This is a genomic window from Syntrophales bacterium (assembly GCA_023229765.1).
In the GTDB taxonomy this organism is placed as follows: Bacteria; Desulfobacterota; Syntrophia; order Syntrophales; family UBA5619; genus DYTH01.
In genome coordinates this window covers 57672-115342 of the sequence record JALNYO010000003.1, presented here as the reverse complement: position 1 = coordinate 115342, position 57671 = coordinate 57672, and the positions used below count along the sequence as shown (strand labels likewise).

Here is a 57671-nt window from a genome sequence, read left to right as displayed (position 1 = left end):
ATCGGCCACGCAGCTTCCAACATAGGCAATACCGATGTGGTAGTTACTTCCACGGCCGTCCGACCTGAAAATCCGGAGGTGATCGCGGCCCACCAAAGAAACATACCGGTTATCCCGCGCGCCGAAATGCTCGCCGAACTGCTCAAAATGAAATTTTCGATAGCCATTTCCGGCAGCCACGGCAAGACCACCACAACCTCCATGGTTGCAACCGTTCTGGCCCAGGGCGGGCTGGATCCGACTATGGTGATAGGGGGCAAGCTTGCCAGTATCGGCGGAAACGCCCGCTTGGGTGACGGAGAGACAATCGTGGCGGAGGCTGACGAAAGTGATGGTTCCTTTCTGAAATTGAGTCCCTGCCTTGCGGTTATTACCAATATAGACCGGGAACACCTCGATCACTACAAAGACATCGAAGAAATCAGAGCGGCTTTTCTGCAGTTCGCAAACATTGTGCCCTTCTATGGCGCCACGATCCTCTGCGCCGACGACCAGAACGTTCAGCAGATTCTTCCTCTGATCAAAAGACGGATGCTCACCTATGGTCTGTCGCCTGCAAACGATTATCGCGCGGCAGGAATATTTTTTTCCGGAGGCTCCACCGTTTATTCGCTCTACGAAAGGGACGTCCTGCTGGGAACAATAAAACTTCATGTTCCCGGCACTTTCAACGTATATAACTCCCTTGCGGCCGTTGCCGTCGCCCGGGAAATGGATATTTCCTTTCCGGTCATCAAGGAAGCGCTGGGGGAATTTGCCGGCGTTCACCGCCGCCTGGAGGTCAGGGGGCAGGAAAAGGGGATAACCGTCGTTGACGACTACGGCCACCATCCGACGGAGATCAGGGCAACACTTTCAGCAGCCCGGCAAATGTGGAGCAAAAGGATAATCGTGGTATTCCAGCCCCACCGCTACACCAGAACAAAGGCACTTTTTGAAGAGTTTTTAACCGCCTTCACGGAAGCCGATATATTGATTGTTACGGACATCTACGCGGCAAGCGAAGAGCCGATCCCTGGGGTAACGGTGGAGGCGTTGTGTGAGGGGATAAGAAAATCAGGGCTAAAAGAAGTCCTCCATATTTCGGACTTTGACCAGATTGTGGAGCATCTGTTAGAAATCGCCCGTCCCTCCGACGTCATCCTGACGCAAGGGGCGGGAAGTGTCTGGAAGATAGGCGATGCCTTCTTGAAACGCCTAGGGGAGAAAAAGGAAGATGGTCTGGACTGACGCTGTACGCAATGAATTGCGGCTACGTTTTACCGGCCCGATCCTCTTTGACGAGCCGGCGGCAGCACATGCCTCGATCCGCGCCGGTGGAAAAATAGACGCCCTTATCTTCCCCAAAAATATAAGGGAGCTCTCATCTGTTCTCGAATTTCTGCGACGCCGGAACCTGCCGTTCCTGCCTGTCGGCAACTGGACCAATCTCATCGTCCGGGACGGGGGTTTCCGGGGGGCCTTTATCTCTTTGTCGCGTCTGCGTAAACTGAGTTTGAGATATCAGGGGGAAGAGGCCCTTATCCTTGCCGAAGCAGGCTGCCCGCTGGCAGACCTGGTAAAAATGGCGGTGGCAGAATCGCTATCCGGGATGGAGTTTTCAACAGGCATACCCGGTAGTGTCGGCGGGGCGATCCGGATGAACGCCGGCGCCTATGGCGGAGAGATAAAGGATATTGTCGAAGAGCTTAGAATTATAGATTTAGCGGGGAAAATCAGTACCGTGACAAGTGAAGAGTTAAAATCGCCATTCAGCGTTTATAAATTTTCTTACAGAAATTTTTCTTTGCCTGCAGATTCGCTTATTCTGGCGGGGATGTTTCGCCTCCGCCATGGCAAAGCTGAAGAGATTTTGACGAAAATGGCGGAGATCCTCAAGGCAAGAAGAGAAAAACACCCGCTGGAATTGCCGAACGCCGGCTCTATTTTTAAAAACCCCGCTGATTGTCCTGCGGGCAGGATGATCGAAGCATCCGGCCTTAAAGGAAGCAGAATCGGCGACGCCCAGATTTCTGAAAAGCATGGCAATTTCATAGTTAACCGGGGGCAGGCAACAGCGAGCGAAATTATTGACCTGATCACAATGGTCAGGGAAGCCGTTTTTCAAAAAACCGGCCACCTCCTGGAAACAGAGGTAAAGATAGTGGGAGAATCATGAAAACGGAGTTTAATGTTCACAAACCGCAGGTTAATGGACATAAACAGGAGGTTAATGTCCATAAACCGAAGTTTAATGTGCATAAGGAGTCATTACGTTTGCACATGGAGGTTAAAAAAAACCGCCTAAAAAGACATGCTGGCGATATTGCAAGAGAAATAGGAACGAGCGCCCTGATGCTTGTTTTAGTAATATTGGTTACAGCCGCGCTATTGATTGGTTGCGATCTCGTTCTCCGCGCTTCTTTTTTTTCAGTTCAGGAAACATTGGTAAAAGGCTGCAGCGAGTTAACGGAAAAAGATGTCCTTTCTTTGGCCAAGGTAAGCTCAGGGGCAAACCTGCTGACAATCAACAAAGAGGCAATTATCCGCCGGATCAGCAGCAATTCATGGGTAAAAGATGTCTTTGTGGGGCGAGAATTCCCCAATCGCCTGGTAATCTGGGTGCGGGAAAGAAATGCCGTCGCCTTGATTGAGAAGGAAAGCATGCTTTATCTTATTGATAGCAAAGGAGAAATATTCAAGAAACTCGAATCCGATGAAAAAGCGGACCTTCCTGTTCTCACTGGATTTTTTTCAGGAAATATTTTAAACAAGGAACTGGTTAGCAAGTCGCTTGCCCTCCTGAACCATTTAAAGGAGGCAAAAGAAATACCCGACATCGGCATGATTTCCGAGGTTCATGGAAATGAAACCTTTGGTTTTTCTCTGTTTACAAACATGGGTCTTTGTCTGCAGCTTGGGTTTGAAAGCTATGAAGCAAAACTGAAGCGGCTGTCCGTGGTAATGGATGACATGAAGAGAAAGAATCTTCAACTCGGTCTCATGCTGATAGATTTGAGCAATCCCGAGAAAATAAATGTGCAATCGCGAACGGCGCTTCACCCTGCAGGGGCGGGGATGCCGATGGCAAAAGGGGAAAAGCTAAGGATTTAGAACGATTAAAGAATCACCAAGACTGGAGCATTAATATACATGGGTAAAAAGGAAAACGTTATCGTCGGGCTTGATATCGGAACAACAAAAACATGCGTGGTTGTTGCCGAATTGCGCGAAACGGGAATAGAAATCATGGGCGTCGGCACGCATCCTTCGGAAGGTCTTCGCAAGGGCGTCGTCGTCAATATCGAAAGCACTGTGGAATCTATAAAAGGGGCGGTTGAAGAGGCCGAGCGCTCCGCCGGCTGCGAAATCAGTTCGGTTTACGTGGGGATCGCCGGGGCGCATATTCATGGACATAACAGCCTTGGCATTGTCCCTGTCAAGGGCCGGGAGGTGCGCAATGAAGATGTGGAACGGGCCATCGAAGCGGCGAGGGCCATTGCAATCCCTCTTGACCGGCAGATCCTCCACACCATTCCCCAATACTATCTTGTTGATGAACAGGATGGAATTATCGATCCGGTGGGAATGGCCGGCGTCCGTCTCGAGGCAAAGGCGCACATAGTAACCGGCGCCGTAACCTCTATTCAAAATGTCATAAAATCGATAAACAGGGTTGGACTGGAGGTAAAAGAACTGGTATTGGAACAGCTTGCCGCGAGCGAGGCGGTGCTCAGCAATGATGAAAAGGCGCTCGGCGTAGCCCTGATCGACATCGGCGGCGGCACGACCGATATCGCCGTTTTCTCGGAGGGAAGCATCAAACACACCGCAGTGCTGCCCGTCGGCGGCCAGTACGTTACCAGTGATATATCCACAGGACTCAGAACCCCGATCGCTGAAGCCGAGAAGATAAAAATAGAATACGGATGCGCCTACATGCCGCTGATCGCCAAAGACGAGATGATCGAGGTGCCCAGCGTGGGAGGCCGGGAACCCAGGAATGTTTCCCGGCAAATCCTCGGCCGGATAATAGAGCCGCGAATGGATGAGATCCTGGTAATGGCGCAAAAAGAGATCAGCCGCTCCGGATGCGAAGACATCCTCGCCGCCGGCATTGTCCTTACAGGCGGAGGATCCATTCTCGAAGGCATCCCCGAACTGGCCGAACAGATCTTCAATATGCCGGTCCGCAGGGGGCTGCCGCTGGGAATTGGCGGGCTGACCGATATCGTCAACTCTCCGCAATACGCAACCGGAGTGGGTTTGGTCCTGTACGCCGGCCGCAATATAGCCAAGCAGAACATTATACGGATGGAAGGAAATTATATGAACCGTCTTTACCGGCGGTTGCGACAGTGGATTCTTGATTTCTTTTAGCGGGGGGAGGAAATTATGTTTCAATTAGCGGAGAAGGATTTTATAAAAACTGCCAAAATCAGGGTTATCGGGATAGGCGGCGCCGGGGGAAACGCGGTCAATACTATGATTGCGGATAACCTGCAGGGGGTTGACTTTATAACTGCCAATACCGACGCCCAGGCGCTTACGGCGTCATACTCCCCCATAAAGATACAGCTTGGCGCGGAACTCACCAGGGGGCTGGGCGCCGGCTCCGATCCGGAAATCGGCCGACAGGCAGCAGTTGAATCAACCGAACAGCTTAGAAAAAACCTGGAAGGATCCGATATGATCTTTATCGCCACGGGCTTGGGCGGCGGCACCGGCACCGGCGGAGCGCCAATAGTCGCTGAGATCGCCAAACAGCTTGGCGCCCTGACCGTGGCGGTGGTGACAAAACCGTTCCAGTTTGAAGGGAAAAAACGGAACGATCAGGCGGCAACCGGAATCTCCGACCTTCGCAAGACAGTGGATTCCCTGATCATCGTCCCCAATCAGCGACTGCTGAGCGTGGGAGGGACTGATCTCTCTTTCATAGACGCCTTCCGCAAGGCGGATGACATCCTCTACCACGCCGTAAAAGGGATCTCCGATCTGATCATGGTTCCCGGACTGATCAATCTCGACTTTGCCGACGTAAAGAAAATCATGTCTCAGATGGGCATTGCCCTAATGGGAACTGGAGCAGCGGAAGGCGCCAACCGGGCGGTTGAGGCGGCCCAGCGGGCTATCTCTTCCCCACTCCTCGAAGACAACACGATCCAGGGGGCGCGCGGCATCCTTTTGAACATAACCGGGGGCCCGGGAATGACCCTCGTTGAAATCAACGAGGCATCTTCGATGATTCAGCAGGAGGCGCATGAGGACGCAAACATCATCTTCGGCACAGTCATTGACGAAAATATGGGCGATACAATCCGGATAACGGTAATCGCCACCGGCTTTGAAACGAGCGAGTCCAGGGCCAAAGGGAATGTTACCCAGTTTCCCGGCTTGCGACGCGGCAGCAATATCTCGATTCCTACATTCATAAGGGATGAAAAGTCGGCAGACATGTTGTTCGACAAAGAAGAAAAAAACGAATCCGACGGCGTGGATGATCTGGAAATCCCCACCTTCCTCAGACGCCAGGCTGATTAGAGACGTGAGACTTCCGTTGTGAGGGATTAGTCGAATATTTGAAAGTCAAAGAAGGTTGTGAGGCGCAGGATGTCCTGGAAACAAAAAAAACGAATCCTTGACTTCCTGGCCGCGGAAGAGGGCTGCACGCAAAAACTTTGGGGAAAGACCCTGAATGTCTGCCTCGTCTATCCGAACCGCTATCGCATCGGCATGTCCAACCTTGGCTTTCAGGCTGTTTACCGACTGATTAACAACCACCCGGCCTGCCTGTGCGAACGGGCGTTTTATCCTGAACCTGACGACTTGTCGGAAACGGCAGAGGGCTTTTCCCTGCTCAGCGTCGAATCCCAGAGGCAGCTTACAGAGTTCGACATCGTTGCCTTTTCCCTCTCCTTCGAAAACGACTATCCCCATATTCTGCAGATTTTGGAGATGGGAGGAATCCCCCTTGCAACCGAAAACAGGAATGAAATATATCCTCTAATCCTGGGAGGAGGCATTGCCGTTGCGCTAAATCCCGAGCCTCTTGCCGACTTTTTTGATCTGTTTCTCGTTGGCGAGGGAGAAGTTATTATTCCCCCTTTTCTTGATCTTATCGTCTCTCTGCGCGGAAAGCTGGAACGGGAAGAGCTGCTTTCCGAAATCCAGAAGCGGATCGCCGGCGCTTATGTGCCCCGATTCTACCAAGTCGCAAGAGGAGAAACCGGACAAATCATTTCCCGGAAATCCGTCAACGTCGAGTTTCCCCAAAAGATAGTGCGCATGCGTTCCCTGAATATTGACGCATTTACAACGGAGCAGGAAATTATCACTAAAAACACGGAGCTGGGCAACATGTACCTCATCGAGGTCAGCCGGGGATGCGGCAGGGGATGCCGTTTCTGCGCCGCAGGCTTTGTCTGCCGCCCGGTGCGTTTCCGCAGTTTCGAGGCGCTCCGGCCCTCTTTTGAAAGGGCGCTGAAAAAGAAAAAAACGATCGGCCTTTTGGGAACGGCTGTCTCCGACCATCCGGACCTTGTCCATCTTTGCCGCTTTGTTCTCGATGCCGGCGGGAAGGTGGCCATAGGCTCGCTCCGCATGGACCGCCTCAGCCAGGAAACGGCTGCCATTCTGAAGGAAACAGGGGTAGAAACCGCCACCTTCGGACCGGAGGCCGGTTCCCAAAGCCTGCGCACAGCAATCAACAAGGGGATAAATGAAGACGACATCCTTTCCGCGGTTGATATCCTGATGGAATATGATATAGAGAAAATCAAGCTTTACTTCATGGTTGGCCTGCCCACGGAAACGGATCAGGATATCGAGGCGATCATTGATCTGGTAAAAAAAATGCAGCGCCGCGCCCATGCCTCGTCGCCAGGGAAGAAAGGGTTTCGCTTGATCACGCTGAGCGTGAATCAGTTTATCCCCAAGGCGGCTACCCCTTTTCAGTGGCATCCGCTCGTGAATATCGCCATTGTCCGGAAGCGTATCCGCCGCCTCGAACAGGGCCTGCGCGACGAAAAATCGGTGCGGGTCACCCACAAATTGCCGAAATGGAATTATATCCAGGCCTTGCTGGCGCTCGGCGGCCGCGAGGTCGGAAAACTTCTGCTTGCCGCCCATAAGCTGGACGGCAACTGGGCGCAAGCCTTTCACGAAACCAATATTGACGCCGATTTCTATGTGTACCGGAGAAAAAAAACCGATGAAATACTGCCGTGGGATTTCATCGAACAGGATATTCCCAAGTCCTCTCTAATCAGGGAGTACAATAAATCGGCGCTCAGCCATCCGCTATCTGCCGAAAACACAGAAAAGGAGAACAGAAAATGACTCCAATTAGCACCTCCAGTCAGCAATCCGGGCAGAAGATAGGGATCGCTGTGGTTGTCGCCGCCATGGTCTTATTCCTGCTGTTGACAAAGATTATCTCGCTTGTAACCGATTGGCTCTGGTTTCAGGAAGTCGGCTATCAGACGGTATTCAGCGTAACCATACTGGCAAAGCTCAAGGCCGGGGCAATCTTCGGGATCATTTTCTTCCTCATCGTTTATATAAATTTCAGAGTCGCGCTGCGCCTCTCGGAAAAACCCCTTTTTGCCGATCCCGCCGGCGGCTTTCCCCTCCCCTTCCGGGATATTGAAGCTGGCGCTCTGAAGGCGCTGCTTTTGTCCGGCGCCCTGCTGCTGGCCATTTTTGCCGCACTCAACGGCGCCGCCCAATCGGAAAACCTGCTGCTCTTTCTGAATGCCTCCCCCTTCGGCCTTTCCGACCCACTTTTCGAAAAAGACATAAGCTTCTATGTCTTTCAACTTCCCCTGCTGCTTTACATAAAGGGCTGGTTGAGTTTCATTCTCATCCTGACAATCGCTGCGACCGGCTTCCTCTACCTGCTGCGCAAATCGTTCCTCTTCATTCCGCCGCGCATCTGGCGCATATCCCCAGCGGCCCGCACCCATCTTTCGCTGCTTGTCGCCGTCTTTTTTTTCTGGGGAATATTCGGCGCCTGGCTTGACCTGAATGAACTTCTCTTCGCCAAACGGGGGGTAGTCTTCGGCCCCGGCTACACAGACGTAACCACACAGGTGTGGATTCTCAAGCTGATGATGATTCTCTACGCGCTCGCCGGTCTGGCGATGCTCATCTACGCCTTTCGCCCGGACTGGCGGATTCCGGCAGCCGCAGTTGTTCTTTTAGTCGCCGTCTCCTTTCTGGGACGGGGGATATACCCCTCGCTGGTGCAGAAATTCCAGGTCATTCCGAACGAGGTTGCGGCCGAAACCCCGTATCTTGAAAAAAACATCCGGTTTACCCGTTTCGCCTACGGCCTTGACAACATAGAAGAAAAGGAATTTTCCACGGAGGACAGCCTGACGGCGCAGGACATCATCAACAACAACCTCACCATCAAGAACATCCGGCTCTGGAATCATGGGCCACTCTTGCAAACCTACAGTCAGCTTCAGGAAATGAGAACCTATTACAAATTTACCGGCGTTGACAACGACCGGTACACTATCAACGGCGAATACCGGCAGGTTATGCTGTCCCCCCGGGAAATCTCCTACAAGGCTCTCCCCTCCCGCACCTGGGTAAACGAACATCTGACCTACACCCATGGCTACGGGGCGGTTATGGGCCCGGTGAACAGCATCTCCCCCGAGGGACTCCCGGATTTTTTCATCAAAGACATCCCGCCCGTCGCAACCGCCTCCATCCGCATCACCCGCCCGGAGATTTATTTCGGAGAAAACTCCAACGACTTCGTTTTTGTCAAGGCGAAGGCGCCTGAATTCGACTATCCGGTAGGCGATAAAAATGTTTACAACCGTTACGAAGGCAAGGGGGGAGTTCCCCTCTCCTTTTTCAAAAAGGTCCTGTTTGCAATCCGTTTCGGCTCTGCCACCATGCTTTTATCAGACGACATAACCTCCGCAAGCCGCGTCCTGTACCATCGCAACGTCCTGGAGAGGGCCGCGATGATTGCGCCTTTTGCCCGCTTTGACGATGACCCGTATCTCGTAATCTCGCCGGAGGGGCGTCTATTGTGGTTTATTGACGGCTACACGACCACCGACCGTTTTCCCTATTCGGAACCGATCCCGGCTATCGGAAACTATATCCGCAATTCTCTGAAGGCCGTCGTGGACGCTTATGATGGGACAATCAATCTCTATATCAGCGACCCGGCCGATCCGATCCTCAAAACATACAGCCGGATTTTCCCGGGCGTCTTCAAGCCGCTGAGCGAGCTGCCGGCGGAACTGCGGAGTCATATCCGCTATCCGGCGGGGATGATGTCGATCCAGGCCCGCATGTACCGCGCCTACCACATGCAGGACCCGCGGGTATTCTACAACAAGGAAGACCTTTGGTCCATCCCCGGCAAACAGACCTCTGGGAACAGCAAAGCCATGGATCCCTACTACACAATCATGAAACTCCCGGATGCCGCCAAAGAAGAGTTTGTCCTCCTGTCGCCCTTTACCCCCAGTCTGAAAGACAATATGTCCGCCTGGATGGCCGCCCGCTGCGATGAACCCAACTACGGGAAGGTAATCGTCTATAAATTCCCGAAGCAGAAGCTCGTTTACGGCCCCAGCCAGATCGAGGCCCGAATTGATCAGGACGCGGTAATCTCGCAGCAGCTTTCCCTCTGGCATCAGCGGGGGTCAAACGTCATCAGGGGCAGCCTGCTGGCTATTCCTATCGAAAAATCAATACTATATGTTGAATCTCTCTACCTCTCCGCCGAAAACGGCCAGCTTCCGGAACTCAAACGGGTAATCGTCGCCAACGGCAACAACATCGCCATGGAGGAGACGCTCGATGCCGCCCTGCGGAAGATCTTCGGGGGAGGAGCGGCAAAGGACAAAAAAGCATCCCCGGAAACAACTAAACCGGGGGCATCAAGCGACAGGACGTACCGGCAGCTCGCCGCTGAAGCGCTCGGCCATTTCCTGAAGGCGCAGGAATTGCTCCGTCAGGGAAATTGGGGGGCATTCGGCGAGGAGCTGAAAAAAACCGGCGAACTTCTCAGGAACCTGGAGAAAAAATAGCGACATCATATTAAAAAAAGGAGTGACCCATGAAGAACGTAGAGATGAAGGTTGAAGGCAACGTCCTTACCATTAAAGTTGATCTGTCGAAAGACTTTGGCCCGTCATCGTCAGGAAAAACCGTCATTATTGCCTCTACAGAGGGAAATATCTCTGTTGACGGGCATGAAGAGGCTAAGGTCGGGTTGAACGTTTACCGGAAAAAATAGCCTTGGGGCGTTGCTTTCGGGTTGAAACGTGCAATTTCGGGATGATGATTTTTCAGGTGAGCGGGAACAAGGACAACTTCCGGCAATCAAGCATAGAGTGATGTTGACAGGCCTACATCATTTCAATTGCAAGTAAATGGCGATCACCATCTTTTGGTCTGTTCTTTTGGCCTTGACAAGGGGGATGCGGATGAGCTCAAATATTTGCGAAGATCTGGGCGGCTCTGTTCTTCGTGCGCCAAAACAAATTGGCGCTTTTTTCTTTATTTTGAGCAAGCGGTTTTACGATGAAACGTTACTTCATTTTCGGCTCGGCAGGGCTGGGTCTTCTGATGTACTCCATCGACAGCACAGCAGTTGCGGTGGCCTTCCCCCACTTGATCCGGGACCTGCACACCAACGTCCTCTGGGCGGGCTGGACGGTTTCGATCTACCTCCTCGCGGTGATGAGCTCTATGCCTCTGATGGGAATCCTGAGCGATGCCTATGGGCGTAAAAAAGTCTATCTGGCATCCCTTGTTCTTTTTACGGTCAGCTCCCTTGCCTGCGGTTTCGCGCCCAACATCTACAGCCTGCTAATCTTCAGGTTCCTTCAGGGCATCGGGGGGGCGAGTTTCCTCCCGACAGCCGCGGGCATCGTGAGCGATCAATTTCCCGAGAACCGGGAACGCGCCATCGGCTTGTTCACAAGCATCTTTCCTATCGGCGGCATCATCGGCCCGAATCTGGGAGGCTGGATCATCAGCCAATATTCCTGGCGGCACATCTTTTACATCAACCTGCCCATCGGCATTGTGCTGATCAGTCTAATCACGATTCTGCTTCACGATGGGAAGGTTTCCGCCAAACCCCACATCGATTTAGCAGGAGCGGCATTTTTCTTTGGTGCAATCCTCTTTCTGATGTTGGGTTTGAACCACTTTGCAGAGGACTTCTCCCTTTTTTCTCTTTTTTGGGCAGCCCTCTGGGCAGGCGCCAGCGTTTTTTCCCTCTATCTGTTTTTCCGGCAGGAAAAGAAGGCCTCCAACCCGATCCTTGACATGGCCTTGTTGAAATCGAGACCTTTTTTAGCGGCCAACCTGTTCAACATGATCATCGGCGCCGGGGTGTTCGGAGTCTTTGCGTTCATCCCCCTCTACGCCATCTCGGTGCAGAAATTGACCGTTCTGGCGAGCGGCATGATCCTCACGCCCCGCTCGATCGGAATGATTTCCACCTCGGCTATGGCCAGCTTCTTGCTCAAACGCTGGGGTTATAGGCGACCCATCGTCTTGGGCGTGATCCTGCTCGCTTTGGCGACGCTCCTCCTGGCCGACCAGAGTTTCCTGCTGTTCAGTCTCCTCGGCATCCATCTGGGGGCGACCAAAAGCCTCCTCATCCTGATCCTGGTGACCGGAGTTGGTTTGGGAATTCTCCTGCCCGGCGCTAACAACGCCTGCATCGAACTGATGCCTGAAAAGGTGGCCACAATAACCGGGCTGCGGGGGATGTTCCGATCCGTCGGGGGGGTGTGCGGAATCTCGCTGATTACCATCATCCTCCATTTGAGTTCCACCCCCGCACGGGGTTTCCGGACAGTCTTCATCGGCTTTGGCCTCGGGTTATTACTCGCCATTCCGCTGGCTTATCTCATGCCATCTGGAAGAAAGGGGGTGGATCAATACTTGCCTCCTGAATTCATAGCGAAATGAGGCACCCCAAAAGAAATCGAATGATCAGCACGACAATTGTGCTCGCCGCCTCATCACGGACGAATTTCGATTGGCGATTATGATTATTGATTATTGGGCTGAAAGCTACAATAAAAGCGTCTTCATGAATTTTTAAGTGTGAGGCATGTCTATGCTCCATGCTCATTAGAAGAACAGTTTGTATTGACAACCAATCCCGTTTTACCTATAACGAGTTCGCTGCTTGCTACAGACATGGGGTTTTGCGGAAGGCCCATCGGGATAGCCCACGGCGGACTCGTTTCACGACGTCTAACTTCCATAGAGGAATCCTTTTTTATCGGATACCTGGACGTAACGGAAACGCGCTTTCCGTAAATCCTTCAAAGAAGGTATCGTTAATGGGCGCGCTGGCATGCCGGATTGCCGAAATCGTGGACATACGGGCTTGCCATTATCGGCAGTATCGCCCCCCTTTTAAATTGTTGAATGTGTCATGGGAGCCTTTTTCTATCCCGCATAAAAACAGAGGAACAAGATATCCCGATAGTGAATGAATTTAAGCAACTGGAGGTTACGAATGATGCTCAATAATAATGTCCCCGCTTCTGCTGCCGGCAATAAAAACCGGAAAAGCAGTTTTATTTTGTTCGCCATCCTTCTCGGGATGACGTTGCTCGCCGGCTGTGCGCCGAAAATATACAATGTTGATCTGCGCTATCAGCCAACCAAGCAGCTTGTCCCTGCCGTGACGGATGGTCGGAAATTCAGCGTTACCGTTGCAAACTTCATTGATCGCAGAAAGATTGATGACACACTGCTGCTCGGCCGGGTAATTCGCTCCGGCGCCTCCTCCATCCCGGTTCTGCCGAGATACGTCAAAGCGCCGGACGCGGTGGCCGAGGCCCTGCGCAAGCTGCTTACGCAATCCGGGTTCAATGTCTCTCCGGAAAAGACCGCCTGGGATCAGAGTGAAAAAACTATTCTGCCGGGCTGGGGAACCATCCTCATCGGCGGCGCCATCGACGAACTGGACGTCACCTGTCTGGACAACATACCGATAAAAAAATACTCCGCGAAGGCGCGGATCAGCCTTGTTTTTGCGGACGTTCAAAAGAAAAAAATCTTCTACCGCGTCAGTTCGGAAAGCAATTCCTCGCTGGAACACGTTGTTTTCTCGGAGGGAAAGCTGGAGGATCAAATCAACGGCGTTCTTGCCGAGGCGATGGAGAAGATATTCGAAGGCCCGGAGACGACCAGACAAATAAGGGAAGCGCTGAAACAGTAGCCTTTCCAGACAGTTCGGCTGCTTGTGCAACAAAAAAGTTGACAAATTGCCCTGCATCCCTTATTTCTCTCATGAAATATTGTAGAAGTTTGTAAATATTTGGAGCGATATCCGTGATTTATTTATTGAAATTATTCAACCCATTAATATGAGGCGCTGAAAGAGGACCCGGGCGGTCCTCCGAAAAACGCTGCTCTGCCGTCTCTCCCCCCTGACCGCTTGTCCCCCTGAGGGTCATACCCGCGGAGACCGCGGCATGACTAATTCAGGAGGCAACATTGGTCAACCTGTCTTCAAAAAAATCGAACCCTTCCCAAAAAATCAGGGATATTTCCCTTCAGGCGCCGGTCTATCTTCTGCCCTGCTGGATTGTCCACATGGGGAGCGACCCCTCTCACCTTGTTCCCTTCCATCCCGGGCGGACGGCATTCTCATGAAAAAGAAAAAACAAATAAAGGGCGGCTGTCCATGGCCAGAACATAAATAATTATAAGCAACTATTCAAACACTATCAGGAGGCATAACATGTCGGATTACACAAAAATGTGGTCGGAACTCGGTCTTGATCTTAAGGGTCATGACGCGCTACTTTCCGTTCTTGGAGAGGCATATGCAAATATTTTTCTTTCGCAAAAGAACCGCCCGGAGGGAATGAAGTACTTTGATTTCGTCATGAGCGAAGTGCATGGCCTGCGCATCAAGGAGCTTATGGACGCGAAGGCGCAGGGCCGGAAAGTAATAGGTTCGTTCTGCGTTTTCGTTCCCGAAGAGTTGATTCTTGCGGTGGATGGAGTTTCGGTCGGATTATGCACCGGGGCGGAATTCAATTTTGAGGGCGCCGAAACGCTGTTGCCCCGAAATACATGCTCACTCATCAAATCTGCTTTCGGCTTCAAGCTTGGGAAGGTATGTCCCTATCTGGAATCAAGCGACGTCATTGTAGGAGAAACTACCTGCGACGGCAAGAAAAAGTCGTATGAGCTTCTGGCTCCGCTGGTCAAAGACCTGTACATCATGGACATGCCCCAGATGAAAACCGCTATGGGCAAGGCTTTGCTGAAGGAAGAATACCGCAAGTTCATCGAAAAACTTGAAGAGGTAAGCGGTAAAAAGATAACCGTTGAATCGCTGAAAAAGGGGATTGAAGTCGTTAATGCAAAACGAAATGCCGTGAAAAGACTGGCCGCGATTCGCGCCGCCGACCCGGCGCCGATATCCGGTCTGGACGCTTTGCTCGTGAATCAGGTGTTTTTCTATGATGACCCTATCCGCTTTACCGACTCGGTGAATAAACTCTGCGACGAACTGGAAGACCGCGTAAAAAAAGGCGCCGGCGTTTTCGCGAAGGGCACAGCACGTCTGCTGGTTTCCGGATGCCCCATGGCCGTTCCCAACTGGAAACTGCCCATGCTGATTGAAGCAAGCAACGCGGTCATTGTGGGCGAGGAATCCTGCGTGGGCGAACGCGGCGTGCGCTGGCTGACGGAGCCCACGGGGAACACTGTGGAAGATATCCTTGATTCAATCACCGAACGATATTTCAATATCGACTGCGCTGTTTTTACGCCGAACCCGTCGCGGGTCGAGTACATGAAGGAAATGACGAAAAAACTCGGGTCGCATGGCGTTATTCATTATAGCCTGCAATTCTGCCAGCCTTACATCATGGAAAGCGGACCTGTGGAAAAAGAGCTGGAAACATCGGGCGTGCCGACCCTGCGCCTGGAAACGGATTACAGTCAGGAAGACACGGGACAGCTAAAGACAAGGCTTGAGGCCTTTGTCGAGCGGTTGAAGAAAAAATGAAATGCGCCGGAATTGACATAGGCTCGCGAACCATCAAGCTTGCCGTGCTGGAAAACGGCAAGCTTGTCTTTTCCCGTAAGTCGGTCACGTCGCACAACCCGCTGGAAACGGCGCAGGAACTTATGAACGGCGTTGCCTTCGATGTCATCGCCGCCACCGGATACGGCCGCCATCTGATCGGAGGACACCTTAACTGTCCGGTGATCACCGAGATCACTGCCTTCGCCTTGGGCGCCCGCTTTTTTTCGGGCGGCTGCAGGTCAATCCTTGACATCGGAGGACAGGACACGAAGGCCATTTCTCTGGATGACAAAGGCCAGATGAATAAATTCGAAATGAACGACAAGTGCGCTGCCGGGACAGGCCGTTTCCTTGAGGTCATGGCAACTGCGCTCGGTTTCACACTGGATGAATTCTCAAAGGCGGCTCTTTCAGCCGGTAAAACCGTGAAGATCAACAGCATGTGCACTGTCTTTGCCGAATCCGAGGTTGTGTCTCTGACTTCACAGGGCGCGATGCGCGACGAGGTGGCGCTGGGCATTCACAAGGCTATCGTCAGCCGTTCGGCGGGTCTCCTGAAACGGATTGCGCCGCCGGGAGAAATATTTTTTGCCGGCGGCGTTGCGCTGAACGATTGCATGAGAATTATTCTCGAAAACGAAATGGGCAGACCCGTTTTTGTGCCACCCGACCCTCAGATTGTGGGAGCTATCGGGGCCGCGTTGAGCGCATCAGCAAATATATAGATTCACACCCCATTGGAGGAGGGTCTCTTCGTTCCTTTTGATATTTTACAACCGTTATTCACTGACCCGCCGGTCAGTCGAAGCAAAAATCAGTGGAAAGAAAAAAGAAATTGTGATTGTTCCGTACTGTATAAACCCCCATGCCCTAAGCGGCTCAACTAAGCATGAAAATCCCCCCTTACCCCCCTTTGGTAAAGGGGGGATGGGGGGATTTTCATACAAACCCAAAAGGAGGTTGGAAGAGAAGATATGAAGAAAACCATTGACGCCCGCGGGCTTGCCTGTCCGCAGCCAGTGATTTTGGCAAAAAAGGCGCTTGAGGAAAACGCCGAAGTGACCGTTCTGGTGGACGATGACATCGCCGTGGAGAACATCAGCCGCCTGGCCACCAAAACGGCCTGCAGCTTCTCTGTGACTAAAAAGGAGGGAGGGGTTCGGGAGATAGAACTGGTGAGGACTGGCGCTGCGGCCCCTCCCCCCGTGGACGACGCCGCTCTCGCCGCAGAGCTGACCTGCGCAGTTTTGCCGAAAAAGGAAGCTGGCCCCCTCGTGGTGGTCCTTTCCGACAATCGCATGGGGCGGGGTGACGACTTCCTGGGAGACGTCCTGATCCGGGGCTTCCTCCACACCCTTCTGCAACTCAACCCGCTGCCGGCAACGATCATCTGCTACAACGCCGGGGTTAAACTCGCCGTGAAGGATTCGACTGTCCTCGATGACTTGCAGCAATTGGCGCAGGCCGGCGTGGACATCCTCGTCTGCGGAACCTGCGTGAGCTATTTCGGGCTGGGCGAGCAGATCGCGGCGGGACGTATTTCCAATATGTACGATATCCTCGAAACGATGGCGGGCGCCGCCCGGCTGGTGCGCCCGTGATGGAAGCGCCGCCGTACGCCGTATTTCTATTTCCTTCGGTTAACCATACGCTGAAGGCGGAAAAGATTCTCAAGGAACAGGGGATCGTCCATAAACTGATCCCCGTTCCTCGCCAGATCAGTTCTGACTGCGGCGTCTGCCTCCGTGTTTTCGTGGAGCAGCAGGGACTTGTGGCAGAGACATTGAAGAATTTGGTGACCTGGGAAAGAACGGTACTTCTATAAACCCCCATGCCCGGGGCGGGCACAACGAACGATGAAAGCGGAGCTTAATGTTCATAAAACGAAGTTTAATGTTCATCAAATTGGAGGGACGCGCTTTGTCGCGTCCGGTGCGGTCGCCTAAAGCACCAAAAACACTCGCAATGTAACGCAGCGATATTGTTAATACAAATTCTATTTTCATCTATACAGGAGGCGAATGATGCAACCCGATTCGGGGGAAAACCGGCTCATCTATTTTGATAACGCCGCCACTACCTGGCCCAAACCACCAGAAATGATTGCGGCGATGGGCCATTACAATGAAATGGCCGGCGGCAGTCCCGGCCGTTCCGGCCACCGGCGCTCGCTCGCTGCGGGGCGAATCATCCTGGAGGCCCGGGAGGCGCTGGCGGAGCTTTTCGGAATCGGGGATTCACTCCGAATCGCCTTCACCAAAAATGCCACGGAGGCGCTGAATATCGCCCTGCTGGGGCTCCTCCATCCGGGCGATCATGTCATAACCTCCAGCATGGAGCACAATTCCGTCATGCGGCCCTTGCGCTTTTTAGAGACGCAAGGGGTGAGTCTGTCTGTCGTTTCCTGCTCCGGGGAAGGAAGGCTGAATCCCGAGGATGTCCGCACCGCGATTCGGCCACAGACCCGCCTGCTGGTTGTCACCCACGCCTCGAATGTCACGGGAACCATCCTGCCCCTTGCCGAGCTGGGACAAATCTCCCGGGAGCAGGGACTTCTGTTTTGCGTGGATGCTGCCCAGACGGCAGGGGCATTGCCCATCCATGTTGACGAAATGGCGATCGACCTGCTGGCTTTTTCCGGCCACAAGTCCCTCTTCGGACCTCAGGGAACAGGCGGGCTTTACATCCGGGAGGGGATAGAAAAGCAGCTCCAGCCTTTAATGATGGGCGGTACGGGGAGCCGCTCGGAGTTCGAAGCGCAGCCCGATTTCCTGCCCGACAAATACGAGTCGGGCACCCCCAACACCATCGGGATCGCCGGCCTGGGCGCCGGGGTTCGTTTTGTCCTCGCCGCCGGGGTCGAAGCCATCCGCCGCAAAGAGGAAGGGTTGACGGATAAATTTTTGAAGGGGTTTGCCTCGCTGCAAGGCATTGCCCTTTACGGGCCGCCCGACGCCGCGAGCCGGACAGCCGTTGTTTCTTTCAACATCGCCGGCGTTTCACCTTCCGAGGCGGCGCTTATGTTCGAAGAACGCTTCGGCATCCTCTGCCGGCCGGGGCTGCAATGCGCCCCTGCCGCGCACCGGACGATCGGAACCTTCTCCGGAGGAACGATCCGCTTCGGCTTCGGTTACTTTAACACGGACGAGGAAATTTCCTTTGCCCTGGAGGCTATCCGCTGTCTGGCGGCAGAAACCTGATCAATGGAGAAAGGCAGCTATTCTGACATTCTGTCCGCAGATTCCTGCCCCGGCCTGCATTTTCTGATAAGGATAACAGAGGGGCTCATCCCGATCCTGGTTCCGACATCATCGAGCATCTTTTGGAACTCCTCCCGACTCACGACAATGCCCTTTCCCCCCTTGGGAGGATACGGGTCATTTAAGACTACCCGAGCATCTCCGATATCCGTCACCACAACCCAATGAGGAATATCCAACTGATGCACCACCCCCATGTGAACCAGTGCTACCGGGATTAAACCTTCGCTGCAGTACCGGGCAACCCGTTCAACCGTCAATCGCCCCTGCTCCACGGTCAGGCCGCGGCCCAGGGCGCGTTTCTTGTTCTCGGCAATCCCGAAAACTGCCAATTCCTCCTCTTCCGGTGTAAATTCACTTTCCTGCAGCCGTCGTCTCCACAAATCAGCGTCGATCATCCGCCTGCTTTGCGTCGCGAGGTGTACCTGATAACCGGCATCCAGCAGCGGGACGCTCATCCCGAAAGGGTCGGCGCCTCTTACTCCTATCATGTTGCACTGTCGCCACACCTCAAACTCCAGGGAGCGGTTCAGCTTCAGATGGGGGTCAAAATGCTTTAAAATCATCAGCACACAGGCGGGGCCGCAGGTGAATTCAGCGGTTTGGGCGTAGTAGGGTATTTTGAACATCATAGAATGCCTTCCTGTATTCTGAGAGCGCCGATCAATTTCTATTAACTCATTTTACTAGTATCGTCATATCATTCACAATAAATCAAGAAATTACGCGCGCCCGTCACCAGTGCGCCTGATTGCCGATGCGGTTTCCCATGACCTCCGCGGTATCGGAAATAACGACAAAGGCTTCAGCATCCTCCTCCCGGACTATGTTCTTCAGAACGGATAGCTCCTGAAAGGTAACAACCGTGTAGAGGATCCTCTTTTCCTTTTCCGAATACGCCCCCTGACCGTGCAGAATGGTAATTCCCCGCCCGATTTCCGCCAGGATTCGGGATTCTACCTTCTCCCAGCACGGCGTAACGATAAAAACCGCCTTTCTCTGGCTCAAACCGGTAACAACGAGGTCGACAATCTTCGTCGTCACATACAGATAAATCATTGTGTACAGCGCGTCTTCGAGGGAGAAGAAAAACGCGGCAGCGCCCAGAATAAGAGAGTTGAAGCCCAGAATGGTCGTTCCCAGGCGGATGGAAAAGCGGTTGTGAAGAATGACCGACAGGATGTCCGTGCCGCCGGCTGATCCCTGTGATTTCAGGATAATCCCGGAACCAAGGCCCTGAATCAGCCCGGCAAGCAACGCGGCAAGCAGTTTGTCATAGACCGGAACCGAGATTTGAACGAGAGAAACGGCTGTCGTGAAGATAATCATCCCGATTATGCTGTAGAGAAAAAACCGGCGGTTGACAAAGAACCAGCCGGCTATGAACAGGGGAATATTCAGCAGAAAATAGATCACGGCTACCGATAAAACCGGCCAGAGGTAGTGGCTCAGGATCGAAAAACCCACCACGCCGCCGCTGACAAAACCGCGGGGAATCAGTATCCCGTTGATCGCAATGCCGCAAAGAATGCCGCCTGCCGCCATCAGCAAAAGGTTCCAGCCGGCGGTCTTCAGAAATGACCAACTTACCTGCCAAGAAAAGCCCCTCATTGCCACTTGCCCCCGATTTTCCCGCGAGATACGCCCAAAGCCGCCTTTTTCCACGGAACCCTTTTAACATCAAGGGCCTCCTTTTTCAACGATATTGACGGCAATTGCAAAAGTGATGTTTTTCTTGACAACTTCCGGGTTTTCATAAAGAACTCAAATGCCGCAGGCGCCTGCGCTTCCCGACCGGGGGCTAAAATTGCCTGGGGAAAGGGTTGAAAGCCAATGCGAACGCCGCGCTGACCGCAGGCAGCGCAACCAGTGAGAAGCAGACTGTATAAGGAAGGTATAATTTCCCATGATCATCTATCTCAAGCTCATCCTGACCGCGATTTTCTGGGGGGGAACATTTGTTGCGGCAAGGGCTGTCTCGGGCCATATTGGACCGTTTACCGGATCGTTTGTGCGCTTTGCAGCGGCATCCCTATTTCTTGCATTGGCAGCGCTGCTCAAAGAAGGGCGCCTCCCCCGTCTGGAGAAACATCAGGTGTTTCCCGCCGTACTCCTCGGAATGACGGGGGTCTTTGCCTACAATGTCTTTTTCTTCAGCGGCCTGCAGACAATAACCGCCGGGCGGGCGTCGTTGATTGTGGCGATAAACCCTGTGCTGATTTCCCTTTTATCAGACCTGTTTTTTCATGAAAGGCTGCACACCGCCAAAATCGCCGGGGCCTTTTTATGCATATCCGGGGTAATACTGGTTGTCTCCCGGGGCAATCCCCTCTCCCTGTTTTCCGGGGGCATTGGCCGCGGTGAATTGTTTATCATGGGATGCGTCATCAGTTGGGTAGCCTACTCGCTGATCGGCAAGGCCATCATGAAGGATTTGGCCCCCTTCGCCGCGGTTCTCTATTCCTGCGCAATCGGCGCCGCGGCCTTATTTCCAATGGCTCTTAGGGAAAACCTGACAGAAAGAATAGGCGGATTCAGCATGAGCGATTGGTCGGCGCTTCTCTATCTTGCCTTCTTCGGCACGGTTATCGGATTTTACTGGTACTACGAAGGGATAGCGGCAATCGGCGCTGCCCGCGCCTCCGTTTTTATCAATCTCGTTCCGGTGAGCGGGGTCTTTCTCGGCTGGCTGCTCCTTGGAGAGCGCGTTAATCTTTCAATAGTCGCAGGCGCCGCTCTGGTCATAGGGGGCGTTTATCTGACAAACATGCCCCGGTTAAAGGCATAATTTTTAGGCAGGCTGAGCTTCAGACGGGCTAAGATTTTGAAAGTCATTGACATAGCACAACAAGACGTATAGAAATCAGACAAGGTTATCGAGTAACTTCACAAAAGGCACTCACCGATCAATGACCACCCCCATGGGCGTAGGTCGCCGATAAATAACAAGGAGGATAGAAAGACATGCAGGCTCTCTTCACATTAACATCTTCGGAAGCAAAAAGGCTGATCGGCAAGGCGGTTGCAGCTCTGCCGGAAATTCAGCAGGCGAAAGAAAACGGGTATCTTGTTGTCTCCCGCGGTTCGACAAACGCCTTCATCCTCGAAGAACTGCTCGGAGAAAAAATCGAAAAGGAAAGATACGCGGCAGGGATGGTTATAAAGGGGGTGCTTTGCGTTCTGGGACAGGGGCTGCGAACAAAACCCGTCGTCTTTCATAAAGGTGAAATACTGAACGTGGACCCGGGCGCCGTTATAGAAAAGATGACCCCCGGCGATCTCCTCTTGAAAGGGGCCAATGCAGTCGATCCCTACGGGAATGTCGGCGTTGCGATGGCGGGCAAGGGAGGCGGGACGATGGGACAGTTTTACATGGCGCTGAAGGCGATGGGTGTGGAAACGATCTACCCGGTCGGCCTGGAGAAGCTTATCCCCTCGGTGCCCGAAGCGGCCAAATACGGAGGAACGCTGAACCTGGATAAATCCATAGGCGCCGTTGTCGGCATGGCCTGCGTCTCCGACGGTCGCATCTTTACCGAAATCGAAGCGCTCGAGTCTCTCTTCGGCGTCGAGGCGATTCCTTTTGCAGCCGGCGGATGGGGGGGATCAGAAGGCGCCATTACGCTGATTGTCGAAGGGGCCGATGATGACGTAAACGCCTGCATGGAGTTCATCAGCGGCATCAAAGGAGAGCCGCCGCTCGCGGCCGTCAAGGGGGCCTGCAAGGATTGCGGCATAAAGTGCAGCTTTGCCGGCCTCGCAGACGATAAACTGCCTTCCTGGTTGAGATAAGGAAAGAACAATACAATGGGATCCTTTAAGGTCGCCACCTACAACGTTAATTCCATCAGGAGCCGTCTGCACATTGTCATTCCGTGGCTCCGGGGAAATTCTCCCGACGTCTTGTGCATGCAGGAAACGAAGGTGGAGGACAGCCAGTTTCCCGTTTCCGCCTTTGAGGAGGCCGGATACCAGGTGGTCTTCCGGGGCGCAAAAAGGTACAATGGCGTGGCTATCGCCTCCCGAATCTCACCCGTCGAGGTCATTCATGGCCTTGGCGATGACGGCCCCCCGGACGACGACCGGCTGGTCGCCGCCCGCTTTTCCGGGATTGTCGTCGTAAATTCCTACGTCCCGCAGGGCCGGGAAAAGGAATCCGTCCATTTCCGCTACAAGCTGGAATGGTTCAAACGGCTGGGGATTTTTTTTAACCATCGCTGGTCGCCGGATACTCCGCTTCTCTGGTGCGGCGATTTGAACGTTGCCCCTGAGGATATCGACGTTCACGATCCCAAGCGGCTTCTCGGCCATGTCTGCTTCACCCCCGAGGTATGGGAGGCGTACGGCGCCGTCCGGTCGTGGGGACTGGAAGACATTTACAGACGACATCATCCCGGCGAGGCGGGCCGCTACACCTTCTTCGATTATCGGGTCCCGAACGCAGTGCAACGCGGTCTGGGCTGGCGGATAGACCAAATTCTCGCTACCTCGCCGCTTGCCGCCCGTTCACTTTCCTGTGAGATAGACCTGAGTCCCCGCACCGCCGAAAAACCCTCCGACCACACGATCCTGGTGGCGGAATTTGCAAAAACATAGGAACGGCTAATGGACAATATTGATATCCTGAATATAAACAACGAAATAGCCATCAAATTCAGTAAATTGGAGAAGGATATCGTTGCCTGTGAAGGGATCGGGGAGCTCTTCGCGAAACTGGTTTTTGACAGCGCCGAGGCCTTCGACATACCGGCCGTCTGGATATCGCTTTTGCGCCTCCCCGAAACCTGGCCGATCGTCTATGCCCTGAATAACGAACCCGCGCTGAAAGACCGCCTGAACGTGATCGAACAGGCGTCTTTTTCCGAGCTCTGTCCGGAGGGCCCCACCCCTCTCTTGGCCTTTGTCGATGTCAAGGCCTTCTATCGCCTGATGCCGCCCAAGTTGAAGTTCATCATCCGCTCCATCGCCGTGGCGCCGATCAATTTGCACGGCTATACAATCGGAAGCATCAACCACGGGGATCCGTCCCCGGAACGCTACCGTCCCGGCATGGATACCACAATGCTCGAACATCTTATGGCCGTATTTTCACAGCGGCTTTCCGAACTCCTCATGCGGTAAATGGACTTCAATCCCAGGAAACTAAATGCCCCCAAAAACAGACAACAGAAACACCCCGCAAAAAAAGCCGGTTTTTCACTCCAGAAAACGTCGGGAAGAGTCCTCCCGACGTTTGGGCCATGAAAGGCCGCATCTCCGGATGAAACCGGAGGCAGAGCCGCTTTTGAAACCTATCTTTGCCAAAATAGGCAAGCCCCCTGCCGCCGAATTCCGCCCCGACCCCTTTCAACTGGAGGCAGTCGAGGCGATCCGGGAGGCGGACTGCCTCGTTACCGCCCCGACCGGCTCCGGAAAAACATGGATCGCCACCGAGGCGATGCGCGCCGTGTTCGCAAGCGGCAGCCGCTCCTGGTACGCCTCCCCTTTGAAGGCGCTCAGCAATTCCAAATGGGTGGAATTCGGTGAGCTTTTCGGAATGGAAAACGTCGGGATCGTAACCGGCGATACCAAAGAAAATACCGCCGCCCCCGTTATTGTCGGCACCACCGAAATACTGCGCAACCAGCTCTACGACGCAATGCACAGCGGGAAGGCCCTGAATTTCGACCTCGTCATCCTCGATGAGGCCCATTTCCTCGGCGATCGCGACCGGGGGGTCGTCTGGGAAGAGATCATGATCTACCTTCCGGCGCGCATCAACCTGTTATTGCTTTCGGCAACGATCGGCAACGCTGAAGAAATAGCCGGCTGGCTGTCCTCCATCAGAAACAAACCCTGTCGCGTGATCCGGGAGGTCAAGCGGCCGGTTCCGCTCTATCCCCTTTTTCTGCACCCCTCCGGCCGCCTGATGCCGCTGGTCGAGGGAAATCGCCTTTTCGCCAAGATCGATGAATTCGTCAACCAGCGCCATGGACGTTTGGAGCGGGGTCTGCCGAGTTTTGGCGAGATTCTGGAGGTGCTCGAACATCACCATCTGCTGCCGGCGATTTTTTTCCTTAAATCACGTTCCGAATGTGACGCCGCCCTCGCAATGTGTTCACCCGCGACCGACTCGTCCGATGGTTTTCAGCGCGACCTCGCCGCCAGTCTTGAGGGCGCTCCCTACCTTCAGAACCATCGGCAGCTCCATGAGCTCAAAACGGCCCGCGTCGCCGCCCATCATGGCGGACAGCTCCCCGCCTGGAAATTTTTTGTCGAAACAATGATGAAAAACGGTCACCTGCGGGCGATTTTTGCGACCTCAACGGTCGCCGCAGGGGTAAATTTCCCCGCCCGGACGATTGTCCTTCTGAACTCTGACCTCTTCAACGGCAGTGAGTTTTCCCCGCTGAGCGGCACGGAATTTCACCAGATGACCGGGCGGGCCGGAAGGCGCGGCCAGGATCGAATCGGCTTCATGCTGACCATTCCCGGACGCTTCATGGACATGATCCACGTGCGCAAGCTGCTCTCCCGCGAACCGGAGGCAATCGCAAGCCAGTTGCGCAGTGACTTCTCGATGGCTCTGAATCTGCTGCTTTCCCAGACGCCTGAGGACATTCGCAATATCTTTTCTCACTCCTTCGCTGCGTATCAACGGAAACAGGGGAGAAAAGAACAAGGCGAGCAACCTGATCTCTGGAGCGACTTCCAGCGCCACCTGAAGCTGCTTAAGGATGAAGGGTTCGTCGGCGGCGATGAGCGCCTGACCGAAAACGGAATCTGGGCCTCCAAATTGCGGCTCGACCAACCGCTCTTGATCGCCGAATGCCTGAGACAGGGCGTCCTGCCGCGGAACGACGTGTATCTCTTTGCCGCCACCATCGCCCCGTTCGTCTATGATGGCGATCAGGAGGCAACGTTAATAAAAAAGGACCTCCCCGGCCGGCTGACCCGCGCCTGCAACCGTGTTTTCAAGGCCGTTTCGCCCCTCTCGGAACGTCTGAAGGATCGCGATTTTCCTGTATCTACGCTGACGCTCTGGCCGGCGGTGATCATCTATGAATGGGCAATGGGCGGCGCTTGGGACAGAATAGTCAAGAGAACGGGGATCGCCGAAGGAGACCTGGCGATGCTGATCCTGCGGACAGCCGACAACCTCCGGCAGTTGATGTCGCTGCGCGATACGCACCCGGAAATCGCGGCGCTCGCAGCGGGGGCAAGGGAGGCAATCCTCCGCGAACCGGTGATTTTTTAATTTGTCACTTGACATCTCCCTGAACTGCATTGTATAAGCCCCGCTTTCCGGACGGCTGCGGATAGTCGGATTAATAAGACCAAGCCGATAAACATAGATTGTCCCCATCGTCTAGAGGCCTAGGACATCAGCCTTTCACGCCGGTAACCGGGGTTCGAATCCCCGTGGGGACGCCAATATGTACGAGGGGTTATAAACATAACCCCTCACCTTTTTCACCCGGACGCAAGTCCGGACACAAAACGCCCTCAGAGCTGCCATCTCTGGGGGTTTTTTTATCCATTAGTGAGGGCAGGCCCTGACATGAGAAAAACCTTACCGTCTATCATCCTCTTCCTTCTCATGTTCGTTCCCGTTGCAGATGCAGGCTTCAAGGAGGAACTCCGCATGGAAAACAGCCATTTCGTCATCCGTTACACGGCGGGCGACGAAGGGCTTGCTGGGAAGCTGAAGCGCGAATCCCTCCGAATCCGGGAGAGGGTCATCGCTGATATCGGCATGGATTTTACTGAAAAGACGGAGATACGTCTCTGCCCTACGCTGGAAACATTTCGGGAAGTCCAGCCGGGTGGGACCTCGGTTCCGCTCTGGAGCATTGGGGTTGCCTATTCCGCGGAGAATGTCATTGTCCTGCTTTCCCCTCGGGCAATCAAGGGGAGCAGGAGCGACGTCGTCGCTGTCTTTGCCCACGAGTTTAGCCACATAGCGCTGGGGCGAGCCCTCGCGGGGGTGACTGTTCCGACGTGGCTGAACGAGGGGCTGGCGATGTACGAGGCGCGGGAGTGGACCTTTTCCCGGACCTCCATCCTGACAAGGGCCGCCCTGATGGGCCGGCTCATACCGTTGCGTGTTCTCACCCTGTCGTTCCCCTCTGAGCAGGAGCCGGCAGAGCTGGCCTATGCAGAGGGCTTCATGTTTGTCTCCTTTCTCATCAACAAGTTGGGGCAGGAGGCCTTCCAGCGGCTGATCCGGGACTACACCCGTTACGGGGATCTCGAGGGGGCGCTCCGGCGGGGGACCGGAATGAACATCGCCGCTCTGGAGGAACATTGGTTAGTCTATCTGAAGCTCCGCGTCTCCTGGATCCCGATCATCACGAGCGTTTCGACGTTCTGGTTCATTGCGGCGCTCATCTTCGTTTACGGGTACGCACGGAAAAAGCGACAGGCAAAACTGCGCCTGAAAGAAATGGAGACGGAAGAGGAATCAGAAGAGTGGCCTCCCAGCGGCTGAGCAACGAGCCGGATTGCGGCTACTGCTCAATCTCCATGATCTTTATGCCCTTGCTCCAACCTGATTTACCAGTTCTGACATTTCTGCATGACTGGCTATGCTGGAGCTGGAAGACAATCTTTCCCTGATATTCGCCATCCGGCTGAATCCTGTATCCGAGTATTGTTCCTCCATAAAACGATGGATCCTGACGCTTTTTGTGAAAATAGATTTTGCCGCCAACCAATTTTTTCGCTTGATCATCAGCCACTCCCCACGAACCGCTTTCCCATACGTTGTCATTCAGCTTTACAAAGTGGTTCAACGGTTCAACCAAATGGATATTCATTTTACCCTCCTTCACAGACCGGCACAAAAGCAAATGCCCTTCATTTTCCTCCGTCAAAAAACAAAAAGCCCCGTCACATCATAAGAGACAGGGCCTGGAAGTCATTTTCACTTCCCTATTTGGGAAGCACAATTATTCAGCATTATTAGCCAATCAGTATGTTGGTTAAAGCGTACTCCCATTCTAAACAAAGTCAAGGGATATTATCCCTCAAAAATCAGCTTCGCTCAGATGGCAAACAATCACTCTGGCATATAAGTTCCTCGGTTGGCGGGATGAACGGCTTACGCTGTCATGTTTTCCTCATCAGTGTCCGGATTCTTCAGGGGTAAATCTTGATAGATATCCATAATTATTTCTTTAAAAGTTTCAGGCGCCATAACTACACCCCAACCTTTCTGGGCTTGATAGATTCCATCGTATGCTGAATCGTGATAGCTCTTTATGCGATGAGGAATGTCTCGCTCGGTAAGAATAGAATCGAGAAGCTTTGCTTCAATTTCGTTATCCAAGATCAAAATCTTATTCACAGTTCCTCCTGCGGTTCCTCATGTTCGGAAAGGGCTGGCCGGTATTCCAGCAAAGTAGGGGAAGCCGACGACGAACCACCTATAACCTCCGCAAGTTCATCCACGTATTTCTTCAACTGCTGCGCCTGCGCATTCATTTCCTCCGCGGTTGCGGCCGACTCCTCGGCATTGGCCGCTGTGCGCTGTGTAACCTTGTCCATCTCCGATACCGCGGTGTTTACCTGGCCGATCCCGTTATCTTGTTCTTGGGAGGCAGCGGCAATTTCCTCCACCAGCTGATTGATCTTCCGTGATATATCCGCGTTAGCGCTAAAAGCCGCCTGCGTGGCAATGGTGATCTCGTTGCCATTTTTGACGGCCTTGATCGTTTTCTCAATCAAATCGCTGGTAGTTTTTGCCGCCTCCGCCGACCTTAACGCCAAAGACCGAACCTCGTCGGCAACGACTGCAAAACCTGCCCCGGCCTCACCTGCACGCGCCGCCTCGACCGCCGCATTAAGTGCCAGAAGGTTCGTCTGAAAGGCAATCTCGTCGATGGTCTTGATGATCTTCCCAGTCTCCTCACTCGACTTCGTGATCTGACCGATTGCCTCAGTCAGACGCGCCATCTGGTTATTTGCTTTTTCAACTACCCCTCTCGCCTCATCCATCATTTTCTTGGCCTGATTTGCGTTATCAGCATTCTGCCTTGTCATTGACGACATCTCCTCGAGGGACGCAGCCGTCTCCTCAAGAGATGACGCCTGTTGAGATGCCCCCTCAGCCAGATGCTGACTTGATGCCGAAACCTCATTTGACGCTGAAGCCACTTGCTCAGCACCCTCTCTTAGCCCTGTAACGATTCGATTTATGGGACGGGTTATTGCGATGCTCAGGAAAATCCCCAGTAGCGCTGCAGCAATTACGTTGAGAAGCGTTAAAGAAATAGATAGATAACTCGATGCTTTAGCCATAGAGTCGTTGCTATCCGCTGTTTTTTTGGCTTCCGATACGCCTGAATCAAAGAGTTTTGCGATTGCACCGGTAAGCTGCCTGGCAGCAAGTAACCCTTCAGTCTGGAGAATCCCCGAGGCAAGCTCCGCTGAATTCGAGTTAATGTAATTGGTCATTTTGTCTATTGACTTTTCATAAGCCGCCAAGCCAATTTTTAATTCCCCGAAAAGTTTTTTTCTTTCTCCCGCCGGGAAAGCCGCTTCGATCTTTTTGATGCTCGCATCGTTTTCCTCCCTGAGCCTCTGGATGCGTGCCATCATTTCTTTACGCCGGTCTTCATTCATTTCTGGAATAGCATCGCGGAAAAGAACCCTTATTTCCTGAAAATTCATCCCAACCGAGCCAACGTAGGTCAGCGGAACCGTATTAAAGGAATAGAGCTCCTGATCTGCCTTCGTGATTTTCCTGGTATAAACAACTGATACAGCGCCAACTATCCCCGAAATTAGGGCAACGAGCAAAAAACCGACTATGATCTTTACGCTTATTTTGATTTTTTTCATTCCTGTCTCCCTTCGCTGCTAAACAGTTGTTTTTCAAGTAGCATTATAGAGTCACGATGCAACTCAAATATAAATCTCAGGGGCCCGCCTTCCCAAAAGACTTTCCCTTTCAGCGTAGAATCCCGAACTGCCCCATTATGGTAATCTGTTCGAACAGAACCATAATACTTGACTTATTGCACTGCCATAAGTGGAATTTTTCCGACCGCAATCAATCGATGATCTATTGAACAATGCGCATATATTATACTTTATCTATGTTTTTTTGTTAAAATATAAATGAACGTATGTCAAGAGTAAATATAAATTTATTGCACCTTAACTTTATCCACCGAGGGTCGCTTTGGCTCCTTCCCGCAATTCTTCTTTCTCTATTCTTTCGTTTTATGCTATTGGTGAGTCGTCAAGGTTTTAAGCGCTATGACAACGTCGGGAAACCAAGCGGCAAAAGTGAAAGACATCAAGCTAAAGTATCGGGGAAAACAGGCCTGCTTGCCTCAAAAACATGACCAGCCTCTCTGAGATGCACAAACGCCTTGCGAGCGTCGCCGGGCTCCTCTTCTTCACTCTCTTAGCCGGAACAGCCGGCTACAGCATCATCGAAGACTGGGCGCCTTTCGATGCGCTCTACATGACGGTGATCACGCTCGCCACAGTGGGCTACGGGGAGACGCACCCCCTCACCTCCGCAGGCCGGGTTTTCACCTTGTTTCTTATTTTGAGCGGCGTGAGCATCGTCGCCTACGCGTTTTCGACGCTCACCTCCATCATCGTGGAGGGGCAGCTGTCCGTTGTGCTAAAAAGGAGGCGTATGGAGAGGGAGATCGCAAGGCTTTCCGGTCACTACATCGTTTGCGGCGCGAGCCATTCCGCCCGAGTGATCATGGATGAGCTGGAAAAAACGGGGAGAACTTTCGTCGTGGTCGAACAGGACAGGGAGACCGTAGAGAGGCTAATCGCTGACGGCATCAAGGTTGTGGAAGGGGATGCGACGGAGGAGGAAACCCTGAAGCGCGCCGGGGTGATGAAGGCGACCGGAATCTTCGCTGTACTATCCACTGACCAGTACAACGCCTTTTTGGCGCTAACCGCCAAGGGCCTCAATCCCAATATCCGAGTAGTCAGCACCCAGAGAGAGCTGACGGTGCGTCAGCAGCTCCTGCGGAGCAGCGCCGACAATGTCATCAATCCCCAGTACATCGGCGGACTGCGCATGGTTTCCGAGATGGTCCGCCCGGCGACGGTCGGCTTTCTGGATGCCATGATGCGGGAACGGGACAGCGTCGTCCGGTTCGATGAGGTTGCCGTCCCGGAAGGCTCTCCCTTTGTGGGAAGGCCAGTCCGCGACGTGAAAGGGGCCGAGGGCCATGCGCCCCTCCTTGTGGCGGTGTTAGAACAAGCGACAGGCAAGTACGATATCAATCCGGACTCCGGACGTCCCATCAAAGCAGGCGACCGGCTCGTCATGATCGGAGAGTCGGCGCAGCTCTTCGAGCTGAGGAAGCGTATTGAGATAGCCGCAAAGCCTTGAACGGCTGCAAAACCTTCTATACGATGATCGAGGTGCATCAGCTATGGAAATTGTAAGGGAACTCATTGCCTCTTGTCAAAACCGCCCAAAAAAAATATTGAACGCTCGCTTTCTTTTAATTTCCCTTGCTCTCCTTTTTTATTTTCCAGCCTTCGCCGGCATTGCCGATGCTTCCGTCCTGCCGAAAGAAATTACGGTGGTCTGCGACGACAATTACCCGCCTTTTATTTTTCGCGACGAAAAAGGTCGTCTTCAGGGCATTCTGGTGGATGAATGGCATCTCTGGGCAGAAAAAACGGGAACCAAAGTGAACCTGCGGGGGATGGACTGGGGTCTGGCCCAAAAGACGATGGCCGAAGGAAACGCCGACGTGATCGATACAATTTTCTTTACCGAAGAGAGGGCTAAAACTCTTGCCTTCTCGGCCCCCTACGCATCACTCGACGTCCCGATATTTTTTCACAAGGATATCAGCGGGCTCAAGGATGTCAATTCTTTGCACGGCTTCACAGTCGGGGTCAAGGCCGGCGACGCCTGCATCGATTTTTTGAAACGGCACGGCATCCAGACGCTGCGGGAATACCCCAGTTACGAAAGCATCGTCCGGGACGCGGCAGCGCAAAAAATCAAGGTCTTCTGCATTGACGGGCCTCCCGCCCATTATTACCTCTACAAACTGAACATCGAACAGCAGTACCGGCAGACCACCCCTCTTTATACCGGTCAGTTCCACCGCGCGGTTCACAAGGAGCGCAAGGCTCTTCTAACCGCTATTGAAGCGGGTTTTGCAAAGATTTCGGTTAAGGAGCGCGAGAAAATTGAAAAAAGATGGCGCGGGTCGGCGGTCTCCAAGCCATATCTTGCATACCTTTTTTATCTGATCGGAGGCCTCGTTATCCTGGGGGTTATCCTGCTGCTCTGGAATTACATCCTCCATCGGAAAGTGACCCAGAAAACTTTGCAACTGCAAGAGACAATTGACAATCTTGAAAAAAGCGAAGGCAAATATAAAGAACTGTTTGAAAGCATACCAGACGCCTTTTACCGAACAGACAATGAAGGGTTATTAGTCGCCGTCTCTCCCTCCGCAGAACAAATATTTGGATATGTCATTGAGGAAAGCTTAGGAAAAAATCTTGGCGATTTTTATGTGAATCCCGGAGAGCGGGATCACTTTCTTTCTATCTTACGCGAGCAGGGAGAGGTCAAGGGGCATGAGGCGCCCATGCGGGCGAAAGACGGTTCGACGGTATGGGTGTCCACCAATGCCCAATTTTACCGGGATAAACAGGGAAATATCCTTGGCGTCCAGGGTATTGCGCGCGATATAACCGAACGTAAACGGGCGGAAGAAGAAAATCGCAGTCTGAAGGAACGCCTGCAGCGGGCGGAGAAAATGGAGGCCCTGGGTACCTTGGCAGGCGGGGTCGCCCACGATCTCAACAATGTCCTCGGCGTTATCGTCGGCTATTCCGAGTTGCTCCTCGAAAGCGTGGATAAATCAAGCCCCCTCCGGCATAGTGTACAAAATGTGATGAACGGGGGCATGAAGGCGGCGGCGATCGTTGACGACCTGCTGACCTTAGCCAGAAGGGGGGTCCAGGGCCGCAGCATCGTTAATCTCAACCAGATTGTCGCCGACTGCAATAAGTCGCCGGAGCTTGAAAATCTCTCTGCCCACCATCTCGCGGTGAAGATCCAAAGCGACCTGGGAGCAAATCTCCTGAACATCTCCGGATCTCCCCTGCATCTCGGAAAAACCATCTATAACCTGATTTCCAATGCCGTTGAAGCGATGCCGACGGGCGGCATAGTTTCCATCAAAACGAGGAATCAGTATCTGGATAAACCGCTTCAGGACTATGACAATATCCAGGAGGGAGACTATGTTGCCCTTTCCGTATCCGATACCGGGGAAGGCATCGCCAAAGCTGATCTAAGACGCATCTTTGAGCCCTTTTATACGAAGAAGATCATGGGCAGAAGCGGCACCGGTCTGGGGCTGGCCGTGGTCTGGGGAACCGTGAAGGACCACAACGGCTACATCAACGTGCAGAGTGAAGCGGGAAAGGGCAGCGTCTTTACCCTCTATTTTCCGGTGACGCGGGAAGAAATCTCAACTGAAGCCTCCGCCGCGACCGTTTCCGAATACATGGGCAAAGGGGAAACCATTCTGGTGATGGATGACGTAAAAGAGCAGCGCGAGCTGGCGTCAAATATGCTAAAGACGCTTAACTACCAAGTCGCGAGCGCTGCCAGCGGCGAAGACGCGGTAGCTTATATCAAAGAGCACGAAGTGAATCTGCTCGTTCTGGACATGATCATGGACCCAGGCATGGACGGATTGGATGCCTATAAAAGCATCCTCACAATCCGCCCTCAGCAGAGAGCGGTTATCGTGAGCGGCTTTTCCGAATCAGAGCGGGTACTTGCCGCAAAAAAACTCGGCGCGGGCGCTTACGTAAGAAAACCCTATATCAAGGAAAAACTGGGCCTGGCGGTAAGAAAAGAATTGGACAGGCCCGGGTAAAAGAAGGGGCCAAATTTATTGTCATCCCTGCATTGCGGGAGAACCGCCATTATCCATTGCGCTCCCTGCCGCGCCGATCAAATCATGAGTTTTCCTCTTCCTCTGCATCGGCGATTACATCATCGGCGTCTGCCGTCGGCATCTCTTCCACCGCCTTCAGCCTTCGGCCGATCGCCCGCGATCGGGTCTGCGCCTGCTCGATCGTCTCCGACGCCTCGTGGATCTTCTTTTGCACCCGGGAAAGGATCTCCCCGTATTTAGACCACTCCGTCTTCACCGCCGCGAGCAGTCGCCATACTTCCGCCGACCGCTGCTGGATCGCCAGCGTTCGGAAACCCGCCTGCAAGCTGCTGAGGAGCCCCCAGAGGGTTGTCGGGCCGGCAATCGCCACCCGGAATTCCCGCTGCAACAGTTCGACCAGACCACTGCGGCGGATCACCTCGGCAAAAAGACCCTCCGTCGGCAGAAACATGATTGCAAAGTCGGTCGTTTGCGGCGGACTCAGATACTTTCCCGCAATGTCGGCGGCACAGCGCCGGACGCTGATTTCCAATTGTTTTCCAGCAGCTTCTGCGGCTTCGGCGTTGCCCTCCTGCTGGGCGTCAACAAGTCGCTGGTAGTCCTCAAGGGGAAATTTCGCATCGATCGGGAGCCAGACAATCTCATTTTTGTCATCGCTTTGCCCAGGCAGCCTGATCGCGAATTCAACCCGTTCTCCTCCCCCCTTTGTGGCCACATTGGCGGAGTACTGATTCGGGGCGAGCGCCTGCTCCAGCATCGCCCCCAGTTGCACCTCGCCCCACGTCCCCCGCACCTTGACGTTCGTCAGGGCCTTTTTCAAATCGCCGACACCGGCGGCCAGGGACTGCATCTCACCCAAACCCCGGGAGACTTGATCGAGACGCTCTCCAACCTGCTTGAATGACTCGCCCAGCCTCTTTTCCAGGGTTCCCTGGAGCTTTTCGTCCACGGTCTCCCGCATCCGCTCGAGCTGCCGGGCGTTGTCCTCCTGAATTGTCCCTAAACGCCTCTCCACCGCTTCCCGGAGCAGCGTGAGCTTCTGCTCGGTTGTCTGCGTTAACGTGTCGAAATGACCATACAGCGTATCTCCGACCCCTTTGAGCGTGCCTGCCATCTCCTCCCGCGCTTGCCGAAGCGCCCGGAGCGTCTCCTCGCGATTTCGACCGAGCTCGACGCCTACGGCGCGCTCGGCCCGCTCCGACAACTGTGAAAGCAGGAGGAGTTCCTGTCTGAGACTGACAATTTCTCTGGAGACTTTACGAAAAAGCAGAAAAAACAAAACGAGGATGATTAAAAACAACCCCGCGCCACTTATGAGCATCAAATCCTGCATAATCTTTTCATCACCGCCGTTTTAATGAATTCTCTGGCTGCAATCCCAAACAAGCAAGGGGGACAGCCAGGTTATTTTCAATCTGCCGGTCGGTCAGGCGTCTCGCCTGACTTGTTTTCACACTTCTTTGTGACGGCGCGCCACCGTGGCTGTTTCATCTTTTCGTCATGCGCCGCACTACCCAGCGGATAAGAAACACCAGTGCAACCACGATAAAGGCAAATAACGCGACGGCGCTCCCGGTGATCCAGCCGGCGCCCTCCAGGAGGCGGACGGGTTTCCACGACGGCGCAGAAACGCCCCGCCGGTCAGGATTCCGGTATTCTATCGGCAGTTCCCCTACCCCATCCTTGTTGCTGTCCGGCAGCGATTGGAAATAGAAAGTCAGAGCCGCCCATTCCTTCAGTTCCTGAACGCCGGTTTTTTCGGCATCTGCGTCTATTCTCAGCAGTTTCATATCTGATACCGGCTTTCCGGCTGCGTCCTTCGGCGTCAGTTTTATCAAACCGTGCGACGCCCGGGTCACAAACCCGAGCATTCCCGCCGTATAGGCATTCACGCAGATGCGGTAGAGCTTGCCGGCAACAAGCGGAACGAAGGCGCCGTTTTCGTCCTGGACGGCGATCGAGACTACGCGGTCAAAAGGGACGCGGTGCGGATTCCAGGAAAACCTGACGCCGGAGACCTGCATATAGGCGTCGGGCTTCAGCGACGCTATCGTCGGCTGCACCTCGAGCATGCTGGCGATCTCTTTTCCGGTCAGATAAACCGACAGGAGCGGGTAGCCGGGCCGGTCGTCCATCCCCAGTCCCAGGGGCAAAACCTTAAAGACATCGGCAACACTGATTTTTCCTGTCAGAAAGGTATCCCTTATCTGGCCGTCGGTGGTCAGCGCGATATCAATATGCCGGTAATTTTTACCCTCCGCCTGCCGCACCGAAAAACGAAAGGCGTCCGCGATCATGTTCCCGATCCCGTTTTCCTTAAGCCTTGTCTGGTGATAGGCGGGAGAGGTCATATCGTAAGCGGTTTCGGCGACTATCTGGTCATGACTAAAATTGAACGAAGCGAAATACCGCTGATCGACCAGTTTTTTAAAGATCTCAATTTTTCCGGCAATCGCCTTGTCCTCCGGAATCTCGGCTGAAGTTTTCTCCAAACGATAGGAAGCGATGACGACGCCCGTTTCCCGGGAAATGTCGAGCTCAAGCGCCCCGAGATAGGCGCCGTAACTCCCTGACGAGACTATTATCGTCTTGCCGACGACTATCGGTTGCGGCAGGGTCGTATGGGTGTGACCGCTGATGACGACATCAATCCCGGGAACCTTTTCCGGCAGGAGCTCGTCCTCGGAATGCGACTTCACAGACTTTGTCCCGGAGTGGGAGAGGCAGACGACCAGATCAACCTTTTCCCTGGTGCGGAGAAGTTCAACCATTGCCCGGCTGCGCTCCACCGGGTCGGCGAAATAGACAGGCTTCGCAAAGGGCGTGTCATCCGCGGCGTCGCGCCCCATTATCGCGAAAAATCCAATCCGGATTCCGTTTATTTCTAAAACATTGTACTCGGAAACGGGGTATTCACCAAAGGCAGCCTGCAGGTCGTCGTCCCGGTTGTCATCTTTGGCAAACACCACATTGGAGGCGACAAGCGCCGGCAGCCGGCTTCCCATGGAGCGGGCTGACCGGAGCATCGCGGCCAGTCCCGCCGGGCGAAAGTCGTAGTCGTGATTGCCCAGCGCAGCAACATCGTATCCCATCTCCCCCATCAGGCGCAGCTCCAGGGCCTCCTCGCGAAACTCCGTATGAAAAGCCGTCCCCATCGAGAGATCACCCGCATCAACAAGAATGCTGCACCCGGCCGCCTTTGCCCGTTCGCGCCCGATCAGGGTTGCCAGACGCGCGTAGCCGCCCTGCGTTTTGCGGCCGCCGTTTTCAGGAACAATATCAGGGAGAAAGTGGGAATGGAGATCATGGGTAAACAGGATGGTCAGTTTCTTTGCCTCTTTGCCCGGCAAACCGGCATCCCCGTAAAGCGCGCCGGGAAAAAATGGCTGGACAAGAAATAAAATCAACAGGACGATCAATAAACCGCATCTTTTCATGGCTTTTCTCTTTTCTGCCAATAATTGCCGCAAGGTAACTACTCAGGTTGTTTAGACTGATAGCGCAACTCCCTTAGAGATGCAACTGCGATTTTAAGAAAACGGAGAAACTAAGGGCCTGCCCACAAATAACATGGACAAGATTGCGCTCAGATTTGGGTTAGATTTGGTTGCGGCGATTGAACAAAACCGCAGACGTAGCAACGCTACGTTGAGGATTTTGTGATTGAGCCACAGCCAAAGATGGCCCAAAGATGAGATGCAAGATGTTCAGGTTATTTGTGGACAGGCCCTAAGTCTGACTTTCACGCGCACGTCCTTCCACTATGTCCTTCCATTATGTCATTGACAGAACTTAACAGCGACCCTATACTACACTGGTTTTTTACAAAAGAGGGAAAGTCAGGACGGAGTCTGCCATCGCCCGTCCGGATGCGTGCAGGATGAACCAGAAAATTTTTAACCGGCGTTACGGGGGAAAACGGGAAAAAGCATGATAGATCTTCTTTTCAATTTTATCGACATCTTCCTGCACTTGGACAGGCATCTGGCCGATGTCCTGCAGTATTTCGGGAGCTGGACATACCTTGTCATCTTTCTTATCATCTTCTGCGAGACCGGCCTGGTCGTGACACCGATACTTCCCGGCGACTCGCTGCTCTTCGGCCTCGGCGCCTTCGCCGCCAACCCCTACCTGAAGGGACCTCTGACCGTGGAGTTGCTCTTTATCATCCTTTCCCTCGCCGCGATCGCCGGCGATTCAGTGAATTATGCAATCGGCCACTACCTTGGGCCCAAGGTGTTTCAGAAAGCGGACGGCCGTTTCTTCAAGAAGGCTTATCTCGAAAAGACCCATCAGTTTTATGAAAAACACGGCGGGAAAACGATCATCATTGCCCGCTTCATGCCGATTATCCGAACCTTTGCCCCGTTCGTCGCGGGCATCGGGCGGATGAGCTATTCCCGATTCATCTCCTATAACGTAATCGGCGGCATCTCGTGGATTTCCCTGTTCATTTTCGGGGGCTATTTCTTTGGAAACATCTCTTTTGTAAAAGACAACTTCACGCTGGTTATAATCTCGATAATCATCATCTCCGTACTGCCCGGGGCGATTGAGTATTTCCGGCAGCGGCGCAAAACAGCATGAAAAATAAATATGAGGCTACCCCTATGACAATCAAGACCAACCTTCAACGCGCCCTTTTTTTGCTGCTCGTCTTATCAATGCTGTTTGTTACAGCGCCCGCCTTTGCCGCCAACGACAAAAGCGTCATCCGCCTCGGCAAAGACATCACGATCGAAAAAGGGGAGAAGGTCAGGCGGGTTATAGTAATCATGGGTCAGATCACCGTAAACGGCACGGTTGACGACAGCGTCCTGGCAATTGGCGGTTCGGTCGTACTCACAAAAACGGCTGTCGTAAAAGGAGATGTCGCCTCCGTCGGCGGTGTGATAGTAGTGGCAAAAGATGCCGAAATCGGCGGCAATCTGACGGAGATTAACTCCACAAACATCTACGAAACATTAATAAATTCAATAAACAGCCAATGGGATGGCTGGTCCTGGGTGTTCGCGCTCATTTCGCTTTCGATGCTGACTGTCATCCTGTGCATGGCGCTGCTGACGGCCGCGCTCTTGCCAAAACAGGTAATAATGGTTTCGGAGGCAATCAGCGAAAACACCCTCAAGGTCATCCTGACCGGAGTCCTTGCCCTGATTGCGATCGCCCCGCTGGCGCTGCTCCTGACCATCTCGGTCATCGGCATCGCGCTGATTCCGCTGGAGGTGATCCTGGTCGTACTGACGGCCTTGCTCGGCTTCATTGCCGTAAGCCGTCTCATCGGCGCCTGGGCGCTGCGCCTCGCCGGAAAGGGAGACGCGGGCGTTGTCCGGCAGACATTCTGGGGCCTTGTGATTATCTGGATTATCGGCTGGGTCCCCTATTTGGGCTGGATGATAAAGGCGATCTCAATCGTGATCGGGCTGGGGGCGGCATTGATAACCCGCTTTGGCACCCATCAGGGCTGGAAGGGCTTGCCCCAAAACTAAAAAAAGCGCCCCGCGTAAAGAGGGGCGATAACTTTATCAATGACTTAATTGAAAGGAGATTTCTTATGACAACAACTTTAAAGAAGGAGGAAGCGGCACGTCTTCCCCTGGGGATTGCACTGCTCAGGGATCCATTGCTGAACAAGGGAACATCCTTCACCGCAGTAGAACGCGAAACTTTCGGGCTGCGAGGGCTGCTGCCGCCGAAGATTTTCACCCAGCAGGAGAGGGTTGACCAAGTGCTTGACCATCTCAGGAAGAAACCTAATGATCTGGAAAAATACCTGTATATTTCCGACCTTCGGGACCGTAACGAGCAACTGTTCTACCAAACCCTCATCAATCATGTCGAAGAAATTGCCCCCCTCGTTTACACGCCGACCGTGGGTCTTGCCTGCCAGGAATTCAGCAATATTTTTAGTTCCCCCCGTGGCATATACCTTACAAAATACGACCGCGGCCAGATTAAGAAGGTCCTTCAGAACTGGCGTCGCGCTGTGCAGGTAATAGTCGTAACCGACGGCGAGCGCATCCTCGGCCTCGGCGATCTTGGGGCGAACGGCATGGGAATCCCGATCGGCAAATTGTCGCTTTACGCGGGGTACGCCGGCATAGATCCCGGCGGCTGCCTGCCGATTACCATCGACGTCGGAACAAACAACAAGGAACTCCTGCAATCGCCAAACTATATCGGGCTTCAGGAACCCCGCCTGCGGGGAGAAGCCTATGACGAGTTGATCGATGAATTCATGGCGGCCGCGCACGAGGTTTTTCCGGACGCTTTAATCCAGATGGAAGATTTCGGAAACGTTAACGCCTTTCGCCTGCTGCAAAAATACCGCGACCAATACCCCTTTTTCAACGACGACATTCAGGGAACGGCTTCCGTTGCGCTGGCCGGCATTCTCTCTTCCCTGCGGATAACTGGGGGAAAATTAAAGGAACAGCGCCTGCTTTTCCTCGGCGCGGGAGAAGCGGGAATCGGCATGGGCAGCCTTATTGCTTCGGCAATGGCCTTGGAAGGAATGTCCGAGGAGGAAGCCCGGCGCAACTGCTGGTTTGTCGATTCCCACGGACTGGTCGTCAAGAGCCGCCATGATTTGGCCGAGCACAAGCTTCTGTTCGCGCATGACTATCCTTTCCAGCCGGATCTGCTGTCGGCTATCGAGTCGCTCCGGCCGACGGCGATCATTGGCGCCTCCGCTCAAGCAGGCGCTTTCACGGAGGAAATTCTGCGCCTCATGGCAAAAATCAATGAAAGACCGATTATCTTCGCGCTTTCCAACCCCACATCCAAGTCGGAATGCACCGCCGAGACGGCCTATCGTTGCACGGACAAACGCGCCGTTTTCGCAAGCGGAAGTCCCTTTCCACCTGTCGTGATCGACGGCCAGACATTTGTCTCGGGACAGTCCAATAACGCCTACATTTTCCCCGGAGCGGGCCTCGGCATCGTCGCCTCGCGGGCCACCTCCGTCACCGACGAGATGTTTGCCGCGGCAGCGCGATCGCTTACCGACCAGGTCACGCAGGCTGACCTGGACATGGGACGCATCTTTCCCTCTCTGGCGCTTATCCGCGAGGTCTCGTTCAATATCGCGGTTGCCGTCGCGAAAATCGTCTTTGCCCGCGGCCTGACGGAAATGAAGGAACCGGATGACCTGGGCGGCTTCATCAGGGCCTCGATGTACGATCCGACCTATCGGCAGTACGCATAGAAGGGGGACAGGCAAATCGCATGAGCAAACTGTTCGGCACCGACGGCATTCGGGGGGTGGCAAACAAAGCGCCGATGACGGCGGAGATGGCGCTGAATATTGGCCGCGCTGTCGCCCATCTGCTTGACAGGGAAGGACATGCGCCCCGCATTGTCATCGGCAGGGACACCCGCATTTCCGGGGACATGCTGGAAAATGCGATTGTCGCCGGGCTCTGCTCTATGGGCGCGGATGCAATAGTCGCCGGGATTCTTCCCACCCCGGGGGTGGCTTTTCTTGCCGGCAGTCTCCGCGCCGATGCGGGAATCGTCATTTCTGCATCCCATAACCCCTACGAAGACAATGGGATAAAGATTTTCGGCAATGGCGGGTTCAAGCTTCCCGACGAAACGGAGGCGGCGATCGAGGAGCTGGTATCCGCCGAAAGAATCCCTGCCCTCGCCCCCTCCCCCGCCAAACTTGGCAGGGTCTCCCGAATGGACGATGCGCCCGTCCGCTATACGGCCTTTCTGAAACAATCCTTTCCCCGCGAACATTCGCTCGCAGGGATGAAGCTAGTTCTGGACTGTGCAAACGGGGCCGCTTATCGCGTTGCGCCTGACGCCTTTTCCGAACTGGGCGCCGCAACGATAACCCTGTTCAACACGCCGGACGGCAGAAACATCAACCTCCACTGCGGCTCCCAGCACCCGGAAAAACTGGCGAAAAAGGTAGTGGAAAGCGGCGCCGACGCCGGGTTTGCCTTCGACGGCGACGGCGATCGCGTGATCGCGGTGGACGAAAAAGGCAATGTTCTCACCGGGGACCGCATGCTCGCGATCTGCGCCAAGGTCATGAAAAATGAGGGAAAATTGACCAATAATACCGTCGTCCGGACGGTGATGAGCAATACCGGCCTGCGGATCGCCTTGGAATCTTTGGGGATAGACTCCGTCATCACCGGGGTCGGCGATCGGCTCGTTATCGAGGCGATGAAAGCGAGGGGGGCAGCGCTGGGGGGAGAGGATTCCGGCCATCTGATCTTTCTCGAACACCACACAACCGGCGACGGGATTATCACCGCCCTGCAGGTGGCGGCGGCGATGAAAAAGGCAGGCCAGCCCCTCTCCAAACTTGCTGAAATAATGAATGTATTTCCCCAGGTTCTCGTCAATGTGCATGTAAAATCCAGGCCGGAACTCGCAGCAATCCCGGCGATCGCCGCCGCGATCCGCAAGGCGGAGGCGCGTCTAAGGGATCAGGGCCGCGTGCTTGTCCGCTACTCCGGCACGCAGCATATCTGCCGGATCATGGCGGAGGGGCCAACTCAGGAAGAAACCGAGCAGATCTGCCGCACGCTCGCCGCCGTGATTGACAAAAGCCTGAACGTTTGACTCCAGAACCCCTCCGGAGTACATTTCTAATTAGAAAAAGTAGTTTCATCTTTCCCCATTGCCCACAGTATTTTATTGCCATCGGGCATCTCTTATACATGGAAATATCAGGAAAGCGATAAGCAAAGGGTGAAATTGTCAAAGATTAATATGGACTGATAAAATTAGCGTAAGGAACCAGCCATGAATGAAGCACTGAACGCACAACAGCGACACTGGGACGAGACATTTTCTGAGACAGCCGACATGTTCGGGGCTAAGGCCAGTGAACCGGCACGGAATGCAGCAGAGTTGTTAAAAAAAGAAGGGAAAAAAAGAATCCTCGAATTAGGCGGAGGCCAAGGCAGAGATACCCTCTTCTTCGCCGGAAATGGTTTTCAAGTGGATGTCCTCGATTATTCCGAGGCTGGCGTAAATTCCATCATGGAGAAAGCCGCTCAGTCAGGCTTATCCGCGCTCGTTGCCGCCCAAAGCCACGATGTCCGCAAACCGCTCCCCTTTGCCGACAAGACATTCGATGCCTGCTACTCGCACATGCTTTATTGCATGGCGCTTACAACCTCCGAACTCGAAGCTTTATCTCGCGAAGTGCTGCGAGTGCTGCGCCCGAATGGGCTTCATGTCTATACGGTGCGCAACACGAACGATTTTCATTATGGCAAAGGCATTAACCGGGGCGAGGATCTGTACGAAGTTGGGGGTTTCGTAGTCCATTTCTTCAGTATGCAGAAAGTTGAGCAATTGGCGAAGGGCTATGAACTGCTCAGCGTTGATGAATTCGAGGAAGGAACCCTTCCCCGCAAGCTTTTCCGCGTAACGCTCAGAAAGGGGTAACGTTCTATTTGTTTTTTGCCCGCCCATCTGATATTGAAAACGCGTTTTTGGATGAACGCAACAAGACGAAAAACGGGGTTTGAACATGCTCAACCGCATCGAGATTGGTTTTAAAAACGGGATCCGGGACGCCCTCGGCGAGAAGATAAAAAAGAGAATTATCAGCCACCTGAGGATAGACGTCGCCTCGGTGCGGACGTTCGAGATCTACACGCTTGACGGCGAGCTGGACCGGGAAGAACTCGAAAAATCGGCGGGCGGCCCCCTGTCTGATCCTGTAGTCCAGAATTACGCGATCAACGGCTCAGCAGCAGCCGGTTGCGACTGGTTTATCGAGGTCGGCTTCCGTCCCGGCGTCACCGACAATGTCGGAAAAACCGCCGGCGAGGCGATTGCCGTTCTCACCGGCAAAAAAGTGCGCGTCTATACGTCGCGTCTGTACGCAATCAGTGGAGTTCCTCTGTCCGCTCTTTCCCAAAACGACGCCGCCAGGATTGCCTCGGAACTCCTCGCCAACGACCTCATTCAGCGTTACGATATCTACCCCGGGACGGCCGGGGAACCAGACGCCCGGATAAAACCTTATATCCCGCAGGTAATGGGAAGCGACCTCCCCCGGACAAGGGAAATAGATCTGAACATTTCCGACAGCGAATTGGTGAAGATCAGTCAGGAAAGACTCTTGGCGCTCTCTCTTGAAGAGATGAAAATCATCCAGCGCCATCTGCAAGATGAGACCTTTGTCGCCCGCAGGGAGGAATTGGGGCTCTCCGGGAAAATAACCGACGCGGAGCTGGAGTGTCTGGCGCAGACCTGGTCCGAGCACTGCAAGCACAAGATATTCAACGCCAAAATTATCTATGATGACGGAAACGGCATGCCCCGGGAGATAAATTCCCTTTTCAACACCTGCATCAAGGGCTCGACCAACGAGATCAGAAAACGGATGGGCGCGGGCGACTGGTGCCTCTCCGTCTTTTCCGACAACGCCGGGATCATCCGCTTCAATGACGACTGGAACCTCGTCTTCAAGGTGGAAACCCACAACTCCCCCTCCGCCCTCGATCCTTACGGCGGGGCGCTCACCGGCATCGTCGGGGTAAATCGCGATCCGTTCGGCGCCGGCCGGGGGGCAAAGCTGATCTTCAATACCGACGTCTTCTGTTTCGCCCCGCCCGAATACGAAAAAACCCTGCCGGCCCGGATCCTTCACCCGCGCCGGATATTCGAGGGGGTGCGCGAAGGCGTCGAACACGGCGGCAATAAAAGCGGCATCCCGACCGTCAACGGCTGCATCGTTTTCGACGAGCGCTACCTCGGGAAACCACTGGTTTACTGCGGCACGGGAGGAATCATGCCGGCCCGTATCCAGGGGGAATTGAGTCATCTGAAGACAATACTGCCCGGCGACATCATCGTGATGACCGGAGGCCGCATCGGCAAGGACGGCATCCACGGGGCAACATTCTCCTCCGAGGAACTGCACGAGGGCTCTCCGGTGACGGCGGTGCAGATCGGCGACCCGATAACCCAGAAGAAGATGACGGATTTTCTGCTTATCGCCAGGGATCGGGACCTCTACCGGGCAATCACCGACAACGGCGCGGGCGGACTTTCCTCCTCCGTCGGGGAAACGGCGGGAATCTCCGGCGGCTGCGAGCTTGATCTTGCCCAGGCGCCGCTCAAGTACCCGGGGCTCGCCCCGTGGGAGATTCTGATCTCCGAATCCCAGGAACGGATGACGCTTGCCGTGTCGCCTGAAACAATTGATGAATTTCTCTCTCTCGCTCGTAAAATGGACGTCGAGGCCACCCCGCTTGGGCGCTACACCGATTCGGGCTGGTTCCATGTCCGTTATGGCGAAAAGACCGTCGCCCTCCTCGAGCTCCCCTTTCTTCACGACGGACTTCCGCAGATGAACCTCCGGGCCTCCTGGAAGGCGCCGCAGCATCCGGAGCCGGATTTCCCGCTCCCGGAGAATTTGGGCGCGGAACTGAGAAAAATGCTGTCGCGACTGAACATCTGCTCGAAGGAGTCGGTTGTCCGCCAGTACGACCATGAGGTGCAGGGGGGAAGCGTGGTCAAGCCGCTGACCGGCGTCTGCAACGACGGCCCCAGCGATGCCGCGATAATCCGGCCCCTGCTGGACTCCTTTGAGGGGATTGTCGTCGCCAACGGCATCTGCCCCCGCTACAGCGATATCGACGCCTACGCCATGGCGGCGGCGGCCATCGACGAGGCGGTCAGAAATGCCGTCGCAACCGGCGCCTCGCTCGACATGCTGGCCGGGCTGGACAACTTCTGCTGGTGCGACCCGGTGCAGACCGAAAAGAATCCCGACGGGGATTACAAACTCGCCCAGCTCATCCGGGCCAACGAGGCGCTCTACGACCTGACGACGGCCTACGGCGTCCCCTGCATCTCGGGCAAGGACAGCATGAAAAACGACTATCAGATCGGGGATGTGCGCATCTCTGTCCCGCCGACGCTCCTTTTCTCGACGCTGGGGAAGATCGCAGACATCCGCCAGGCTGTGACGATGGATGTCAAAAAACCGGGCGATCTTGTCTATGTTCTGGGGGAAACCTATCAGGAGCTGGGCGGATCGGAATGGTACGCCCAAAACGGGGCAATCGGCAACAGCGTTCCGCAGGTAAGGCCAAAAACGGCAAAATTGCTTTACCAGAGGCTGAGCATGGCCATCCGGGAAGGACTGGTCGCCTCCTGCCACGACTGCTCGGACGGCGGTCTCGGCGTGGCGCTCGCCGAATCGGCTTTCGCGGGAGGCTTGGGTCTTGACCTCGATCTGGCAAAGATTCCCGCGGAGGGAATCAGCCGCGACGATGAACTCCTTTTTTCAGAATCCCAGAGCCGCTTCGTCACGACAATCCATCCGGAGCAGCAGGAGGCCTTCGATGCAATTTTGGGGGATTCCGTCTTCGCCCTGATCGGAAAGGTTGCCGGGCAGGAACTGTTGACGATCAAGGGGCTGGCCGGAAACGCCATCATGGAGGAAAAACTCTCCGTTCTGAAGGAGGCCTGGCAACAGCCGCTCGCCTCTTAACGGCCAGCTCTGCACAATTCATCCGCCAACCGGAAAAGACAGGCAGTTTGGCGTTTATAAATGACTTATTTACCCGAAAGGAAATTATAAAAATATGCCCCGGCGAATAAAGGCTATCGTTATTACCGGCAATGGAACCAATTGCGAGATGGAAACGGCCCATGCCTGCCGGCTTGCCGGCTTCGACACGGTTGAGATCGTCCATATCAGCGACCTTCTGACCGGCGCCAAACGGCTCGACGATTATCATTTTCTGAATTTGCCCGGCGGCTTTCTGGACGGCGACGACCTCGGTTCCGCCAAGGCCGGCGCCAACCGGATTCTCCACGCCCGGGTATCCGGAAGCGGCGAGCGGCTGTATGATCAACTCCAGCGTTTCATAGAAGCGGGAAAACTGATTCTGGGAATCTGCAACGGCTTTCAACTCCTCGTCAAGCTGGGAGTTCTGCCCGGTCTGGACGGCGACTACGAGCGGCAAACAGCAACGCTTACCTTCAACGATTCCGGCCGCTTCGAGGATCGCTGGGTTTACCTGCGAGGCAATGCGGCCTCGCCTTGCATCTTTACCCGCGGCATCTCCGGCATCTACCTGCCGGTCCGCCACGGGGAAGGCAAGTTTATAACTGACAACGAAACAACCCTGAAAGAAATCAAAAGGAAAAATCTGATCGCCCTGCAGTACAGCGATCAGACCTGCCGGGAAGCGGCAAGGGACTATCCGGCGAATCCGAACGGCTCAATAGACGCAATTGCCGGAATCTGCAATGAAACGGGCCGCATCTTCGGCCTTATGCCCCACCCGGAGGCCTATCTGCACCGGACGAACCACCCCCGCTGGACGAGAGAGGAACTGCCCGAAGAGGGCATGGGGCTTTTGCTGTTCCGCAACGCCGCCTCCTTTCTCCGCAGCGAGGAATTTGCATGATTTTTATTGACACATAAAGGCGAGGTGAAAAAATGGCCAACAATATAAAACTTCTGGGAATCTATGGGAGCCCCCGCAAGGGAGGCAATACCGACGCCCTGCTTGCTGAGGCGCTCAAGGGGGCTAAAGCGGCGGGGGCAAGGGTCGAATCGCTGCGGGTCAGCGACTTTAAAATCACCCCGTGCCGGGGTTGCCACGACTGCTCCCGGGAGGGAATCTGCAAGATCAACGACGACATGCAGGAAATCTATCCGCGCCTGCTCGATGCGGATATCGTCATTCTCGCATCACCGATATACTTTTACGGGGTAACCGGCTGGACCAAGGCGCTGATCGATCGTTCACAGGCGCTCTGGGAGCGGAAATACACGCTCCAGGATCCGGCGCTCGGGGAGCAGGCGCAAAGGAAAAAAGGGTTCTTCATCTCCGTCGGGGGAACAAAGGGGCAGAAACTCTTTGAGGGCGCCTCCTTGACGGTAAAATACTTCTTCGACGCCTTCAACGCCTCCTACACCGGCGATCTCCTTTTTCGGAAAGTTGACGCAAACGGCGACATCCACAAGTACCCGGAGGCCCTTCCCCAGGCTTTCGCCGCCGGCCAAAAACTGGTTGCCGATTTAGCCTCGGAGAAATGATAATCATCCAATGAGAAAATTTAACCTGAAGATACTGCTGCTGCTTTCATTGGGACACCTGGTAACCGACATCTACCAGGGGGCGCTGCCGGCCATACTGCCTTTTTTAAAGGAAAACCTGTCTCTTTCCTACACAATGACCGGCGTGATCCTGATGGCGGCGAATTTTACATCTTCGTTTATTCAGCCCCTCTTTGGATATTTTTCCGATATAAAAGAGAAACCGTTTCTTCTGCCCGCCGGCTGTCTCTGCGCCGGCCTCGGTTTCTCTTTATTATCATTTCCATCAATTTACTGGATAGTGTTAGTGCTGGTGGGCCTAAGCGGTCTCGGCGTCGCTTCGTTCCATCCGGAGGGGTACAAGACCGCGGCCGGTTTCACCGGAGAAAAACCGGTCATGGGCATGGCCATCTTCTCGGTGGGAGGAAATCTCGGCTTTGCCCTGGGGCCCATAATCGCCGTTTTTATCATTAAGTACAGCGGTTTTTCGTCATTGCCGGTCATTATCATCCCTTCCCTGCTGGTCACCGGGATCATCCTGTTTTGTTGGAGAGAAATAACTGCCGGCCAAACCGCCCGAAAAGCCGTAAAGGATGCCTCCTACAAGATATCGCGCGCGACTTACATGTCGGTGATTCTGCTGATCGGCATCGTAATGATGCGCTCCTGGATTCAAATGGGCCTGATGACCTACATCCCCTTTTATTACATAAATTATCTCAAGGGTGATCCCCTTTACGCAAGCGCCCTGGTGTCTGTCTTTCTGCTGGGCGGGGTTCTGGGAACGTTAGGCGGCGCGCCTGTCGCTGACCGGCTGGGGCACAAACGCTACTTAACCTTTGCCATGCTTCTGACAGCGCTGGTGCTGCCGCTGATTTTCATTGCCCACGGCACGGCGTTATTCTTAGTGCTGGGAGTGCTGGGCATGATCTTGGTTTCCACCTTCACCGTCACCATCGTCATGGTGCAGCGCCTGCTTCCCCATAACCTCGGCATCGCCTCCGGGCTGATGGTCGGCTTCGCCATCGGGGCAGGCGGCATTTGCGTAACGCTGCTGGGGGTGCTGGCCGATCATTTCGGCGTGCCGTTCGCCCTGAAGTCGATAGCCGTTCTTCCCTTCCTTGGTCTCACCCTGAGCCTGCTTCTGCGTTACCCGGAACAAGCCGCGCCAGGGGCATCTGCCCCGGCCGATAATTAAGGTCCTGTCCACAAATAACCTGAACATCTTGCATCTCATCTTTGGGCCATCTTTGGCTGTGGCTCAATCACAAAATCCTCAACGTAGCGCTGCTACGTCTGCGGTTTTGTTCAATCGCCGCAACCAAATCCAACCCAAATCTGAGCGCAATCTTGCCCAGGTTATTTGTGGACAGGCCCTAAGCATGCCTTCCCGCTAATTCCTCAGCACCCTTGTGAATATGCAAATATGGCTCAGCGGCGTCTATGGATTTTACGCAAACCCGATTTCGTCCCGTCCGCTTGGCTTCGTAAAGCGCATTGTCCGCGGCCTCCAGCAGTGCCTGCGGGTTTGCATCATATTCCGGGATGAGACTGGCGACCCCCAGACTCAATGTGACGTATTTATGGACAGGGGAAGCGGCATGGTCAATTCCAAGCCCCTGAACCCTCATGCGAATGGACTCCGCAACGAAAACGGCGCCTTCAGCATTCGTACCCGGCAGCAGCACGACGAACTCCTCACCGCCGTAACGGGCGGCCAGATCGGAAGGACGTTTGGCGCAGTAGTCGATCACATGGGAAACGGAGCTCAGACAAACGTCGCCCAACGGATGGCCGTAATGGTCATTGTATAGTTTGAAGTGATCGACATCACACATGATTATGGAAAGAGGCAATTTTGCCCTTGCCATCCGCAGCCACTCCTGTTTCAAACATTCGTCGAACCTGCGGCGATTGGCAATCTGCGTCAAACCATCAATGATGGCAAGACGATTCAATTCCTGATTGGCCTTTTGCAGGTCCCCGGCAATGGTCTTTCTCTCGGTGATATCCTTGAAGCTCTCCACCATGCCCAGTAACGCTCCGTCAAGACCCCGGTAGCGCGAGGCGGTCATGATAAAAGAGCTAACATTATCAGAGGATTTCCGGTCTATATCGCACTCGATCTGCTGCTCGCCCTGCAGAATCCGCTTCATCGAACAGTTATCCTTTTGACACAGGGAACCCTGGAACAGGTCAAAACACTTCCGGCCGACCGTATCGCCCCGGCTCTTGCCCAACAGAGTGGAAAGCACATTATTGATCTTGACCACGTTAAATTGATCGTCCACAATCCACATCCCGTCGGTAGCCGCGTTAAATATCTGGTTCAGTTCAACGCGGGCGAGTTCCGTCTCCATTGCCAGGGCATTGGCATGGGTAAAATATTCCTCTATCTGACGTTCCTTTTTTTCGAGTTCCTCTTCAGCCAGTTTCAACCGTTCCCTCAATTGAGCGTTTTGAACGGATTCCTCCTCCAGTTCCTTAATGTGCTGCTCAAGCTTTTCGTATTCGGCTATTCTTTCCATCAGATCGTTACCTCGCTTCGCATTAGCTACAATTAAACCGGCGCTCTCGCATAGGGTTACAGGAAGAGCGTCTTTTTACTTCAGGTTGCCCAACTGCCGATTGTCGCAACTGAAAGAATGATCACTCCGTTATTCATAAAACAATCCCTCCTGGATTTATCGCCATCCATGTGAGAAACCAATAAAAAACATTATCTCCAGCACATTTTTAACTTTATTTATTTTCGAGACCGATTGCAATCCCATAAATGGTTTTTTATCGCCTGTCAACTATGAATAAACGCGAAAACACAAAGTCGAAAAGGCGCCGTTCCTCAAAAAACAAAACGTTTGAAAACAATTTTGTGAAAAGAGGCAAGTGGTTATTGACAGCAAGGCGCAAAAAAGGATAGTTTACCCGCGGCAGAGTATCGCGTACGGATTTTTTTAAAAAAGACTGAAGCGGGGCAGAAACCTGAACGAAAAATTCATCAAGACACTGGCAACCGGTTTGGGAAGCGGGTTTGCGCCTTTTATGCCGGGGACCTTCGGAACGTTTGTCGGGATTCCACTGTATCTGGTTTTTTCGTCGCTGTCCTGGCCAATCTGGCTGATTACGACTCTGGCCTTCTGCTTTCTTGCCTGGCATGTCGCGGACGAGGCGGAGAGGCTTTTTGGACAAAAGGACGCCCAATGCATCGTAATTGACGAAATAGCCGGTCTCCAGTGGACGCTGTTTCTCGTTGCGCCGACGTTATCCCATATAGCCATAGGCTTTGTTTTGTTTAGGATTTTCGATATAACCAAGCCGTTTCCCGCGCGTTTTTTTCAGGACAAGCTCCCCGGCGGCGGCGGAATAGTGGCGGATGACCTGGCCGCGGGGGTTTATGGAAATATCGTCCTGCAGCTTCTGATTTATTGGTTCAAATTATAAGAGAGGCGATTGATGAAGGTCGGCATACTGACAATCGGCAACGAATTGACGAGCGGCAAGATACAGGACACAAACTCCGCGATGATCGCCCGGGCGATGCAGCTCCAGGGCTGGGTCCTGGTGCGGATGATGTCCGTCGGAGACGATAACGACGCGATTCATGACGCGCTTTCCTACATGCTTTCCCATGTCGAGGCGCTGGTCGTAACCGGCGGCCTGGGACCGACCTCCGACGACATTACCACCGCCGCCATCGCCAGCTCCTTCGGCCTGGAATTGCACACCGATGAAGCCGTTCTTGCCTATGTCCGGAGCATTTTTGAAAACCGGGGGCTGCGCTGGACCGAAAACAACGCCAAACAGGCGGTCTTCCCGGCGGGGGCAAGGATCATCGCCAACCCCTCCGGAACCGCGGCCGGCTTCGCCCTTTACCGGGCAGGAAAGATCATCGCCGTTATTCCCGGCGTCCCCCACGAAGCCAAAAAAATGCTCTTCGAGGGGGTAATCCCCCTTTTCCGGGAGACCTTTCCCGCTTCCTCGCTCCATGTAAAAACAAGCATCTTCCGGCTCTCCGGGATTGGCGAATCGGCAGTCGATGAAGCGATCGCCGGCGATAATCTGGCCGGAGCAGGAATCAGCGTGGGATTCTATCCCAATTTCCCCGAAAACCAACTGGTGCTGACGGTGCGGGAAAAATCGGCAGAAGCGGCGTCGGAAAAACTCGCGGCCGCATGCAAAACGGTTGAAATGAGGCTGGGGAATTACATCTTCGCGCGGGGCGAGGAGTCGCTTGCCGGAAACATTGCGAAGATATTGACAGAAAGAAAACTTACGCTCTCCACGGCGGAATCATGCACCGGGGGACTGATCGCGAACCGGCTGACGGACATCCCCGGCAGCTCCGCGTTTTTCGAGCGCGGCGCAGTTTCCTACAGTAATGAGTCCAAAGTCGCCCTGCTGGGTATCCCGGAGGGGGTGATCAGCGCCCACGGCGCGGTAAGCGAGGAAACGGCGCGGCTGATGGCCGAGGGAATCCGCCGGTCAGCGGGAACCGATCTGGGGCTGTCCGTGACGGGAATCGCCGGTCCCGACGGCGGCACAGTGGAAAAGCCCGTCGGCACAACCTTTATCGCCCTGGCAACCGGCGACCAGACCTTTTGCCGTCATTACGCCTTCCGCTGGGACAGAAGGCGCAACCGAACAATCGCCTCCGAATCCGCCCTGTTGATGCTCTGGCGATATCTGACGGGGGAGCTGCGCGATGCGGGATAATGGGGCATTTCGCCTCTTTCTGGCAATCGCTCCGCCGGACGGGCTCAACCGGGAAATCGCGAGGCTTCAAGGACGTTTGCAAAGGATCGTCACCGGGAATATCCGGTGGGTAAAGCCGGAAGGCCTGCACCTCACGCTGAAATTCTTCGGGGATGTCTCCGCAATGGAGGTTGAGCAGATATCCGCGGCATGCGGGCAGGCGGCGGCCGCGGACGCTCCCTTCACTCTTTCGCTCCGCGGGCTGGGGACGTTCCCCTCGGCGAAACGTCCCCGAGTTGTCTATCTGGAAATGGAGGGTGATACAAAGCGGCTGACAGTGTTTCAAGCCAAACTGGAAAAGAAGCTTTCTGAAATGAGCTTCCCCAGGGAGGAGCGCCCGTTTTTGCCGCACCTGACCCTGGCCCGGATAAAGACCTTGTCGGAACCGGACAGTCTTCTCAGGGAGTTATCGGCAAGCAGCGCTTACGAGGCGAGACAGTTTACCGCCTCCGAACTCTGCCTATTTAAAAGCGACCTTACCCCCGGCGGGGCGATTTACACAAAACTTGCCGCCTACCCGTTTGCCGGGAACGCGGGGGAATAACGAAGTAATAACTGAAGCGTTTGATATCATTGATAAAGGGAAAAAAGGAGGCGTCTATGGCAGCAGATACGGAACGGGCACGGGCGGTTGATCTGGCGATCTCGCAGATTGAAAAGCAGTTTGGCAAGGGTGCGATTATGCGGTTGGGGGGAAACGAGGTGATCTCCGATATTCCCGCCATCCCGACGGGCTCGATCAGCCTCGATATCGCCCTCGGCACGGGCGGCGTCCCCCGTGGCAGGATCATCGAGATCTTCGGCCCCGAGTCCGGCGGGAAGACAACCCTCTCGCTGCACATCATCGCCGAGGCGCAGAAGCTGGGCGGACTTGCGGCGTTCATTGACGCCGAGCACGCCCTCGACGTCGTCTATGCGCGCAAGATTGGCGTCAACACCGACGATCTTCTGATCTCCCAGCCCGACACCGGGGAACAGGCGCTGGAAATCTGCGAGACCCTCGTGCGCAGCGGGGCGCTCGATATTCTGGTTGTCGATTCGGTCGCCGCGCTGGTTCCCAAGGCGGAAATCGAAGGGGAAATGGGCGACGCCCAGATGGGCCTTCAGGCGCGGCTGATGTCGCAGGCGCTGAGAAAATTGACCGGCAGCATCAGCAAGTCAAAAACAACTGTGATCTTCATCAACCAGCTCCGGATGAAGATCGGCGTTTTCTTCGGCAACCCGGAAACGACGACCGGCGGGAACGCGCTCAAATTCTACTCCACGATGCGCCTTGACATCCGCAAGGTAACCGCGCTCAAATCCGGGCAGGATGTCATCGGCTTCCGCACCCGCGTCAAGGTGGTGAAAAACAAGGTTGCCCCGCCGTTTCGGGAAACGGAATTTGATATCATTTTCGGGGAGGGAATCTCGAAAGAGGGAGACTTGATTGATCTGGCAAGCGACAAGGGAATCATCGAAAAAAGCGGCGCCTGGTACTCCTACAACGGTGACAGACTCGGCCAGGGAAGGGATAACACCCGCACCTTCCTGAAGGAAAACACAGACACGATGAAGAAAATCGAAACCGAATTATTAGAGAAGCTCGGCATCGGACATAAAAAAGCGGACGTCGTGGAAAGCGCCAAATAAGGATGGACGAAGAGCGCGACTTCGCAAAGGCCAAAGAAAAGGCCTTCCGACTGTTGGGAATCCGGGCTCACAGCGAAAGGGAACTGCGCCTGAAACTGAAGTCGGGGAATTTCGCCCCGGCCGTTCTCGAGGACGTAATCGTTAGATGCCGGGAGCTTGGATATATCAACGATGGGGAGTTCGCCCGGCAGCGGGCAAGGGCGCTGGCGACAAACCGACTGGCCGGAAATCGCAGGATAGCCTTCGACCTGCAGGAAAAGGGGGTCGCCGCTGATCTCCGGGCAGCGGCAATCGCTGCGGTTGACGAAGAGATGGACGAAGCGGAACGAATCAGGCGCTTACTGGGGAAACGCCTTCCGGGACAGACGTCCGGAAGGACAGAAGAAAAGGAAAAGGCACGATTAATCAGGAACTTGATGGGCAAGGGGTTTCCCCTGGAGCTTATCCTGCGCACAATCAACGAACAGGAGGAAGAAGCGGTTCATGACGATGACGGGCAGTGAAATACGGGACAGTTATCTGCAATTCTTTAAAAGCAAGGGACACACGATAGTCGGCAGTTCCCCGCTTGTCCCCAAGGACGATCCGACCCTCCTTTTTACAAACGCCGGGATGGTGCAGTTCAAAAACAGTTTTCTGGGGCTGGAGGAGCGGGGCTACACCCGGGCGGCCACCTCGCAGAAATGCGTGCGGGCGGGCGGAAAGCATAACGACCTGGAAAATGTCGGTGTAACAGCCCGTCATCACACATTTTTTGAAATGCTGGGGAACTTTTCGTTCGGGGATTACTTCAAAAAAGAGGCGATCGCCTGGGCGTGGGAATACCTGACCGAGGTGATCGGCCTAGACAAGGAAAGACTCTGGGTGACGGTCTATAAAGATGACGAAGAGGCGCTGCGCATCTGGCGCGACGAGATGGGGGTCCCCGAAAAGCGGATCGTCCGGATGGGGGAAAAGACCAATTTCTGGACAATGGGGGATACCGGCCCCTGCGGCCCCTGCTCCGAGATCATCTACGACCAGGGGAAGGAAACAGGGTGCGGCAGGCCCGAGTGTGACATCTACTGCGAATGCGACCGCCACCTTGAGATATGGAACCTTGTCTTCACCCAGTTTGACCGCGACCAGTCCGGGACGCTCACCCCGTTGCCGCGGCCCAATATCGACACCGGCATGGGGCTCGAACGCCTCGCCGCGGTCGCCCAGGGGGTGAAAAGCAATTACGACTCCGACCTCTTTGCCGGCATCATCCGCTTCATCTCCGAAATCAGCGGCCATGCCTACGGCAGCAATGAGGAATCCGACATCTCCCTCCGCGTCATCGCCGACCACAGCCGCTCCGTCGCCTTCCTGATCGGCGACGGGGTCATCCCCAGCAACGAGGGGCGGGGCTACGTCCTGAGACGGATTCTCCGCCGGGCGGCGCGGCACGGAAAGCTCATCGGCATGAACCGCCCGTTTTTACACGAGGTATGCGGGGCAGTTATTGACGAGATGCAGGGGGCCTACCCCGATTTGCTTGCCAAGGCATCATATATCCAGAAGGTTGTTGAAAGCGAGGAGCAGCGCTTCATCGAAACCCTCGATGCCGGACTCCGCATCCTCCAGGAGGAGACAGCCGCCCTCAAAACGGCGGGGAAAGTTATAATCCCCGGCGAGGTAGTTTTCAAACTTTACGACACCTACGGTTTTCCCGTTGACCTGACAGAAGATATCGTCCGCCGTGACAATCTCTCGCTCGACATGGAGGGTTTCGAACGGGCGATGAACCTCCAGCGAAAGAAGGCCCGCGAGTCGTGGAAGGGAAGCGGCGAAGCGGCCATTTCCGAGGTATATCGGCAACTTACGCTGGGGGGAATCGTGTCGGAGTTCTCCGGCTACGGGGGCGTGACAACGGGGCGTTCCGCAATCAGCGCCATCCTGGTCGCAGGTCAGAGGGCGGAAGAGATAGCGGAAGGAACGGAGGCGGAACTTATTGTTGCGCATACGCCTTTCTACGGTGAGGTCGGTGGGCAAATCGGCGACACGGGGCTCATCACGGGGGCAGGATTCGAATTTGCCGTGACCGACACAAAAAGGCCGCTCGACAACCTGGTCAGCCATGTCGGCAAGGTCGTCAAAGGCAAGATAAAAACCGGAGATCAGGCCGATCTTTTCGTAGATACGGGGAAAAGAAGGGATACGGAAGCCAACCACTCCGGAACCCATCTGCTCCAGGCGGCGCTGAAAGAGGTACTGGGGGAGCACGTAAAGCAGTCCGGGTCGCTCGTCAACCCGGAGCGGCTGCGCTTCGACTTCACCCATTTTTCGCGGATTTCCGAGGAAGAACTGGGCCGGGTGGAGGAGCGGGTAAACGCGATGATTCGGGCGAATGTCCCGGTGGAAACCAGGGTGCTGCCGCTTGCTGAAGCCATCAAGACCGGCGCGACAGCGGTCTTCGACGAAAAGTACGGCGACCGGGTCCGGGTTCTCCAGATGGGCGCCTTCAGCCGGGAGCTCTGCGGCGGCACGCATGTGGCCCGAACCGGAGATATCGGATTTTTCAAAATTATCCACGAATCGTCCGTTGCGGCCGGGGTGCGCCGGATTGAAGCCCTTACCGGACGGGGCGCTGCGGCTTATGCCGGGCGCCTCGAGGAGGAACTCCGCCGGTCGTCGGCGCTTTTGAAATGCAGCCCCTTCGAAACGGCGGAAAAAACTGAAAAACTCCTGCACATTCAACGTGATCTGGAAAAAGAAAGCGATGCGCTGAAGGCCAAAATAGCGGCGCAGGATTCCGGAGATCTGCTGGAAAAAGTCCGGCAGGTGAACGGAATCAACATGCTTGCGGCCGTCGTGAATGCCTCCGACGCGAAGGCGCTCCGCGATTTCGGCGACAAGCTCAGGGATCGCCTCCGCTCGGGCGTAATTCTCCTCGGCAGCCGGGTTGACGACAAGGCGATGCTGCTGTGCCTCGTCACCAAGGACCTCTCCGAACGCTACCATGCCGGAAAGATCATCGGCCAGATCGCCCCCACAGTCGGCGGCAAGGGCGGCGGCCGTCCCGACATGGCGCAGGCCGGCGGCCCCCACCCGGAATTTCTGGAACAGGCGCTGGAAAAGCTGGCCGGACTGCTGTAACGAAGCGGACAGATTGGCTTTTAAACAAACGCCCCGTTTTGTCATTTCCGCAAAAATAGTAATACGAAAGCTCCTGCAAATTTCAAAACGCCAAATGATTGCGGCAGATGGAAATTCGGGTTTGGGCAGCAATGGAGGTAAGATGTGATAAAATTTAATAATCTCAGGATGATGCAAATAGTAACTATCGGCATCGGGATTATTTTTATTCTGGGGGCTTCAGCAATTATCCTGATGGTTCAGCGCACCATGAAACAGGAATCAATGCGGGAAGCGGAGTCCAAGGCGCGGATGCTGCTTGACCGTAACTTGGCCACTCATATGTACTTTTCACAAAATTTAAAGCCCAAGCTGTTTGAATATACAGCCCCTTTTCGCTCCAAGGATTATTTTGAGCCTTCCTGGATGTCCTCAACCTATGCCAATCGGGAAATCAATAAATATTTTCAATCGCTTAATCCCTTCGGATATTACATCAAAGATGCCGTGATCGATGCAAGAAATCCCGAAAACGAGGCCAATGCCTACGAGATGGATTTTCTCGCAAAAATGAAAAAAGATAAAAAGTTCAATGCCCATTCGGATGTTCAGATAATGGCCGGTAAACCCTATCTTTTTGTTTTGAGAAGGGGAGAAATCATTGAAGGAGCCTGTCTGCGCTGTCACAGCGAACCGGGGGCTGCGCCGGCTGGCATGTTGCGGCTGTACGGCGCGGATAAGGCGTTTCACCGTAAGCTTGATGATTTAGTTAGCATTATCTCCATACGGATCCCCCTCGCCGAAGCTTATAAAGGGGCATCGAACCTCTCGCTTAAACTATCTATTATGCTCGTCACCGTTCTGGTAATTGTCCTGGCGGTTCTCTTTGTTCTGTATCGCCACTTTGTCATCGCCCCTATCGGTGTAATTAGCGCCAAGGCGCGGGA

47 protein-coding genes and 1 tRNA gene (2 of these 48 cut by a window edge) are annotated in these 57671 nt (G+C 54.3%); 40 read left to right on the top strand and 8 right to left on the bottom strand.

All coding sequences use genetic code 11. The features are described 5' to 3' along the window. The 15 genes from murC to M0P74_03130 all read left to right on the top strand — a co-directional run. Positions 1 to 1230 carry the 3' portion of a UDP-N-acetylmuramate--L-alanine ligase gene (murC, locus tag M0P74_03200; protein MCK9362597.1) on the top strand. The gene continues 210 nt to the left of window position 1, outside the view, so the window shows 1230 of its 1440 coding nt (coding positions 211-1440); the start codon falls outside the window, past its left edge; the stop codon is at positions 1228 to 1230. After that, a complete protein-coding gene (gene murB / locus M0P74_03195) occupies positions 1217 to 2158 on the top strand; it encodes a UDP-N-acetylmuramate dehydrogenase (protein ID MCK9362596.1) in 942 nt (313 codons plus the stop codon). Before murC ends, murB begins: the two co-directional genes overlap by 14 nt. After that, a complete protein-coding gene (locus tag M0P74_03190; GenBank protein MCK9362595.1) occupies positions 2155 to 3093 on the top strand; it encodes an FtsQ-type POTRA domain-containing protein in 939 nt (312 codons plus the stop codon). Before murB ends, M0P74_03190 begins: the two co-directional genes overlap by 4 nt. Before the next feature lie 39 nt (positions 3094 to 3132). Beyond that, complete coding sequence (ftsA, locus tag M0P74_03185) at positions 3133 to 4359, top strand: cell division protein FtsA (GenBank protein ID MCK9362594.1); 1227 nt, start codon at positions 3133 to 3135, stop codon at positions 4357 to 4359. Between the two features lie 15 nt (positions 4360 to 4374). Continuing rightward, positions 4375 to 5520, top strand: coding sequence for a cell division protein FtsZ (ftsZ, locus tag M0P74_03180; GenBank protein ID MCK9362593.1), 1146 nt, complete (start codon positions 4375 to 4377; stop codon positions 5518 to 5520). Between the two features lie 69 nt (positions 5521 to 5589). After that, entirely contained in the window at positions 5590 to 7317 is a 1728-nt protein-coding gene (locus M0P74_03175; protein MCK9362592.1) for a radical SAM protein, read from the top strand. Continuing rightward, a complete protein-coding gene (locus M0P74_03170) occupies positions 7314 to 10043 on the top strand; it encodes a UPF0182 family protein (protein MCK9362591.1) in 2730 nt (909 codons plus the stop codon). Before M0P74_03175 ends, M0P74_03170 begins: the two co-directional genes overlap by 4 nt. Positions 10044 to 10072: 29 nt before the next feature. Continuing rightward, positions 10073 to 10252, top strand: a complete 180-nt coding sequence (locus M0P74_03165; GenBank protein ID MCK9362590.1) for a hypothetical protein — start codon at positions 10073 to 10075, stop codon at positions 10250 to 10252. A gap of 287 nt (positions 10253 to 10539) precedes the next feature. Further along, entirely contained in the window at positions 10540 to 11943 is a 1404-nt protein-coding gene (locus M0P74_03160; GenBank protein ID MCK9362589.1) for an MFS transporter, read from the top strand. Positions 11944 to 12502: 559 nt separating this feature from the next. Then, a complete protein-coding gene (locus tag M0P74_03155) occupies positions 12503 to 13210 on the top strand; it encodes a hypothetical protein (GenBank protein ID MCK9362588.1) in 708 nt (235 codons plus the stop codon). A gap of 525 nt (positions 13211 to 13735) precedes the next feature. Continuing rightward, complete coding sequence (locus M0P74_03150; protein ID MCK9362587.1) at positions 13736 to 15016, top strand: 2-hydroxyacyl-CoA dehydratase family protein; 1281 nt, start codon at positions 13736 to 13738, stop codon at positions 15014 to 15016. Then, positions 15013 to 15762, top strand: coding sequence for an acyl-CoA dehydratase activase (locus M0P74_03145; GenBank protein MCK9362586.1), 750 nt, complete (start codon positions 15013 to 15015; stop codon positions 15760 to 15762). Before M0P74_03150 ends, M0P74_03145 begins: the two co-directional genes overlap by 4 nt. 249 nt (positions 15763 to 16011) lie before the next feature. Continuing rightward, positions 16012 to 16638, top strand: a complete 627-nt coding sequence (yedF, locus tag M0P74_03140) for a sulfurtransferase-like selenium metabolism protein YedF (GenBank protein MCK9362585.1) — start codon at positions 16012 to 16014, stop codon at positions 16636 to 16638. Continuing rightward, a complete protein-coding gene (locus tag M0P74_03135; GenBank protein MCK9362584.1) occupies positions 16638 to 16862 on the top strand; it encodes a DUF3343 domain-containing protein in 225 nt (74 codons plus the stop codon). The genes yedF and M0P74_03135 overlap by 1 nt, the downstream gene beginning before the upstream one ends. A gap of 196 nt (positions 16863 to 17058) precedes the next feature. Beyond that, the gene (locus M0P74_03130) at positions 17059 to 18237 is read left to right on the top strand and encodes an aminotransferase class V-fold PLP-dependent enzyme (protein ID MCK9362583.1); all 1179 of its coding nucleotides are present in this window, start codon (positions 17059 to 17061) and stop codon (positions 18235 to 18237) included. Positions 18238 to 18254: 17 nt separating this feature from the next. Here M0P74_03130 and M0P74_03125 read toward each other — a convergent pair whose 3' ends face one another. Further along, the gene (locus M0P74_03125) at positions 18255 to 18929 is read right to left on the bottom strand and encodes a peptidase C39 family protein (GenBank protein MCK9362582.1); all 675 of its coding nucleotides are present in this window, start codon (positions 18927 to 18929) and stop codon (positions 18255 to 18257) included. Positions 18930 to 19032: 103 nt separating this feature from the next. Beyond that, entirely contained in the window at positions 19033 to 19908 is an 876-nt protein-coding gene (locus M0P74_03120; GenBank protein ID MCK9362581.1) for a YitT family protein, read from the bottom strand. A 295-nt stretch (positions 19909 to 20203) separates the two neighbouring features. On the opposite strand from M0P74_03120, the gene M0P74_03115 reads away from it, so the two are divergent. The 7 genes from M0P74_03115 to M0P74_03085 all read left to right on the top strand — a co-directional run bounded on the left by M0P74_03115 (position 20204) and on the right by M0P74_03085 (position 26767). Then, the gene (locus M0P74_03115; GenBank protein MCK9362580.1) at positions 20204 to 21085 is read left to right on the top strand and encodes a DMT family transporter; all 882 of its coding nucleotides are present in this window, start codon (positions 20204 to 20206) and stop codon (positions 21083 to 21085) included. Between the two features lie 176 nt (positions 21086 to 21261). Next, the gene (locus tag M0P74_03110; GenBank protein ID MCK9362579.1) at positions 21262 to 22089 is read left to right on the top strand and encodes a hypothetical protein; all 828 of its coding nucleotides are present in this window, start codon (positions 21262 to 21264) and stop codon (positions 22087 to 22089) included. A gap of 15 nt (positions 22090 to 22104) precedes the next feature. Next, positions 22105 to 22893: an exodeoxyribonuclease III gene (gene xth, locus M0P74_03105; protein ID MCK9362578.1), complete on the top strand. Its 789-nt coding sequence runs from the start codon at positions 22105 to 22107 to the stop codon at positions 22891 to 22893. A 9-nt stretch (positions 22894 to 22902) separates the two neighbouring features. Continuing rightward, complete coding sequence (locus M0P74_03100; GenBank protein MCK9362577.1) at positions 22903 to 23418, top strand: DUF484 family protein; 516 nt, start codon at positions 22903 to 22905, stop codon at positions 23416 to 23418. A gap of 25 nt (positions 23419 to 23443) precedes the next feature. Further along, the gene (locus M0P74_03095) at positions 23444 to 25534 is read left to right on the top strand and encodes a DEAD/DEAH box helicase (GenBank protein MCK9362576.1); all 2091 of its coding nucleotides are present in this window, start codon (positions 23444 to 23446) and stop codon (positions 25532 to 25534) included. Between the two features lie 100 nt (positions 25535 to 25634). Next, positions 25635 to 25710 (top strand) — tRNA-Glu (locus M0P74_03090). 127 nt (positions 25711 to 25837) lie between these two features. Beyond that, the gene (locus M0P74_03085; protein ID MCK9362575.1) at positions 25838 to 26767 is read left to right on the top strand and encodes a peptidase MA family metallohydrolase; all 930 of its coding nucleotides are present in this window, start codon (positions 25838 to 25840) and stop codon (positions 26765 to 26767) included. A 19-nt stretch (positions 26768 to 26786) separates the two neighbouring features. Here M0P74_03085 and M0P74_03080 read toward each other — a convergent pair whose 3' ends face one another. The 3 genes from M0P74_03080 to M0P74_03070 all read right to left on the bottom strand — a co-directional run bounded on the left by M0P74_03080 (position 26787) and on the right by M0P74_03070 (position 29121). Then, on the bottom strand, positions 26787 to 27095 hold the full coding sequence (locus M0P74_03080) for a hypothetical protein (protein ID MCK9362574.1): 309 nt from the start codon (positions 27093 to 27095) through the stop codon (positions 26787 to 26789). A 284-nt stretch (positions 27096 to 27379) separates the two neighbouring features. Then, complete coding sequence (locus tag M0P74_03075) at positions 27380 to 27625, bottom strand: hypothetical protein (protein ID MCK9362573.1); 246 nt, start codon at positions 27623 to 27625, stop codon at positions 27380 to 27382. After that, complete coding sequence (locus M0P74_03070; protein MCK9362572.1) at positions 27622 to 29121, bottom strand: methyl-accepting chemotaxis protein; 1500 nt, start codon at positions 29119 to 29121, stop codon at positions 27622 to 27624. Before M0P74_03070 ends, M0P74_03075 begins: the two co-directional genes overlap by 4 nt. Positions 29122 to 29644: 523 nt before the next feature. On the opposite strand from M0P74_03070, the gene M0P74_03065 reads away from it, so the two are divergent. Both M0P74_03065 and M0P74_03060 read left to right on the top strand, forming a co-directional pair. Continuing rightward, a complete protein-coding gene (locus M0P74_03065; protein MCK9362571.1) occupies positions 29645 to 30652 on the top strand; it encodes an NAD-binding protein in 1008 nt (335 codons plus the stop codon). 43 nt (positions 30653 to 30695) lie between these two features. Then, entirely contained in the window at positions 30696 to 33182 is a 2487-nt protein-coding gene (locus M0P74_03060) for a transporter substrate-binding domain-containing protein (protein ID MCK9362570.1), read from the top strand. 82 nt (positions 33183 to 33264) lie between these two features. Here the strand turns inward: M0P74_03060 and M0P74_03055 are convergent, their stop codons facing one another. Beyond that, positions 33265 to 34536, bottom strand: a complete 1272-nt coding sequence (locus tag M0P74_03055; protein MCK9362569.1) for a DNA recombination protein RmuC — start codon at positions 34534 to 34536, stop codon at positions 33265 to 33267. Positions 34537 to 34690: 154 nt separating this feature from the next. Beyond that, positions 34691 to 36640, bottom strand: a complete 1950-nt coding sequence (locus M0P74_03050; protein ID MCK9362568.1) for a bifunctional metallophosphatase/5'-nucleotidase — start codon at positions 36638 to 36640, stop codon at positions 34691 to 34693. A 493-nt stretch (positions 36641 to 37133) separates the two neighbouring features. Here M0P74_03050 and M0P74_03045 point away from each other — a divergent pair, with 493 nt between their 5' ends. From M0P74_03045 to M0P74_03005, 9 genes are all read left to right on the top strand, one after another. Continuing rightward, positions 37134 to 37790 carry a DedA family protein gene (locus tag M0P74_03045; protein ID MCK9362567.1) on the top strand — a complete coding sequence of 219 codons (657 nt, stop codon included), beginning with the start codon at positions 37134 to 37136 and terminating at the stop codon, positions 37788 to 37790. A gap of 23 nt (positions 37791 to 37813) precedes the next feature. Further along, positions 37814 to 38692, top strand: coding sequence for a hypothetical protein (locus M0P74_03040; protein ID MCK9362566.1), 879 nt, complete (start codon positions 37814 to 37816; stop codon positions 38690 to 38692). 65 nt (positions 38693 to 38757) lie between these two features. Continuing rightward, positions 38758 to 40410, top strand: a complete 1653-nt coding sequence (locus M0P74_03035) for an NAD-dependent malic enzyme (GenBank protein MCK9362565.1) — start codon at positions 38758 to 38760, stop codon at positions 40408 to 40410. A 20-nt stretch (positions 40411 to 40430) separates the two neighbouring features. Beyond that, entirely contained in the window at positions 40431 to 41783 is a 1353-nt protein-coding gene (gene glmM / locus M0P74_03030) for a phosphoglucosamine mutase (GenBank protein MCK9362564.1), read from the top strand. A 183-nt stretch (positions 41784 to 41966) separates the two neighbouring features. Further along, on the top strand, positions 41967 to 42617 hold the full coding sequence (locus M0P74_03025) for a class I SAM-dependent methyltransferase (GenBank protein MCK9362563.1): 651 nt from the start codon (positions 41967 to 41969) through the stop codon (positions 42615 to 42617). 85 nt (positions 42618 to 42702) lie between these two features. Further along, the gene (locus tag M0P74_03020) at positions 42703 to 45681 is read left to right on the top strand and encodes an AIR synthase-related protein (GenBank protein MCK9362562.1); all 2979 of its coding nucleotides are present in this window, start codon (positions 42703 to 42705) and stop codon (positions 45679 to 45681) included. A gap of 94 nt (positions 45682 to 45775) precedes the next feature. After that, positions 45776 to 46606: a phosphoribosylformylglycinamidine synthase subunit PurQ gene (locus M0P74_03015; GenBank protein ID MCK9362561.1), complete on the top strand. Its 831-nt coding sequence runs from the start codon at positions 45776 to 45778 to the stop codon at positions 46604 to 46606. Between the two features lie 32 nt (positions 46607 to 46638). Continuing rightward, positions 46639 to 47241 (top strand): flavodoxin family protein, encoded by a 603-nt coding sequence (locus M0P74_03010; GenBank protein ID MCK9362560.1) that lies wholly within the window; start codon positions 46639 to 46641, stop codon positions 47239 to 47241. Between the two features lie 10 nt (positions 47242 to 47251). Beyond that, positions 47252 to 48439, top strand: coding sequence for an MFS transporter (locus M0P74_03005; GenBank protein ID MCK9362559.1), 1188 nt, complete (start codon positions 47252 to 47254; stop codon positions 48437 to 48439). Between the two features lie 178 nt (positions 48440 to 48617). Here the strand turns inward: M0P74_03005 and M0P74_03000 are convergent, their stop codons facing one another. Next, positions 48618 to 49769, bottom strand: a complete 1152-nt coding sequence (locus M0P74_03000) for a diguanylate cyclase (GenBank protein MCK9362558.1) — start codon at positions 49767 to 49769, stop codon at positions 48618 to 48620. 514 nt (positions 49770 to 50283) lie between these two features. Between M0P74_03000 and M0P74_02995 the strand changes: the two genes are divergently transcribed. The 7 genes from M0P74_02995 to M0P74_02965 form a co-directional block, all read left to right on the top strand. Continuing rightward, the gene (locus M0P74_02995; GenBank protein ID MCK9362557.1) at positions 50284 to 50682 is read left to right on the top strand and encodes a phosphatidylglycerophosphatase A; all 399 of its coding nucleotides are present in this window, start codon (positions 50284 to 50286) and stop codon (positions 50680 to 50682) included. Positions 50683 to 50694: 12 nt separating this feature from the next. Then, complete coding sequence (locus M0P74_02990) at positions 50695 to 51954, top strand: competence/damage-inducible protein A (protein ID MCK9362556.1); 1260 nt, start codon at positions 50695 to 50697, stop codon at positions 51952 to 51954. Next, entirely contained in the window at positions 51944 to 52537 is a 594-nt protein-coding gene (thpR, locus tag M0P74_02985) for an RNA 2',3'-cyclic phosphodiesterase (protein MCK9362555.1), read from the top strand. The genes M0P74_02990 and thpR overlap by 11 nt, the downstream gene beginning before the upstream one ends. A 56-nt stretch (positions 52538 to 52593) precedes the next feature. Then, positions 52594 to 53625 (top strand): recombinase RecA, encoded by a 1032-nt coding sequence (gene recA / locus M0P74_02980; GenBank protein ID MCK9362554.1) that lies wholly within the window; start codon positions 52594 to 52596, stop codon positions 53623 to 53625. A gap of 2 nt (positions 53626 to 53627) precedes the next feature. Further along, the gene (locus tag M0P74_02975; protein MCK9362553.1) at positions 53628 to 54128 is read left to right on the top strand and encodes a recombination regulator RecX; all 501 of its coding nucleotides are present in this window, start codon (positions 53628 to 53630) and stop codon (positions 54126 to 54128) included. Then, a complete protein-coding gene (gene alaS, locus M0P74_02970; GenBank protein MCK9362552.1) occupies positions 54109 to 56745 on the top strand; it encodes an alanine--tRNA ligase in 2637 nt (878 codons plus the stop codon). Before M0P74_02975 ends, alaS begins: the two co-directional genes overlap by 20 nt. A gap of 144 nt (positions 56746 to 56889) precedes the next feature. Further along, on the top strand, positions 56890 to 57671 hold the 5' portion of the coding sequence (locus M0P74_02965; GenBank protein MCK9362551.1) for a DUF3365 domain-containing protein. The gene runs 1735 nt beyond the window's last position; 782 of the gene's 2517 nt are visible here — the first part of the coding sequence; it begins with the start codon at positions 56890 to 56892; its stop codon lies beyond the right edge, outside the window.

Excerpts from the sequence above, each read along its gene's own strand:
- murB (MCK9362596.1), top strand. The coding sequence starts at position 1,217 with ATGGTCTGGACTGACGCTGTACGCAATGAATTGCGGCTACGTTTTACC.
- M0P74_03190 (MCK9362595.1), top strand. The coding sequence starts at position 2,155 with ATGAAAACGGAGTTTAATGTTCACAAACCGCAGGTTAATGGACATAAA.
- ftsA (MCK9362594.1), top strand. The coding sequence starts at position 3,133 with ATGGGTAAAAAGGAAAACGTTATCGTCGGGCTTGATATCGGAACAACA.
- ftsZ (MCK9362593.1), top strand. The coding sequence starts at position 4,375 with ATGTTTCAATTAGCGGAGAAGGATTTTATAAAAACTGCCAAAATCAGG.
- M0P74_03175 (MCK9362592.1), top strand. The coding sequence starts at position 5,590 with ATGTCCTGGAAACAAAAAAAACGAATCCTTGACTTCCTGGCCGCGGAA.
- M0P74_03170 (MCK9362591.1), top strand. The coding sequence starts at position 7,314 with ATGACTCCAATTAGCACCTCCAGTCAGCAATCCGGGCAGAAGATAGGG.
- M0P74_03165 (MCK9362590.1), top strand. The coding sequence starts at position 10,073 with ATGAAGAACGTAGAGATGAAGGTTGAAGGCAACGTCCTTACCATTAAA.
- M0P74_03160 (MCK9362589.1), top strand. The coding sequence starts at position 10,540 with ATGAAACGTTACTTCATTTTCGGCTCGGCAGGGCTGGGTCTTCTGATG.
- M0P74_03155 (MCK9362588.1), top strand. The coding sequence starts at position 12,503 with ATGATGCTCAATAATAATGTCCCCGCTTCTGCTGCCGGCAATAAAAAC.
- M0P74_03150 (MCK9362587.1), top strand. The coding sequence starts at position 13,736 with ATGTCGGATTACACAAAAATGTGGTCGGAACTCGGTCTTGATCTTAAG.
- M0P74_03145 (MCK9362586.1), top strand. The coding sequence starts at position 15,013 with ATGAAATGCGCCGGAATTGACATAGGCTCGCGAACCATCAAGCTTGCC.
- yedF (MCK9362585.1), top strand. The coding sequence starts at position 16,012 with ATGAAGAAAACCATTGACGCCCGCGGGCTTGCCTGTCCGCAGCCAGTG.
- M0P74_03135 (MCK9362584.1), top strand. The coding sequence starts at position 16,638 with ATGGAAGCGCCGCCGTACGCCGTATTTCTATTTCCTTCGGTTAACCAT.
- M0P74_03130 (MCK9362583.1), top strand. The coding sequence starts at position 17,059 with ATGATGCAACCCGATTCGGGGGAAAACCGGCTCATCTATTTTGATAAC.
- M0P74_03125 (MCK9362582.1), bottom strand. The coding sequence starts at position 18,929 with ATGATGTTCAAAATACCCTACTACGCCCAAACCGCTGAATTCACCTGC.
- M0P74_03120 (MCK9362581.1), bottom strand. The coding sequence starts at position 19,908 with ATGAGGGGCTTTTCTTGGCAGGTAAGTTGGTCATTTCTGAAGACCGCC.
- M0P74_03115 (MCK9362580.1), top strand. The coding sequence starts at position 20,204 with ATGATCATCTATCTCAAGCTCATCCTGACCGCGATTTTCTGGGGGGGA.
- M0P74_03110 (MCK9362579.1), top strand. The coding sequence starts at position 21,262 with ATGCAGGCTCTCTTCACATTAACATCTTCGGAAGCAAAAAGGCTGATC.
- xth (MCK9362578.1), top strand. The coding sequence starts at position 22,105 with ATGGGATCCTTTAAGGTCGCCACCTACAACGTTAATTCCATCAGGAGC.
- M0P74_03100 (MCK9362577.1), top strand. The coding sequence starts at position 22,903 with ATGGACAATATTGATATCCTGAATATAAACAACGAAATAGCCATCAAA.
- M0P74_03095 (MCK9362576.1), top strand. The coding sequence starts at position 23,444 with ATGCCCCCAAAAACAGACAACAGAAACACCCCGCAAAAAAAGCCGGTT.
- M0P74_03085 (MCK9362575.1), top strand. The coding sequence starts at position 25,838 with ATGAGAAAAACCTTACCGTCTATCATCCTCTTCCTTCTCATGTTCGTT.
- M0P74_03080 (MCK9362574.1), bottom strand. The coding sequence starts at position 27,095 with ATGAATATCCATTTGGTTGAACCGTTGAACCACTTTGTAAAGCTGAAT.
- M0P74_03070 (MCK9362572.1), bottom strand. The coding sequence starts at position 29,121 with ATGAAAAAAATCAAAATAAGCGTAAAGATCATAGTCGGTTTTTTGCTC.
- M0P74_03065 (MCK9362571.1), top strand. The coding sequence starts at position 29,645 with ATGCACAAACGCCTTGCGAGCGTCGCCGGGCTCCTCTTCTTCACTCTC.
- M0P74_03060 (MCK9362570.1), top strand. The coding sequence starts at position 30,696 with ATGGAAATTGTAAGGGAACTCATTGCCTCTTGTCAAAACCGCCCAAAA.
- M0P74_03055 (MCK9362569.1), bottom strand. The coding sequence starts at position 34,536 with ATGCAGGATTTGATGCTCATAAGTGGCGCGGGGTTGTTTTTAATCATC.
- M0P74_03050 (MCK9362568.1), bottom strand. The coding sequence starts at position 36,640 with ATGAAAAGATGCGGTTTATTGATCGTCCTGTTGATTTTATTTCTTGTC.
- M0P74_03045 (MCK9362567.1), top strand. The coding sequence starts at position 37,134 with ATGATAGATCTTCTTTTCAATTTTATCGACATCTTCCTGCACTTGGAC.
- M0P74_03040 (MCK9362566.1), top strand. The coding sequence starts at position 37,814 with ATGACAATCAAGACCAACCTTCAACGCGCCCTTTTTTTGCTGCTCGTC.
- M0P74_03035 (MCK9362565.1), top strand. The coding sequence starts at position 38,758 with ATGACAACAACTTTAAAGAAGGAGGAAGCGGCACGTCTTCCCCTGGGG.
- glmM (MCK9362564.1), top strand. The coding sequence starts at position 40,431 with ATGAGCAAACTGTTCGGCACCGACGGCATTCGGGGGGTGGCAAACAAA.
- M0P74_03025 (MCK9362563.1), top strand. The coding sequence starts at position 41,967 with ATGAATGAAGCACTGAACGCACAACAGCGACACTGGGACGAGACATTT.
- M0P74_03020 (MCK9362562.1), top strand. The coding sequence starts at position 42,703 with ATGCTCAACCGCATCGAGATTGGTTTTAAAAACGGGATCCGGGACGCC.
- M0P74_03015 (MCK9362561.1), top strand. The coding sequence starts at position 45,776 with ATGCCCCGGCGAATAAAGGCTATCGTTATTACCGGCAATGGAACCAAT.
- M0P74_03010 (MCK9362560.1), top strand. The coding sequence starts at position 46,639 with ATGGCCAACAATATAAAACTTCTGGGAATCTATGGGAGCCCCCGCAAG.
- M0P74_03005 (MCK9362559.1), top strand. The coding sequence starts at position 47,252 with ATGAGAAAATTTAACCTGAAGATACTGCTGCTGCTTTCATTGGGACAC.
- M0P74_03000 (MCK9362558.1), bottom strand. The coding sequence starts at position 49,769 with ATGGAAAGAATAGCCGAATACGAAAAGCTTGAGCAGCACATTAAGGAA.
- M0P74_02995 (MCK9362557.1), top strand. The coding sequence starts at position 50,284 with ATGCCGGGGACCTTCGGAACGTTTGTCGGGATTCCACTGTATCTGGTT.
- M0P74_02990 (MCK9362556.1), top strand. The coding sequence starts at position 50,695 with ATGAAGGTCGGCATACTGACAATCGGCAACGAATTGACGAGCGGCAAG.
- thpR (MCK9362555.1), top strand. The coding sequence starts at position 51,944 with ATGCGGGATAATGGGGCATTTCGCCTCTTTCTGGCAATCGCTCCGCCG.
- recA (MCK9362554.1), top strand. The coding sequence starts at position 52,594 with ATGGCAGCAGATACGGAACGGGCACGGGCGGTTGATCTGGCGATCTCG.
- M0P74_02975 (MCK9362553.1), top strand. The coding sequence starts at position 53,628 with ATGGACGAAGAGCGCGACTTCGCAAAGGCCAAAGAAAAGGCCTTCCGA.
- alaS (MCK9362552.1), top strand. The coding sequence starts at position 54,109 with ATGACGATGACGGGCAGTGAAATACGGGACAGTTATCTGCAATTCTTT.